The 57,671-nt window shown below is 32.1% G+C and carries 69 protein-coding genes (1 of these 69 running past the window's edge); 68 read left to right on the plus strand and 1 reads right to left on the minus strand.

The features are described 5' to 3' along the window. The 54 genes from BVF91_RS01950 to safA all read left to right on the plus strand — a co-directional run. A partial coding sequence (locus BVF91_RS01950) for an AAA ATPase domain-containing protein (RefSeq protein WP_502688650.1) occupies positions 1-566 on the plus strand: 566 nt, incomplete at its 5' end. Next, a complete protein-coding gene (gene spoIIIAB / locus BVF91_RS01955) occupies positions 560-1,075 on the plus strand; it encodes a stage III sporulation protein SpoIIIAB (protein WP_085111866.1) in 516 nt (171 codons plus the stop codon). The genes BVF91_RS01950 and spoIIIAB, both read left to right, overlap by 7 nt. A gap of 15 nt (positions 1,076-1,090) precedes the next feature. Continuing rightward, on the plus strand, positions 1,091-1,288 hold the full coding sequence (gene spoIIIAC, locus BVF91_RS01960; protein WP_013787952.1) for a stage III sporulation protein AC: 198 nt from the start codon (positions 1,091-1,093) through the stop codon (positions 1,286-1,288). Between the two features lie 29 nt (positions 1,289-1,317). Next, complete coding sequence (spoIIIAD, locus tag BVF91_RS01965; protein ID WP_013787953.1) at positions 1,318-1,704, plus strand: stage III sporulation protein AD; 387 nt, start codon at positions 1,318-1,320, stop codon at positions 1,702-1,704. 10 nt (positions 1,705-1,714) lie between these two features. After that, positions 1,715-2,878, plus strand: coding sequence for a stage III sporulation protein AE (spoIIIAE, locus tag BVF91_RS01970; protein WP_085111867.1), 1,164 nt, complete (start codon positions 1,715-1,717; stop codon positions 2,876-2,878). A 12-nt stretch (positions 2,879-2,890) separates the two neighbouring features. Further along, positions 2,891-3,475, plus strand: coding sequence for a stage III sporulation protein AF (gene spoIIIAF, locus BVF91_RS01975; RefSeq protein ID WP_085111868.1), 585 nt, complete (start codon positions 2,891-2,893; stop codon positions 3,473-3,475). A 20-nt stretch (positions 3,476-3,495) separates the two neighbouring features. Further along, positions 3,496-4,071, plus strand: coding sequence for a stage III sporulation protein AG (gene spoIIIAG / locus BVF91_RS01980; RefSeq protein WP_085111869.1), 576 nt, complete (start codon positions 3,496-3,498; stop codon positions 4,069-4,071). Positions 4,072-4,089: 18 nt separating this feature from the next. Continuing rightward, positions 4,090-4,647 (plus strand): SpoIIIAH-like family protein, encoded by a 558-nt coding sequence (locus BVF91_RS01985; RefSeq protein ID WP_206198998.1) that lies wholly within the window; start codon positions 4,090-4,092, stop codon positions 4,645-4,647. Between the two features lie 58 nt (positions 4,648-4,705). Next, positions 4,706-5,101: an Asp23/Gls24 family envelope stress response protein gene (locus tag BVF91_RS01990; protein WP_013787958.1), complete on the plus strand. Its 396-nt coding sequence runs from the start codon at positions 4,706-4,708 to the stop codon at positions 5,099-5,101. Positions 5,102-5,170: 69 nt separating this feature from the next. Beyond that, positions 5,171-5,590: a transcription antitermination factor NusB gene (nusB, locus tag BVF91_RS01995; RefSeq protein ID WP_085111870.1), complete on the plus strand. Its 420-nt coding sequence runs from the start codon at positions 5,171-5,173 to the stop codon at positions 5,588-5,590. After that, positions 5,580-6,428: a bifunctional 5,10-methylenetetrahydrofolate dehydrogenase/5,10-methenyltetrahydrofolate cyclohydrolase gene (locus BVF91_RS02000; RefSeq protein WP_085112039.1), complete on the plus strand. Its 849-nt coding sequence runs from the start codon at positions 5,580-5,582 to the stop codon at positions 6,426-6,428. The genes nusB and BVF91_RS02000 overlap by 11 nt, the downstream gene beginning before the upstream one ends. Beyond that, on the plus strand, positions 6,394-7,617 hold the full coding sequence (gene xseA / locus BVF91_RS02005; RefSeq protein WP_085111871.1) for an exodeoxyribonuclease VII large subunit: 1,224 nt from the start codon (positions 6,394-6,396) through the stop codon (positions 7,615-7,617). The genes BVF91_RS02000 and xseA overlap by 35 nt, the downstream gene beginning before the upstream one ends. Further along, entirely contained in the window at positions 7,595-7,825 is a 231-nt protein-coding gene (gene xseB / locus BVF91_RS02010; protein WP_085111872.1) for an exodeoxyribonuclease VII small subunit, read from the plus strand. The genes xseA and xseB overlap by 23 nt, the downstream gene beginning before the upstream one ends. Then, on the plus strand, positions 7,818-8,699 hold the full coding sequence (locus tag BVF91_RS02015; RefSeq protein ID WP_085111873.1) for a polyprenyl synthetase family protein: 882 nt from the start codon (positions 7,818-7,820) through the stop codon (positions 8,697-8,699). Before xseB ends, BVF91_RS02015 begins: the two co-directional genes overlap by 8 nt. Positions 8,700-9,426: 727 nt before the next feature. Continuing rightward, positions 9,427-10,005, plus strand: coding sequence for a hypothetical protein (locus BVF91_RS02020; protein WP_085111874.1), 579 nt, complete (start codon positions 9,427-9,429; stop codon positions 10,003-10,005). Between the two features lie 16 nt (positions 10,006-10,021). Next, positions 10,022-11,875 (plus strand): 1-deoxy-D-xylulose-5-phosphate synthase, encoded by a 1,854-nt coding sequence (dxs, locus tag BVF91_RS02025; RefSeq protein ID WP_085111875.1) that lies wholly within the window; start codon positions 10,022-10,024, stop codon positions 11,873-11,875. After that, positions 11,872-12,678 (plus strand): TlyA family RNA methyltransferase, encoded by an 807-nt coding sequence (locus BVF91_RS02030; protein WP_085111876.1) that lies wholly within the window; start codon positions 11,872-11,874, stop codon positions 12,676-12,678. The genes dxs and BVF91_RS02030 overlap by 4 nt, the downstream gene beginning before the upstream one ends. 67 nt (positions 12,679-12,745) lie before the next feature. Then, on the plus strand, positions 12,746-13,609 hold the full coding sequence (locus BVF91_RS02035) for an NAD(+)/NADH kinase (protein ID WP_085111877.1): 864 nt from the start codon (positions 12,746-12,748) through the stop codon (positions 13,607-13,609). Between the two features lie 15 nt (positions 13,610-13,624). Then, positions 13,625-14,077, plus strand: coding sequence for an arginine repressor (locus BVF91_RS02040; protein ID WP_014758779.1), 453 nt, complete (start codon positions 13,625-13,627; stop codon positions 14,075-14,077). Between the two features lie 22 nt (positions 14,078-14,099). Then, entirely contained in the window at positions 14,100-15,806 is a 1,707-nt protein-coding gene (gene recN, locus BVF91_RS02045; RefSeq protein WP_085111878.1) for a DNA repair protein RecN, read from the plus strand. A gap of 149 nt (positions 15,807-15,955) precedes the next feature. Next, the gene (gene spoIVB, locus BVF91_RS02050; RefSeq protein ID WP_085111879.1) at positions 15,956-17,266 is read left to right on the plus strand and encodes a SpoIVB peptidase; all 1,311 of its coding nucleotides are present in this window, start codon (positions 15,956-15,958) and stop codon (positions 17,264-17,266) included. 113 nt (positions 17,267-17,379) lie between these two features. Continuing rightward, complete coding sequence (gene spo0A, locus BVF91_RS02055) at positions 17,380-18,162, plus strand: sporulation transcription factor Spo0A (protein ID WP_085111880.1); 783 nt, start codon at positions 17,380-17,382, stop codon at positions 18,160-18,162. Positions 18,163-18,254: 92 nt separating this feature from the next. After that, on the plus strand, positions 18,255-19,376 hold the full coding sequence (gene steA / locus BVF91_RS02060) for a putative cytokinetic ring protein SteA (protein ID WP_085111881.1): 1,122 nt from the start codon (positions 18,255-18,257) through the stop codon (positions 19,374-19,376). Positions 19,377-19,386: 10 nt separating this feature from the next. Beyond that, entirely contained in the window at positions 19,387-20,313 is a 927-nt protein-coding gene (locus BVF91_RS02065; protein WP_085111882.1) for a copper transporter, read from the plus strand. After that, complete coding sequence (locus BVF91_RS02070) at positions 20,313-20,987, plus strand: glycosyltransferase family 2 protein (RefSeq protein WP_085111883.1); 675 nt, start codon at positions 20,313-20,315, stop codon at positions 20,985-20,987. The genes BVF91_RS02065 and BVF91_RS02070 overlap by 1 nt, the downstream gene beginning before the upstream one ends. 16 nt (positions 20,988-21,003) lie before the next feature. Then, positions 21,004-21,801 carry an MraY family glycosyltransferase gene (locus BVF91_RS02075; protein ID WP_206198999.1) on the plus strand — a complete coding sequence of 266 codons (798 nt, stop codon included), beginning with the start codon at positions 21,004-21,006 and terminating at the stop codon, positions 21,799-21,801. Between the two features lie 2 nt (positions 21,802-21,803). Continuing rightward, positions 21,804-22,880: a DUF3866 family protein gene (locus BVF91_RS02080; protein WP_085111885.1), complete on the plus strand. Its 1,077-nt coding sequence runs from the start codon at positions 21,804-21,806 to the stop codon at positions 22,878-22,880. A 172-nt stretch (positions 22,881-23,052) separates the two neighbouring features. After that, complete coding sequence (locus tag BVF91_RS02085) at positions 23,053-23,577, plus strand: NUDIX hydrolase (RefSeq protein ID WP_085111886.1); 525 nt, start codon at positions 23,053-23,055, stop codon at positions 23,575-23,577. A gap of 13 nt (positions 23,578-23,590) precedes the next feature. Beyond that, positions 23,591-24,757: an endonuclease Q family protein gene (locus tag BVF91_RS02090; RefSeq protein WP_085111887.1), complete on the plus strand. Its 1,167-nt coding sequence runs from the start codon at positions 23,591-23,593 to the stop codon at positions 24,755-24,757. A gap of 68 nt (positions 24,758-24,825) precedes the next feature. Then, on the plus strand, positions 24,826-25,452 hold the full coding sequence (gene spoIIM, locus BVF91_RS02095; RefSeq protein ID WP_085111888.1) for a stage II sporulation protein M: 627 nt from the start codon (positions 24,826-24,828) through the stop codon (positions 25,450-25,452). Between the two features lie 66 nt (positions 25,453-25,518). After that, a complete protein-coding gene (locus BVF91_RS02100) occupies positions 25,519-26,385 on the plus strand; it encodes a site-specific tyrosine recombinase (RefSeq protein WP_085111889.1) in 867 nt (288 codons plus the stop codon). Positions 26,386-26,493: 108 nt separating this feature from the next. Beyond that, entirely contained in the window at positions 26,494-27,597 is a 1,104-nt protein-coding gene (locus BVF91_RS02105; protein WP_240495788.1) for a D-alanyl-D-alanine carboxypeptidase family protein, read from the plus strand. Positions 27,598-27,694: 97 nt separating this feature from the next. Then, positions 27,695-28,039, plus strand: a complete 345-nt coding sequence (spoIIAA, locus tag BVF91_RS02110) for an anti-sigma F factor antagonist (protein WP_085111891.1) — start codon at positions 27,695-27,697, stop codon at positions 28,037-28,039. Then, positions 28,040-28,471 (plus strand): anti-sigma F factor, encoded by a 432-nt coding sequence (spoIIAB, locus tag BVF91_RS02115; RefSeq protein WP_013787983.1) that lies wholly within the window; start codon positions 28,040-28,042, stop codon positions 28,469-28,471. It begins immediately after the preceding gene. 9 nt (positions 28,472-28,480) lie between these two features. After that, positions 28,481-29,224 (plus strand): RNA polymerase sporulation sigma factor SigF, encoded by a 744-nt coding sequence (gene sigF / locus BVF91_RS02120; RefSeq protein ID WP_085111892.1) that lies wholly within the window; start codon positions 28,481-28,483, stop codon positions 29,222-29,224. Between the two features lie 196 nt (positions 29,225-29,420). Next, positions 29,421-29,624, plus strand: a complete 204-nt coding sequence (locus tag BVF91_RS02125) for a dodecin family protein (RefSeq protein ID WP_014758761.1) — start codon at positions 29,421-29,423, stop codon at positions 29,622-29,624. 56 nt (positions 29,625-29,680) lie between these two features. Next, positions 29,681-30,130 carry a stage V sporulation protein AC gene (gene spoVAC / locus BVF91_RS02130; RefSeq protein WP_013787987.1) on the plus strand — a complete coding sequence of 150 codons (450 nt, stop codon included), beginning with the start codon at positions 29,681-29,683 and terminating at the stop codon, positions 30,128-30,130. A gap of 5 nt (positions 30,131-30,135) precedes the next feature. Then, positions 30,136-31,149 (plus strand): stage V sporulation protein AD, encoded by a 1,014-nt coding sequence (gene spoVAD / locus BVF91_RS02135; protein ID WP_085111893.1) that lies wholly within the window; start codon positions 30,136-30,138, stop codon positions 31,147-31,149. Between the two features lie 15 nt (positions 31,150-31,164). Next, on the plus strand, positions 31,165-31,521 hold the full coding sequence (spoVAE, locus tag BVF91_RS02140; RefSeq protein ID WP_045408060.1) for a stage V sporulation protein AE: 357 nt from the start codon (positions 31,165-31,167) through the stop codon (positions 31,519-31,521). 130 nt (positions 31,522-31,651) lie between these two features. Next, complete coding sequence (locus BVF91_RS02145; RefSeq protein ID WP_240495782.1) at positions 31,652-32,803, plus strand: CCA tRNA nucleotidyltransferase; 1,152 nt, start codon at positions 31,652-31,654, stop codon at positions 32,801-32,803. Further along, the gene (locus tag BVF91_RS02150) at positions 32,800-33,414 is read left to right on the plus strand and encodes a site-2 protease family protein (RefSeq protein WP_085111895.1); all 615 of its coding nucleotides are present in this window, start codon (positions 32,800-32,802) and stop codon (positions 33,412-33,414) included. The genes BVF91_RS02145 and BVF91_RS02150 overlap by 4 nt, the downstream gene beginning before the upstream one ends. Continuing rightward, entirely contained in the window at positions 33,414-34,124 is a 711-nt protein-coding gene (locus BVF91_RS02155; protein ID WP_085111896.1) for a segregation and condensation protein A, read from the plus strand. Before BVF91_RS02150 ends, BVF91_RS02155 begins: the two co-directional genes overlap by 1 nt. Positions 34,125-34,128: 4 nt before the next feature. Further along, a complete protein-coding gene (scpB, locus tag BVF91_RS02160) occupies positions 34,129-34,635 on the plus strand; it encodes an SMC-Scp complex subunit ScpB (protein WP_085111897.1) in 507 nt (168 codons plus the stop codon). A gap of 47 nt (positions 34,636-34,682) precedes the next feature. Next, entirely contained in the window at positions 34,683-35,390 is a 708-nt protein-coding gene (locus tag BVF91_RS02165; RefSeq protein WP_085111898.1) for a DUF2953 domain-containing protein, read from the plus strand. A gap of 6 nt (positions 35,391-35,396) precedes the next feature. Further along, positions 35,397-35,843 (plus strand): GerW family sporulation protein, encoded by a 447-nt coding sequence (gene ytfJ, locus BVF91_RS02170; protein ID WP_013787995.1) that lies wholly within the window; start codon positions 35,397-35,399, stop codon positions 35,841-35,843. Between the two features lie 57 nt (positions 35,844-35,900). Continuing rightward, entirely contained in the window at positions 35,901-37,046 is a 1,146-nt protein-coding gene (locus BVF91_RS02175) for a D-alanyl-D-alanine carboxypeptidase family protein (RefSeq protein WP_085111899.1), read from the plus strand. A 91-nt stretch (positions 37,047-37,137) separates the two neighbouring features. Next, entirely contained in the window at positions 37,138-38,103 is a 966-nt protein-coding gene (locus BVF91_RS02180; protein WP_206199002.1) for a sulfide/dihydroorotate dehydrogenase-like FAD/NAD-binding protein, read from the plus strand. Beyond that, positions 38,096-39,379, plus strand: a complete 1,284-nt coding sequence (locus BVF91_RS02185; RefSeq protein ID WP_085111901.1) for an FAD-dependent oxidoreductase — start codon at positions 38,096-38,098, stop codon at positions 39,377-39,379. The genes BVF91_RS02180 and BVF91_RS02185 overlap by 8 nt, the downstream gene beginning before the upstream one ends. A gap of 99 nt (positions 39,380-39,478) precedes the next feature. Next, positions 39,479-40,186, plus strand: a complete 708-nt coding sequence (locus tag BVF91_RS02190; protein ID WP_085111902.1) for a pseudouridine synthase — start codon at positions 39,479-39,481, stop codon at positions 40,184-40,186. 13 nt (positions 40,187-40,199) lie between these two features. Further along, positions 40,200-40,577 carry a GNAT family N-acetyltransferase gene (locus tag BVF91_RS02195; RefSeq protein ID WP_085111903.1) on the plus strand — a complete coding sequence of 126 codons (378 nt, stop codon included), beginning with the start codon at positions 40,200-40,202 and terminating at the stop codon, positions 40,575-40,577. A 17-nt stretch (positions 40,578-40,594) separates the two neighbouring features. Beyond that, positions 40,595-41,428 (plus strand): polyamine aminopropyltransferase, encoded by an 834-nt coding sequence (gene speE, locus BVF91_RS02200; protein WP_014758746.1) that lies wholly within the window; start codon positions 40,595-40,597, stop codon positions 41,426-41,428. A gap of 3 nt (positions 41,429-41,431) precedes the next feature. After that, positions 41,432-42,298, plus strand: a complete 867-nt coding sequence (speB, locus tag BVF91_RS02205; RefSeq protein ID WP_045408092.1) for an agmatinase — start codon at positions 41,432-41,434, stop codon at positions 42,296-42,298. A gap of 103 nt (positions 42,299-42,401) precedes the next feature. Beyond that, entirely contained in the window at positions 42,402-43,796 is a 1,395-nt protein-coding gene (locus tag BVF91_RS02210) for an oxaloacetate decarboxylase subunit alpha (protein WP_085111904.1), read from the plus strand. Positions 43,797-43,909: 113 nt separating this feature from the next. Then, complete coding sequence (safA, locus tag BVF91_RS02215) at positions 43,910-44,272, plus strand: SafA/ExsA family spore coat assembly protein (protein WP_013788004.1); 363 nt, start codon at positions 43,910-43,912, stop codon at positions 44,270-44,272. A gap of 35 nt (positions 44,273-44,307) precedes the next feature. Here the strand turns inward: safA and BVF91_RS02220 are convergent, their stop codons facing one another. Then, entirely contained in the window at positions 44,308-44,946 is a 639-nt protein-coding gene (locus BVF91_RS02220) for a hypothetical protein (protein WP_013788005.1), read from the minus strand. A gap of 90 nt (positions 44,947-45,036) precedes the next feature. Between BVF91_RS02220 and surE the strand changes: the two genes are divergently transcribed. The 14 genes from surE to mutS form a co-directional block, all read left to right on the plus strand. Then, entirely contained in the window at positions 45,037-45,789 is a 753-nt protein-coding gene (gene surE, locus BVF91_RS02225) for a 5'/3'-nucleotidase SurE (RefSeq protein ID WP_085111905.1), read from the plus strand. A 134-nt stretch (positions 45,790-45,923) separates the two neighbouring features. Continuing rightward, positions 45,924-46,787 (plus strand): MurR/RpiR family transcriptional regulator, encoded by an 864-nt coding sequence (locus BVF91_RS02230; RefSeq protein ID WP_013788007.1) that lies wholly within the window; start codon positions 45,924-45,926, stop codon positions 46,785-46,787. Between the two features lie 49 nt (positions 46,788-46,836). Further along, positions 46,837-47,454 carry a histidine phosphatase family protein gene (locus BVF91_RS02235; protein WP_085111906.1) on the plus strand — a complete coding sequence of 206 codons (618 nt, stop codon included), beginning with the start codon at positions 46,837-46,839 and terminating at the stop codon, positions 47,452-47,454. A 3-nt stretch (positions 47,455-47,457) separates the two neighbouring features. Then, on the plus strand, positions 47,458-48,675 hold the full coding sequence (locus BVF91_RS02240; protein WP_085111907.1) for a BaiN/RdsA family NAD(P)/FAD-dependent oxidoreductase: 1,218 nt from the start codon (positions 47,458-47,460) through the stop codon (positions 48,673-48,675). 70 nt (positions 48,676-48,745) lie between these two features. Next, positions 48,746-49,210, plus strand: coding sequence for a hypothetical protein (locus tag BVF91_RS02245; protein ID WP_085111908.1), 465 nt, complete (start codon positions 48,746-48,748; stop codon positions 49,208-49,210). Positions 49,211-49,288: 78 nt separating this feature from the next. After that, positions 49,289-50,272: a (d)CMP kinase gene (gene cmk / locus BVF91_RS02250; RefSeq protein ID WP_276204888.1), complete on the plus strand. Its 984-nt coding sequence runs from the start codon at positions 49,289-49,291 to the stop codon at positions 50,270-50,272. A 12-nt stretch (positions 50,273-50,284) separates the two neighbouring features. Continuing rightward, positions 50,285-50,863: a lysophospholipid acyltransferase family protein gene (locus tag BVF91_RS02255; RefSeq protein WP_085111910.1), complete on the plus strand. Its 579-nt coding sequence runs from the start codon at positions 50,285-50,287 to the stop codon at positions 50,861-50,863. Positions 50,864-50,872: 9 nt separating this feature from the next. Then, complete coding sequence (locus BVF91_RS02260; RefSeq protein WP_085111911.1) at positions 50,873-51,724, plus strand: 4-hydroxy-3-methylbut-2-enyl diphosphate reductase; 852 nt, start codon at positions 50,873-50,875, stop codon at positions 51,722-51,724. 2 nt (positions 51,725-51,726) lie between these two features. Next, the gene (locus BVF91_RS02265) at positions 51,727-52,824 is read left to right on the plus strand and encodes a 30S ribosomal protein S1 (protein WP_085111912.1); all 1,098 of its coding nucleotides are present in this window, start codon (positions 51,727-51,729) and stop codon (positions 52,822-52,824) included. 97 nt (positions 52,825-52,921) lie between these two features. Further along, a complete protein-coding gene (gene speD / locus BVF91_RS02270) occupies positions 52,922-53,296 on the plus strand; it encodes an adenosylmethionine decarboxylase (RefSeq protein WP_013788015.1) in 375 nt (124 codons plus the stop codon). 156 nt (positions 53,297-53,452) lie between these two features. After that, positions 53,453-54,220 (plus strand): CheR family methyltransferase, encoded by a 768-nt coding sequence (locus BVF91_RS02275; protein ID WP_085111913.1) that lies wholly within the window; start codon positions 53,453-53,455, stop codon positions 54,218-54,220. A gap of 122 nt (positions 54,221-54,342) precedes the next feature. After that, a complete protein-coding gene (gene miaB, locus BVF91_RS02280; protein ID WP_085111914.1) occupies positions 54,343-55,758 on the plus strand; it encodes a tRNA (N6-isopentenyl adenosine(37)-C2)-methylthiotransferase MiaB in 1,416 nt (471 codons plus the stop codon). Next, entirely contained in the window at positions 55,751-56,116 is a 366-nt protein-coding gene (locus tag BVF91_RS02285; RefSeq protein ID WP_085111915.1) for a YlbF/YmcA family competence regulator, read from the plus strand. Before miaB ends, BVF91_RS02285 begins: the two co-directional genes overlap by 8 nt. A 35-nt stretch (positions 56,117-56,151) precedes the next feature. Continuing rightward, on the plus strand, positions 56,152-57,671 hold the 5' portion of the coding sequence (gene mutS / locus BVF91_RS02290; protein WP_085111916.1) for a DNA mismatch repair protein MutS. Its footprint extends 1,054 nt past the window's final position; 1,520 of the gene's 2,574 nt are visible here — the first part of the coding sequence; its start codon is at positions 56,152-56,154; its stop codon lies beyond the right edge, outside the window.

Genomic DNA, 57,671 nt, shown 5'->3' on the forward strand with positions numbered 1-57,671 from the left:
TGAGGTACATTGTAAAATATCCAGACGTAGTGAATAATACGTTGATAATTTCGCCTCCACAATGCGGCAAAACAACACTTATAAGAGATATAGCTCGCAATATTAGCAATGGAATGCCTGAATTGAATTTTCGTGGAGAGAAAGTATCAATTGTAGATGAAAGATCAGAAATAGCTGCATGTTTTAAAGGCATTCCGCAAAACGATGTAGGATACCGAACGGATGTATTGGATTTATGTCCAAAGCATATTGGCATTTTAATGATGATAAGATCTATGTCACCAAAAGTCATAATAACTGACGAAATAGGTAAAGTTGAAGATATAGCATCTATTCACGAAGCACTTAATGCAGGAGTAAGTATAATTACGACAGTCCATGGAAATGACGTAGAAGATGTAGCGAGGAAAAAGTACATTGATGAAATGTTAAATAATAGAGAATTTGATAGGTATGTGATTTTAAGCCGTAAATTAGGAGCAGGCACTATAGAAGCCATTCTTGACAGAGATTTTAATACGATTTTTAAAGGCCCTTATAGAAAGGAATGTAAGACAATATGCTGAAGATCGTTGGAATGGTTTTAGTTTTAATTTCCTCTGCTATGATAGGTTATATGAAATCACTTAAATATACATTAAGACGACAAACGTTAAGGTCTTTTTTATCCAGCCTAAACTTACTCATAACTGAAATAACCTACAGCCAAGTAACATTGTCTGAAGCATTTGCTAAATTGTCTGAAACATCAGAATCAGGCGTAGGAAGATTTTTTTTATTAGTATCTCAAATTTTAAATTCTAATGAAGGGTATACGGCTGGTGAAGCGTGGGAAATTGCCCTTAATAAAGTTGAAAATATAAATTTAAGTCAAGATGACATAAAAATACTAAAATCGTTCGGCAATGGCCTCGGGAATTCAGATATATATAATCAAGAAAAGAATTTTAAATTGGCTTCTGAGTTATTAAAAAAACAGCTTATTGACGCTGAGGAGTCAAGCAGAAAAAATGAAAGATTGTATAAGAGCCTTGGCATATTGATAGGAATTGCTGTAGTTATCATATTTCTATAGAGGGAGGTAGTGATTTTGAGCATAGATATAATTTTTAAAATTGCTGCAATCGGAATCTTAGTTACCGTTCTTAATCAAATTCTTATAAGGTCTGGGAGAGAGGAACAAGCCATGATGGTTACATTAGCAGGAGTAGTAGTTGTGTTGATGATGGTAATTACAATGATCAACAATCTATTTACTGCCGTAAAAACAATATTTCAGTTGTATTGAATATATTAACAAACGAAAGGAAATCTTTTATGGAAATCATTCAGATTGTAGCAATTGGTATCATATGTGTAATAATCCTTTCACTGTTTAGAGAGAATTTTGAAGATGTGGCGATCATAATAAGTTTATCAGCCAGCATACTTATATTTTTTATCATAGTCCCAAAAATCAGCAATATAATAACGGTTTTAAATACAATTGCAGACAAAAGCGGCATAAACAGCATTTACGTAAAAACAATTCTTAAAATAATAGGAGTCGCATATATTGCAGAATTAGGAGTACAGATTTCAAATGATGCAGATGAAAAAAATATAGCTACAAAGATCGAATTAGCAGGGAAAATAATAATCATTTTTTTGTCTCTTCCAATTATTATAGCATTGGTGGACACTATTGTCTCCATACTGCCGTGAGGTGATAAACATGAGAAAAGCTTTATGTTTAATTTTCATATTAATGACAATATCAATGTTTCCAATAAAGATTTACGCTGACACAAAAGACGATTTATACAGCCAAATAAGCAATGCAGATACAAGTCAAATTGACTCATTGATCAAGGGAATAAATGAGAAGAATGGCAATGCGTTTCAAATAACAGACGTTAAAACATATTTGTACAATCTTTTAAATGGAAAGGAGACATTTAGCGTTAAAAACATTGTCAATGGTGTACTAAATATTTTTTTCAATGAAGTCAAAGCATCCGTTGAAATTTTAGTACAGCTTATCCTATTATCGATTATCGGTGCTGTACTAACTAATTTAGAAAATTCGTTTGAAAATGGAGGCATAAGCCAAGTAGCCCATATAGCTGTCTACATTGTCTTAGTTATAGTTGCGATTAAAAGCTTTATGAGCGTTTTAAATATTGGAAAAGATGCGATAGATAGTATGGTCAATTTTATGCAAGCAATATTGCCGGTTTTGATTACCATGTTGGCTTCGGTTGGTGCTTTTGTATCTGCTTCCTTTTTTCAGCCAGCATTGGTAATGGTTGTCGAATTTACAGCCAAAGAAATAAGAGATTTTATTCTTCCTGCAATTTTATTTATGACGGCAATTAGGATAATAAGCCGAATTTCTGATAAATTTACTTTAAACAAACTTGCAGATTTATTTAAAACAATTTGTACAGCGTCAATTTCAATATTACTAAGCATTTTTATAGGTGTTTTAACTATTCAAGGCATTACATCATCATTAGCGGATGGGGTAATTTCGCGAACAACTAAATACGCAGTAGGAACATTTCTGCCAGTTGTAGGTAGCATATTATCTGATAGCATAGATACAATTATGAGTGCATCGCTTCTAATAAAGGGTGCAATAAGCACTTTTGGATTGATAGCTATAATTTTAATGGCTATAGTACCAATCATAAAGATATTTTCAGTAATGATTATATACAAACTTTCTGCCGCAGTCGTAGAGCCCATTGCTGACAAAAAAATAGTTGATTTTTTGTCTGATATTTCAACATCTGTTGCATATGTGTTTGCTGCATTAGTATCTGTAACCGTAATGATGTTTTTAGCCATAACAGCCGTAATTAACGCATCAAGTATCAGCGTCATGATGAGATAGGTTACAAAGGGGATGAATTTCTTGGATGAAGTAAAAAGATGGATAATTCAAATAGCGTATATTTCAATATTGGCTATAATATTTGAACTTTTAATACCATCGTCAAGCATGAAAAAATACGTAAAGGTAGTAATAGGTCTGACAATCATGATCGCAATCATAAATCCAGTATTAGGATTTATTAAAAGCGGTATCAACATAAATAGTGCTTTAGAAAAAGAGTATAACTATAACAATGTAGACATAAGTGGAATGACTAAGCAAGCGGAGGTGGAAAGAAATAAGCTTATAGTCGATGAGTATAAAAAAAGGCTAAATGATCAGATAAAAGAGAGAATATTATCTATGGTAAGTGCCTCTGATGTAGAGGTGGAATCATCAATAATTGACGATTTAAATGATAAGAGATTTGGAATAGTAAAAGAAATCAAGATAACAATTTTTAATGACAAAAATGAAACATCAAACGGCAGCGGAAATATTTCAATTGAAGTGAGTAAAGCAAATGAAAAGACGAGTAAGATTGATAACATCAAAAACGATTTAAGTAAATTCTATAATGTACCATTAAAGAATATAACTATAGAGGAAAGATAAAATGAAAGGGGGATAAAATTGTGGATTTTAATAAACTAAAGCAAAAAATTTTAAAAGCTGATAATAAGACTATACAAGATTTGACTGTAATTTTCATTATTGGTTTGATTATTTTGATTGGGGCCAGCATCTTTTTTAAGCCTAAACCAACAAATAAAAGTTCAGATAAACAAATGGTTGAAACGCAAATCACAAATGATGATTATGCAAGTAAATTGGAATCTGAATTAAAGGAAATACTATCCAGAATTCATGGAGCTGGCAATGTAGATGTGCTTGTCACTTTGGACTCTGATGAAGAAATAGTAGCAGCTATGGATACAGTACAATCAGAAACTACCACCAACGAAAAGGACAGCAATGGAGGCACGAGGACAACCATTCAAAGTGAGACGGATAACAAAATTGTTACTTCACAAAATACCAGTGGAGAAAATCAACCTATGATATTAAAAAAAGTAATGCCTGAGGTAAGGGGTGTTGTCGTCGTCGCTGATGGCGCAAAAGATCCAAATGTTCAATATGAACTTATGACGGCTGTTGAGACAGCATTGGGCATTCCCGCATATAAAGTTAAAGTCGTATCTTCAAAATAAAATTTAGGAGGGTCTATTATGATGTATTTAAAGAAAAAATCTATAGCAATAGCATCATTGGTCTTGCTTATAGCGATAGCTTTTGTAATCAATTATAATTATCAAAACGGAATTAATAAAAATACTTCAAGCAAAAATAGCTTAAATTCACAATTGATAGACAATAGCAAGGTTTCTAGTTCTTCATCAGCTAATGAGCAATCCGAAGCGACAACAGCATTGTCCAGTGGTTTATTTGCTTCATATAGACAGGACAGGGATATTAACAGAAGCCGTAGTTTAGAAGCTTTACAAGAGATAGTAAATAACAAGAATACAAGCCAGGAAACGCGGGATGAAGCTCAAAAACAGATTATCAAGTTGACAGAGACGAATCAGAAGGAATTGATATTAGAGAATTTGATCAAAGCAAAGGGATTTCAAGACGCCATAGTTTTGATTGACAACAATACTGCAAATGTGATAGTGCAAGCTGATAAATTATCGGCACAGGAAGTTGCAAAAATACAAGATGTTGTATCTCAACAAACAGGTTTTCCTCTTGACAACATAAAAATAATGAATAGAATGAATTAGTCATAATTGTAAAATATTTGATTGTCTGATATAATATCTATTGAAAGGAAGTGTTATTATGGAGGAAAATATAAGCCAAGAACTTGAATTTGGAACGATTAAAATATCAGATGATGTTGTTGCTGTTATAGCTGGGTTAGCTGCTACAGAAGTTCCTGGTGTTGCAGGAATGAGCGGTGGAGTTGTCAATGGAATAACTGAAATGTTAGGACGGAAGAATTTGTCAAAAGGTGTGAAGGTACAAGTTGGTGAAAAAGAAGCGGCCATTGATTTGTACATCGTAGTTGACTATGGTGTTAGAATACCTGAAATAGCTTGGAATGTTCAAGAAAATGTTAAGAAGGCAATAGAAACAATGACAGGACTTAAAGTTGTAGAAGTAAACATACATATTCAAGGAGTAAACATGGAAAAAGAACAAAAATCCAAAGAGCCTCCAAAAGAAAATAAATGATATTTAAACCCTCTTAATGCAGAGGGTTAATTTTAATGGGTAAAATTACGATTAGAGGAGTTGAAAAATGTGAACAGAACGCAAGCTCGAGAATGGTTAGTAAAACTATTATATCAATACGATATATCGAAGTTGGAGCCACAAAAAATTTTTGATAAATTCCTTGAAGACAATGATCCAGAGGATGAGAAAGACTATATAGAAAATACGTTTTTTGGAGTAATTAAAAATGTTGATAATATTGATGAAAAAATTAAAAAATATCTTAAAAATTGGGATATTAATAGAATAGCAAAAATTGATTTAGCAATAATGCGGTGCAGTTTCTATGAAATACTGTATTCTACTGATATACCAAGCAGTGTTTCTATTAATGAAGCAGTGGAAATCGCTAAGAAGTACAGCACTGAGAAATCGCCGGCTTTTATAAACGGAATTTTGGGAAATTTAGTAAGGGATATTATTAGCGGTGATGCAAATGGTGATTGATGGCAGAAATATTGCGAAATCAATAAGAGAAAAAGTAAAGTCTGAGATATTTGAAAAAAATTACCATCCAAAACTTGCGATTCTCGTTGCTGGAAATGATGAAGCTTCATTGATATACGCGAATACTAAAATTAAAGCTTGTGCAAATGTAGGTATTGATGCTTATACGTATTTCTTTACCAATGATGAAGAAGATAAATTTTTAAAGAAATTAGATGAGTTAAATACAGATGATAGCATTCATGGTATAATGATAGAAATGCCTCTTCCAAAATCGTATGATGCACAAAGAATTTATGATCTCATTAATCCTATAAAAGATGTAGATTGCATATCGACATACAACATGGGACGCTTATTTTCGGGTAATCCTCTTTATTTGCCATGCACACCTTATGCTATCCTGACGATTTTGAAAAGTTTGGATATTGAGTACACCGGAAAACATGCTGTTGTCGTTGGAAGAAGCAATATATTGGGAAAACCGGTTGCTAAATTGATGCTGGATCTTGACATGACGGTTACTCAATGCCATTCAAAAACATTGAATTTAGAGGAGTATACTAAAACAGCAGATGTGTTAGTATTAGCAGTAGGGAAGAGAAATCTTGTAAATGGGGATATGATAAAAAATGGCGTTGTGTTAATTGATGCTGGGATAAATGAATACAATGGGAAAATTTATGGCGACTGTGATTTTCAAAGTGTAGAGGGTTCATGCAGCTATATAACACCGGTTCCTGGTGGAGTTGGCCCTGTAACGACATCTATAGTTTTGTCAAATACATTGGAGGCATACAAAAATGTTATTAAAAACTCTAACGGTAAAACAAGTTAATGATTATTTAAAAAACATAGTTACAGGTGACATAATATTAAAACATGTAATGGTAAAAGGCGAAATATCAAATTTGTATTTTAGAGGACAAGCACTGTATTTTACATTAGTTGATGAATATTCCTCTTTAAAATGCGTTGTTTTTGAAGATTATATTGATGACATAAATGTAGAAATAAAAAATGGAATGTCTGTAATTGTAACAGGTAAAGTCTACGTTTATGAGAAAAGCAGTTCGTTTCAATTGCATGTTTTTAATATTGAAGTTGAGGGATTAGGTTCTCTTTTTTTATCTTTTGAGAGATTAAAGCAAAAGCTTAAAAGTGAAGGTTTATTTGATTTAGATAGGAAAAAGAATCTTCCCCAAAATCCTAAAAAAATTGCAGTGATTACATCCCCTTCAGGTGCGGCTGTTCACGATATTATAAATATTTTAAGAAGAAGGAAACCGTCGATAGATATTATGGTTGTTCCGATATTAGTTCAGGGGAATAAAGCTTCGTCAGAAATCGTAGATGCCATTATAAAGGTCAATAAAAGAAGTGATGTTGATTTGATTATTTTAGGTAGAGGCGGCGGGTCATTTGAAGATCTCTACCCATTTAATGAGGAAATAGTAGCAAGAGCCATTTATAACTCCAAGATACCCATAATATCTGCTGTAGGACATGAGACTGACTTTACGATAGCTGACTTTGTTGCAGATTTAAGAGCGCCAACGCCATCTGCAGCAGCAGAATTGGCAGTAACTGATGTTAATTTTTACAACGAAAAAATTAAAAACTATAAAAGAAGTTTATATCGCTATATGTTGTCAATAATTGATAAAAAGAGGCATCGTCTTGATAATCTGAAAAAGCTTTTAATAGGAAAAAACCCGATTATCAAAAATAGGCAGATGAAAGAACGTTTAAATACTCTAAAGAGAATTATGGAGGATAGTATCTACAAAATACTGAAAGACAAAAAGCATAAGTATATAAATCTTGTAGAGAAATTAAATGCTTTAAGCCCACTAAATGTTTTAAAGCGCGGATATACGATGACGATGGATAAAGACAAAATCAATTTAGTTACAAAGGCTAATGATATTTCATCAGATGATAAAATACACCTTTTGTTTGAAGATGGCGAAGCACTTTGTACTGTTAATGAGGTGATGAGATATGAGCGAAAATATGGACTTTGAAGAAAGTATGGACAAGTTAGATGATATTGTAAAAAAATTAGAGGATGGCAATCTGCCTTTAGAAGAATCTTTTAAACTATTCAAAGAAGGTCTTGAATTATCCCAAAAATTGAATAAAGCGCTAAACGATATTGAAGGTAAAATAACAATGCTCATTAACGAAAATGAAGAAATACCATTTAATTTTGAGGAGGACAAAGATGTTTGATGACATTCTTAGAGAAAAGATAGAATATATTAATAAAGGGTTAAATGAATTTTTATCATTAACTGATAGGCCAGAAGTCTTGTTTGAAGCTATGAGGTACAGTGTCTTTGCTGGTGGCAAAAGGCTTCGACCTGTACTTTGCATATCTGCTTGCGAATTAGTTGGCGGGAATAAAGAAGATGCACTGGCAGTTGCGTGTGCAATAGAATTTATACATACATATTCGCTAATTCACGATGATTTGCCTGCAATGGACAATGATGATTTAAGGCGTGGAAAACCTACAAATCACAAAGTTTATGGTGAAGCGATTGCGATTCTTGCCGGTGATGCTTTACTAAATTATGGATTTGAAGTGCTGATTCAACAAGCATTGAATTCAAGTAAAAGTCAAAACATTTTGAAGGCTGCCGACGAAATCGCTCGTGCGGCAGGATGCCGTGGAATGATAGCAGGGCAAGTTGTAGATTTATTGTCAGAAAATAAAGAAATAGGCGTAGATGAGTTGAAATTCATGCATGACCATAAAACAGGTGCTTTAATAAAAGCCTCGATTTTGGCGGGAGCGATAATGGGTGGTGCAGATGATGATACTTTAAAAAAATTAAGCAGTTACGCAGAATATTTAGGATTTGCATTTCAGGTAAAAGATGATATTTTAGATGTTCAAGGAGATGAAGCTAAACTCGGGAAAGATATTGGCAGTGATATGGTGAATGGAAAATCCACGTTTGTAAGCGTACTGGGATTACAACGTTCTGTAGATCTTGTAAATGAGTTGACTGAAAAAGCAATTAATATATTAGACGGCTTTGGAGAAAAAGGCGAATTTCTAAAAAGTCTTACCAAATACATGGCAGAGAGAGATAGTTAGAGCATAAGACAGCATAGATTAAATTAACATGTGCAGCATGTTATTATGCAATACATTTAGCCCTTAGCAACAAAACTTGAACAATTATTATATTTGATACAAATACATAAAAATGCTATAATCAATATCGACATGAAGTGGTGCAGTATCCTAGTCGGTATTGTTAATTCCGAAGACGGGCCTAAAAATCCGTTAAAGGCATATCGATGAAGTTCCTGGTGCTGGCTTTTGATGCCCAATCGAGGGCTTGTGCTGGGAGTTAAGAAAAGAGGGGCAACCTGCAATGGCATGTGGGCATTGACCCCCTTTTCGTGGAGACCTATTCCCGTGGCATAATGTGCTACGGCATAGGGTGAACCTACCATGCGGTAATAAAGCTGTGGGTAGTGTAGCCTGCCTTGAGTGATTAAGGTGGCTATCAGACTGAACTTTAACTTAATGAGCTCTTAAGTTAAAGCTATTGCTGATGAAACCTTAGTTGCAAAAGAGGATAGGAATTAACAAACCGTCGAGGAAAGCTCCTAGGCTGCTCGAAGGAGGCATATTGAGGATTACAGTGTGGACTAAGTGGTAATCCAGTCATACTTTTGGCGACAAAGTAGATTCAGGCTTAAAGGGAAACCGCCAAATGGCGACAGTTGGTGCCTGAAGGGGAAACCCTGCTGGACCTAAGCCACAAAATTTACTCAATATGCTACCACTTCAAGTACATAGGAGGATTTTATTAATGAAATCTAAAAAGTTTAATATAAATTACAAGTGGACTATAAATGCCTTCATTTTTAGCTTTATTTTTGCTGTGATATTGAATTTTTCATCGGATGTTCTGTTAAAAAAAAGCAATATAATAATTGCTTTTTTTGTATTGTTAGTTATAGTATTGATAGGAGTTTTATCTGACATAATTGGCATAGCTGTTGCAACAGGATCGGAAGAACCTTTTCACTCCATGGCATCAAATAAGGTTTTTGGAGCTAAGCAATCGATTAAATTGATACGAAATGCGAATATCGTTACGAATATTTGCAACGATATAATTGGTGATATAAGTGGAATAGTATCTGGTGCTGCATTAAGTAGTATAATTGCTAAGTTGTCAATTTCCAGCACTAAAAGCACTATTTATGCGACAGTTTTTGGAGGGATACTATCAGCAGTTACAATTGGTGGTAAATCTTTAGGGAAAAATTTAGGAATGTATAAAAGTCAATCGATCATTTTTGCCGTTGGCATACTTTTGGCTTGGCTTGAAAAAAACACAGGTATAGAATTTTTCCCATCCAATTCTAAGAAAACTAGAAAATAGAAAGTGAGTGAGCACTGTGCTCGAAAAAATTTCTACGCCTAATGATATAAAAAAATGCAGTTTAATTGAGTTAGAAGAGCTTTCAAGTGAGATACGTAGTTTTTTAATAAACCATATTTCTAAGACAGGTGGGCATTTAGCGTCAAATCTTGGAGTAGTTGAATTGACTATTGCACTTCACTATGTTTTTGAATCACCTAAGGACAAGATTATTTGGGACGTAGGACATCAAAGCTATGTGCACAAGATATTAACAGGAAGACGAGACCTCTTTGATACATTGAGAAAATTTGGTGGATTGTCGGGATTTCCCAAGAGAAATGAAAGCGTGCACGACATCTTCGAAACGGGGCATAGCAGTACATCCATATCTGCTGCCTTAGGGATTGCAAAAGCGAGAGATCTAAATAATGAGAAATATTCAGTAATTTCTGTGATAGGTGATGGGGCGCTTACTGGAGGAATGGCTTTTGAAGCTTTAAATGATGCAGGCAGATCTAAGACAAATCTCATAGTAATATTAAATCACAACGAGATGTCTATATCAAAAAACGTGGGGAGCCTTTCACTTTATTTAAGTAGGTTAAGAACAGATCCAAGTTATTTTAGGTTAAAAAAAGATTTAGAGAATATCTTAAACATAATACCACCTATTGGGAAAAGCATCCATAAGTCAATCGAAAAAATAAAGGATTCCATCAAACAACTGGTTGTGCCTGGGATGTTTTTTGAGGAAATGGGCTTTACATATTTAGGACCAATTGACGGTCATGATCTGGATTCCTTAATTGATGTATTAAAAAGAGCAAAAAAAATGAATGGACCTATTTTAATTCATGTGATAACGAAAAAGGGAAAGGGATATGTATTTGCAGAAGATAGTCCGGATAAATTTCATTCCGCTGGAATTTTTGATATAGGAACAGGAGAGTTTAAGAAAAACGCCGACACGTATTCGGATGTGTTTGGTAAAACATTGACTCATTTGGCTGAAAATAATAAAAAGATAGTTGCAATAACTGCTGCAATGCCGGATGGGACAGGATTAAATTACTTTGCTGAAAAGTTCCCAAATAGATTTTATGATGTAGGCATTGCCGAGCAACATGCTGCGACTTTTGCTGCTGGTATGGCAGTAAATGGATATAAGCCTTATTTTGCGGTGTATTCGACTTTTTTGCAAAGAGCATTTGACCAAGTAATACACGATATATGTATTCAAAATCTTCCAGTTGTTTTAGCGGTAGATAGAGCTGGCCTTGTGGGAGAAGATGGTGAAACACACCAAGGTGTTTTTGATATTTCGTACTTGAGAATGATACCAAACATGACAGTTATGGCTCCTAAAGATGCAGATGAATTGGTTGAGATGACGAAATTATCCAGCTTGATAAAAGGACCTTGCGCAATAAGATACCCAAAAGGAAAAGCTGAAAATTATGATATCAATAAAGAACCTAATTTTACATTGGGAGAAGCTGAAGTCGTTAATGTTGGCTCTAACGTAGCGATTTTTGCTCTCGGCAGGATGGTTAAAATTGCATTAAGTGCGTCTTTAAGGCTTAAAAATAATTCCATAAACCCTTATATAGTGAATTTAAGATTTGCTAAGCCTTTAGATATAAACACGATTATAACAATTTCGAAAAAAGTTGATTACATATTTACATTGGAAGACAATGTGCTTATAGGTGGTGTTGGAAGCGCAATATTGGAGTTATTAAATGAAAATAATATACGCAAGAATTTCTACAGATTTGGATTTCCTGACAAATTCATAGAACATGGCGATGTAGAAAGTTTATTTAAAAAATATGGATTAGACAGCGATTCTGTGGCAGAAAAAATAATAGAATTGGTGATGTCATGAAAGATAAAGAAAGAGCAGATTTATTATTGGTACAAAAAGGCTTTTTCACATCAAGAGAAAAAGCTAAAGCTTCTATAATGGCAGGAGAGGTTTTTGCAGATGGGAAAAAGATAAATAAAGCTGGGGATATTATAAGCATTTATTCGAGTTTAGAAATAAAAGGGAAAAGCAACCCTTACGTAAGTCGAGGCGGTTTGAAACTGGAAAAGGCAATCAAATACTTTAATATTGATGTGAAAGACAAAATAGCAATGGATGTGGGCGCATCGACTGGCGGATTTACAGATTGCCTTCTAAAAAATGGGGCAAAAAAAGTTTATGCTATAGATGTAGGGTATGGTCAGCTTGATTGGAGCTTAAGAAACGATGAAAGAGTCATAAATATGGAAAGAACAAATATTCGTTATCTTGATAATTTACCGGATATTATCGATATAATTACAATAGATGTGTCATTTATATCGCTTGGGATAGTTATACCATCTGTAAAAAAATTTCTAAAAAATGGTGGAGAATTAGTATCGCTTATAAAACCACAATTTGAGGCTGGAAGAGAGAAAGTTGGGAAAAATGGGGTTGTAAGAGATAAAAGTGTCCATGTAGAAGTCATAAATAAAATAATAGATGTTTTAAAAGATCTATCATTTAGCGTAAAAGGTATTACTTTTTCGCCTATAAAAGGACCAGAAGGTAATATAGAGTATCTGATTTATGCAAAAAATGAAAAAGATGTGGACTCTGATCTTGATGTAGAAGGATTAGTAGAACTGTCTCACAATACTCTTAATGAAAATAAAAAGTAGAATAAAGAAGGAAAATAAAAAGTTTTGTAGAATTATGAATTTATGATACTGATTATGTGGTGATTAAATGAAAAACATTTGTGTTATGCCGAATATTCATAAGGACAAAAATTTAAGGACTACGAGAAGTTTAGTGGAGTGGATTATCCAACATGGATATACACCAATATTAAACGAGATTGTCGCACAGAAAATCGGCTTTTCCGAATATGGCAAAAGTGGAACAGAGATTTTTGAAAAAAGTGATTTTATTGTGGCATTAGGGGGAGATGGGACAATTTTAAACGTTGCCAGACAATGTGCATCTTTTTCTACACCTATCCTTGGAGTAAATTTGGGACACTTAGGTTTTTTAGCGGAAGTTGATGCTGAAAATGTAGTTGAAGCAGTAGAAAAAATTGTCAACAATGAATTTTTCATAGACAAAAGGATGATGTTGGAAGCAAGTATAATCAAAGAGAATATGGAGGCAGTTAATCTTATAGCTTTAAATGACATTGTGGTAACAAGGGGCTCTTTTTCCAGAATGGTTAAATTAAAAGTATTTGTGAATGAACAGTACGTTAATACATACCTTGCTGATGGGATAATTATATCTAGCCCTACAGGTTCAACAGCATATTCTTTGTCAGCAGGTGGACCGATAGTGTATCCCAATTTGGAATTGTTTGTAATAACGCCTATATGTCCTCATACACTACATTCAAGGTCTATTATAGTATCGGAAAAAGATAAAGTGAAGCTTGTTATAGTAGGTGAAAATCAAGATGTAATGGTAACAACAGATGGACAACAAGGCTACAAACTAAACAGTGGTGATACAATTTATGTAAAAAAAAGCAATAGATACACTAATTTGATACGCTTAAAAAGCATGAACTTTTTCGAACTTCTGCGCAGTAAATTATCAGAGAGGAATTTCAACATTTAATGAGGAGTGTTGTTGATGATGAAGTTAGCAAGACATGCAAAGATTCTTGAAATAATAAGTAAAAATGAAATTGAAACACAAGAAGAATTGGCAGACGCCCTTCAAAAAGAAGGCATAAAAGTCACACAAGCTACAGTATCCAGGGATATAAAAGAGTTAAGGCTCATAAAAGTATTGAGTGCAGACGGCAAAAAGTACAAATATGCGCCAATGAAAAATCAAGATACCAAAGTAACTGACAAATTGGTTGCACTTCTGTCTGGAATAGTAGGAATAGATTATGCTGGAAATACTATAGTAATTAAAACACTTTCTGGAACTGCACCTGCTGCTGCAGAAGCTTTGGATACATTAAATTGGAATGAGGTAGTAGGAACTCTTGCAGGAGATAATACTATATTTATGCTTGTGAGATCAGAAGATGCCGTCAAAGAAATTATAGACAGAATTAATGAATTGATTAAATGAATGTTTTTTAAGGGGGATTACGATGATCCTTGCATTGAACATAAAAAATATAGCTTTAATCGATGAAGCTGAAATTGATTTTGACGATGGCTTAAATATTCTTACTGGTGAAACAGGTGCCGGTAAATCTATAGTTATAGATTCAATGATGCTTTTGCTGGGTGGGAGAGCAAACAAAGATATTATCCGGAATGGTGCTCAAAAGGCTACAGTTGAAGGTGTTTTTTTGGTAGATTCAAACACTGATGTTATAAATAAGATTTTAGATGAAGCAGGCATTGAATACGAGGATGATGACACACTGGTTATTAGCAGAGATATAACAGAAAACGGAAGAAACTACTGCAGGGTTAATGGTAGAATAGTTCCTTTATCTTTTTTAAGCAAATTGGGAACGTATTTGGTTGACATATTAGGCCAACACGAGCATCAATTTCTGTTAGATAGCAGTAAGCATTTGTCAATTTTAGATAATTTTCAAGATAAGAATTTTTTTGATTTAAAAGACACGTTGAGAGATTTATTAACTGAATACAACATTCTCAATAAAAGGCTAAAGGAATTTTATTCAGATGACAAAGAGAAGATGTCAAAAATAGATCTTCTTAAGTATCAGATAAATGAAATAGAATCTGCAAAGATAAAAAAGGGAGAAGAAGAAAATTTACTTGAAAGGCGAAACATATTAATCAATTCAGAGAAATTATTTAATTCTATGAATGAATGCTACAATTTGCTTTATAAAGGTGTTAATGATAATACATCGATTTTAGATAACCTCAGCACTGTATTAAAAAATCTGGATGCATCGTATAAAATAGACAAAAGGCTTGAAAAATTGAAAGAGATGATTCAAACTGCTTTATATACATTAGATGATTGTTCTATTCAAATCAGAGATTATGTTGAGAATATTAATTTTGATGCAGACGAATTAAATGAAATTGAAAAAAGGTTGGACATACTGGGGAATTTAAAGAGAAAATACGGAAGGACGATTGAAGAAATAATTAGATATAAAGAAGAAAAAAATAATGAACTTACAAAGCTATTAAATGCGGAAGAAGAAATATATAAGATAAACAAAGAAAAAGAAGAAATTATGCAGAAAATTAAAGCGATTTCTGATGAAATACATAAAAGGAGAAAAAATGTAGCAGATTTTCTTGAAAAGAAAATAAGTGATGTCTTAAGCGAATTAAATATGCCAAATACAATTTTCAAAGTCGATATTAGAAAAAGAGATGTACCAAATGAGAATGGTATGGATGAAGTGGAGTTTTTAATATCAACTAATATCGGTGAACCTTTAAAGCCGCTTGATAAAATAGCGTCTGGCGGTGAGCTATCGAGAATTATGTTGGCTTTAAAGACAATTTTGGCCGACTTTGATGGCATATCTACATTGATATTTGATGAAGTAGATACAGGAATAAGCGGCAAAGCAGCCCAATCTGTGGCACAGAAAATAGCTTTGATTTCAAGAAATCGCCAGGTTATATGTGTGACACATCTCCCTCAAATAACATCTATGGCTGATTCACATTTTAAAATTTCAAAGGAATTTGACAAAGACAAAACTTACATAAAAATTGAAAAATTAGATTATGAAGGAAAAATAAAAGAATTATCGAGAATAATCAGTGGTTCTGTTGTTACAAACACTACTTACAGTCATTCAAAGGAGCTAATTGATTTGGCAGAAAACTACAAAAAAAGTTTAATTTAAAGATGCGGTTTAAAGCCGTATTTTTTTTATTTTGCCATTAGAAAAAAAGTCATTAATTGACTTAGAAATCTAACTTTTTATTGACAGTATATAAATCATTCTAAAAGGTTAATTTAATCATAGCAAATTTATTTGAGGGAGTGATTAAATTGAATCGCAATAAAATTAAATATTTAATTTTTGCTTTTTTATCCGCTTTAATAATATATATAAATTATACACCTGCAATTAAGAGTGTTTACCAGACTCCCAACTATTATAAATTTTTTGAAGGAGAAAAAGTAAAATTTAATTTTAATTTACCACTTAAAGTAGGCTTTTATACAGATAGACAAGGCATTGTTAAAATAGATAATGATGAAGGCGGCAATAATATTTTAAATCTTGATAAACCATTTTCTGTTGAAACGCTAAACCGTGGTAAAGTGAATATAAATTTCAGGTTATTTGGGATATTTCCAATAAAAAGTATTTATGTTGATGTGATACCAACAATAAAGGTAATTCCTGGTGGCGATTCAATTGGAGTTAAGCTTAACACAAAAGGAGCCCTTGTAGTTGGATATTCTGATATAATAGGAACAGATGATAAAATTTACAGTCCATACAGAGAGGGGAAAATACAAATAGGTGATATAATTCTTGAAGTTAATAATATAAAGATTAACTCTGCTGATGATATAACAGACATTATAAATAAGCAAAAAGATACAATGGTAACACTTAAAATAAGTAGAAAAGGCAATATTGTTTATTCAAAATTACATCCGGTTTTGGCTAAAGATGATCAAAAGTATAAGCTGGGATTGTGGGTAAGAGATCATACGGCAGGTATTGGAACGTTGACATTTTACACTGAAGATAAAAAATATTATGCTGCTTTAGGACATGCTATTACCGATATAGACACAGGAGATATTCTGTCGGTTAACAACGGACAAATAATGAAGTCCAAAATAACATCTGTAAGTAAAGGGAAAAGAAGCAGTCCTGGAGAGCTTAGAGGTATTTTTTTAGAGGAAGTTGACACAATAGGTGATATTGAAAAAAATACAGAGTATGGCATATATGGGAATATAATCAATCCAAGTGGTATAAGTTTAAAACCAATACCGATAGGTTATCAATCACAAGTTGTTGAAGGACCAGCAAAAATCCTTACGACAATAGATAATACGGGAGTAAAGGAATTTGACATTCAGATACTAAAAAAAGTAGAACAAAAGAATCCAAATCAAAAAGGGATGATAATAAAAATTGTTGATAAAGAATTGCTAGATAAAACAGGTGGTATTGTCCAAGGAATGAGTGGAAGTCCAATTATACAAAATGGAAAGCTTATAGGCGCTGTGACACATGTTTTTGTTAATGACCCAACTAAAGGATATGCAGTATATGCTGAATGGATGATAAATGAAATGGAAAATTTACACCATGACGAAAATGTGTTTAAGAATTAGGGATTACATTTTTCCCTAATTTTTTTATTGTTAAAAGAAGGAAATTCTAATTTTATGTAGAATATTATAAAGTAGATTTGTTTTTTATAAAATGGCATAAGGAGGGGCGTTTGTTGTTAAAGAAAATTAAATTAGGAATTTGTGATGATAATAAGGAATTTGTCGGTATAATGGTTGACTACCTGTCATCAAAAGAAAATATCGAAATTGTAGGTGTTGCAAATGATGGCAATCAAGCAGTAAAACTTATTCAAGATAATGATTTAGATCTTTTAATCTTGGATATCATAATGCCGTATTTGGATGGCATTGGAGTCTTAGAAAAAGTCAATGAACTAAAGAAAAAGAGACCTAAAATAATCATTTTATCGGCAGTAGGTCAGGAAAAAATTACACAAAGAGCAATAAACCTTGGTGCAGATTATTACATTCTAAAACCATTTGATTTGGAGTTGCTTTCTAAGAGAATAACAGAGATAATGGAGTATCAGCCTGATGTGGTGTCAAAGGCTGTCATGCCTATAATCGGAGACAAAAAATCTGTCGACTTAGAAACTCTTATAACACAGGTTATTCATGATGTAGGAATACCTGCGCATATAAAAGGATATTTGTATTTAAGAGATGCTATAACATTAGTAATAAGCAATATTGAATACTTGAATTCTGTAACGAAGCTTTTGTATCCAAAGATAGCTGAGAAATATGAGACTACTCCCAGTAGAGTGGAAAGGGCTATAAGACATGCGATTGAAGTTGCGTGGAGCAGAGGTAAAGTCGATGTTTTAAACGATCTATTTGGCTATACAATTAACGATGAAAAGGGGAAACCTACCAATTCTGAATTTATCGCGCTTATTGCTGACAAGTTAAGATTGAGTTTAAAGGCGAATTAAAAAATGCGGTGAATAGCTCACCGTATTTTTTGTTTTACCTTGTAGAAAATTGTGCTATAATAAACAAAGAAAAGATGTATGGAGGTTTTACCATGCAAATTACTGGTACAGTTAAAATGGACAAAAGGACGAAAAATCTTGCAAAGCGCATAGGCCCCGGAGAAATCGCTGTGATAGATCATGTTGATATCGATGAGATTGGTGCCGAATCTTTGATTGAAAAGAAGATTTTGGCTGTGATAAATGCTAATAAATCGATAAGCGGTAGGTATCCTAACTTAGGCCCATCTATTATTGATAAAGCTGGTATCCCTATTATAGATGAAGTTGGCGAAGATATATTTGATTTGCTTAAAGAGAATGATAAGATTACTATAATCGATAATGAAATATATAAAGATGGCAAATTGATAAAAAGAGGAAAATTGCTTACACACGATGTCATTAATTACAAAATGGAAGAATGTAAGGAAAATTTGGAAGTAGAGTTGGATAAATTCATTGAGAATACACTTGAATATGCTAAAAAAGAAAAGTCATTTATTTTGGGTGATATTGAAATACCTGATGTGAAGACAAAGTTTAAAGATAGACAAGCATTGGTTGTTGTAAGAGGAAAAGACTATAAGGAAGACTTATATACTATTAGGCAGTATATAACAGATGTAAAGCCTATATTGATAGGAGTAGATGGGGGTGCAGATGCAATACTTGAATTTGGCTTAACACCTGATATTATAATTGGAGACATGGATAGCGTAAGCGATAAGGCTTTGAAAAAAGCAAAGGAGATAGTAGTTCATGCCTATCCAAATGGCAAGTCGCCTGGGTTAGATAGAGTTAAATCATTAGGACTTGATGCACATATATTTAAAGCGCCAGGAACAAGTGAAGACATTGCTATGCTTTTAGCATATGAAAAGGGTGCAGATTTAATAGTGGCTGTTGGCACTCATTCTAGTATGATCGATTTTTTGGAAAAAGGAAGGAAGGGAATGTCTAGCACATTTCTAGTAAGATTAAAGATTGGATCTAAGCTTATTGATGCTAAAGGGGTTAACAAACTATACAGAGAAAATTTTAGGCTTTCATATGTTTTTAGTATTATATTTGCTGCAATGGTTCCACTTAGTGTAATAGCTTATTTTTCACCACCTATGCAACAGCTTTTAAAACTTTTGCAGCTAAGGATAAGGCTTTTAATAGGATTTTAGGAGGAGATCTATGAACGTAAATATTAGATATTATGTATTGACGATAGCAGCAATTTTTATGGCATTGGGCATCGGAATATTTATAGGATTCATGTTGGATGGACAAAAAGTTTTTTCTGAACAGCAAGAAACGATCATAAATCAGCTAGAGCAAAAATTTAAAGATATCCAAACTGAAAATTCTAATTTAAAGGACAATGTACAAAGTTTAAATAAGCAACTTGACTATATGAACCAATACGGGAAAATTGTTTTCCCTGAGCTTGTAAAAGGACGCCTAAATGGTGTAAAAGTTGCAATAATTGAAACAAACAATGATTTTATCTATCCAGGTTTAAGAAATGCTTTGATGAAAGCAGGTGCAACAATATCATCTGTTACAATATTTAAAGATGATTTAAATAATTTAGATCAGTCAGAGAAAGATGATTTAATAACTAATTTGTCTAAATACGGCAATATTGACAGCAACCATCTCATCGAATCTTTATCTGAGAAACTGACTGAAGTTCTTGTTACTGGGCAAGATGGAGAATTGATAACTTATTTAAAAGATAAGGGGTACATTGATTTTACTGGTACACCTGGAAATACAGACTTTATCGTTTTAGCAGGTGGCAGCAATCTTAAAAATAACAATTTAAATATAGTAGATATCCCAATAATAAGGCAATCGAAAATTTTAAATGTGCCGATTGTCGGAGTTGAACAAAGCGATGTGAAGTATTCTTATATGGATGCGTATAGAAAACAACACTTGTCAACCGTTGATAACATAGATACGATTATAGGACAAACTTCATTGGTAATGGTGATGCAAGGCAAAGATGGCAATTATGGAATAAAAGCTGGAGATACAGCGATTATGCCCGATTCCTTTATAGAATACCAACAGAATCAAAATCAAAATAAGACAAATTCAAACGAGGTGAAATGATGGCTGTAAGTGTTTTGATACCGGCATACAATGAAGGCAAGAGAATCGTTGATACAATAAAGGGAATGGAGAATATAGAGGAAATTGATGAGATCATTGTTATAAATGATGGCTCTACAGATGACACAGCAGATAAAGCTAAAAAAGCAGGAGCAAAATTGGTGAACCTAAAAAATAATTCTGGTAAAGGAAGAGCCTTAAAAGAAGGCTTGAAATACGTTAAAAATGATGTTATCGCTTTTATTGACGCAGATGTAGGTTTGACTTCTCGAGAGGTAATCAAATTAATAAAACCTGTTTTAAATAATGATGCCGATGTTACTGTAGCCAGATTTCCTAAAGTCAATGTTAAATCAGGTTTTGGGTTTGTAAAGAAATTAGCAAAATACGGCGTAAAAATGCTTACTGGTCATGATTTTGATTCTACACTCTCTGGTCAAAGGGTTTTTAAAAAAGAAGTGCTTGACAAAATAAAAAAAATTTATGGTGGTTATGGTATAGAAGTTGGTATGACAATCGACATATTTAATTTAGGATATAAGATTAAAGAAGTAGATGTTGATATGACTCACTCTGTTACATTAAGAGATATCAAAGGTTTTATTCATAGAGGTAGACAGTTTTTCGATATACTTAAAGTTTTATTAATAAAAGCGATATTTAAGGACCGGTGATAAAGTGTCATCATTAATGATTTTTATCATATCTTTTTTGTTGATGATAGTAATTCAAAAATTTATAATTCAGATATTAGACAAAGATGTGTGCCTAAAGCCTAATTATAAAAATGTTTTGATTCCAGTATGTGGTGGAATAGCTTTTGTTCCAACTATTTTTATTGCAGCGATTATCTCAAAGTTTCTTGGGATTTCTGATGAAATGACGTCGATTTTTTTGGTTTCCATTGTATTGATGTCTTATGTAGGTTTAATCGACGATTTATTAGGTGATAGAAGTGTCAGAGGATTAAAAGGGCATATTAAATCACTTCTGAACATGAAATTGACAACAGGAGGTTTAAAAGCGGTAATAGGCGTTATAGTATCGTTTTATATAAGCATAAATATTAGCAATAGATTAGTTGATATAATAGTTAACACAATATTGATATCTTTATTTACTAATTTTTTGAATTTGCTTGATTTAAGACCAGGAAGAGCTTGCAAAGCGTTCTTTTTTATAGCCATAATTTTCTTATTAGCAGGTACTGGAAACTTTTTAATCTTACTAATTGTTTTGGGAGCTGTAATTGCCTTTATACCACTGGATCTAAAAGCAAAAATTATGTTAGGTGATACTGGTTCTAATATTCTTGGACTTACGTTAGGAATATCAAGTGTTTTATTGTTTAATTTCAATATACGACTAATTATCTTGGGATTTTTGATTTTAATTCATATTATTACTGAAAAATATTCATTGTCTAAAATAATAGAAAAAAATAAGTTTTTGAATTATTTAGACATGATTGGCAGAGGACGTGATTAGTTGTGATTTCAATTAAAAAAGGAATTGTAAAAAAAATTATATCAGAAAAGGCTGATATATGCTTTGTAGAAATTGACGTAGAAGGAATTGTTTCAAAGGCAGTAAATTATAATAAGATTACAGGTATAATAAACGTGGATGATGTAGTTTATGTAAATCAAACGGCTAGAAACTTGCAATTGGGTACGGGTGGATATGACTTTGTCATATTGAATACAAGATACGATTCATTTGAATATAAAAACATAGGGCATATAATGAAAATGCGCTATTCTCCTATGCAAATTAATGTGCTTTCGGTAGAAGAACAAGATAGTCCGTACCATGATATTTTTAATAATTTTAAAGGGTTGAATGGCATGCCTGCGATAGTAGCTGAACTTCACAGCATGTTGGCTCCTACTGCAATAATATTAAAGAAATTAAAACCATCGGTTAAAATTTCATATATAATGACTGATTCTGCTTGTCTTCCTATATCTTTCAGCAATACTGTCCATTATTTAAAAGAAAATAATTTTATCGATACCACAATTACTATTGGCCATGCCTTTGGAGGGGATTTTGAGGCTGTTAATATTTATTCGGCATTGATATGTGCAAAGGAAGTAGCCAAAAGCGACGTTGCAATTATAGCTATGGGGCCAGGCATAGTCGGGACAGGAACAAAATATGGATTTTCAGGCATCGATCAAGCTTCAATTATAGATGCAATAAACAAAATAAAGGGTAATTCTATATTGATACCTAGAATTAGTTTTAATGACGCAAGAGAAAGACACAACGGTATAAGCCATCATACTGTTACAGTAGCAGAACTTGTGAATAGCACATGCACTATTGCAGTCCCAAAACTGAAACATGAAAAAGAGATTCTTCTCAAAAAGCAATTGGAAAATAACGCATTTGATAAGATGAATAAATACTTTGTTGATGTTGAAAAATATAGAAAGCTATTGCACAATGTAAAAGATATTAAATTCACTACTATGGGAAGAGGACTTGATGAAGAAAGCGAGTTTTTCGATGCTTGTATTGCTGCAGCAGTTTATTGTTCGGATCTATTAATGGTTGATTAACTCATAAAACGTTTTGTACTTAGAAGAAAGTTCATTTAAAAGCTTTAAGAGTTCATAAAATTTACCCTTAAAATAAATTTTGTTTTCGCATATAATCATTACATTCATCTCCTTTGATGTTATCTTATGCAAGCTAAGTAAAAAATATACTAATCAGAAAGGATTGTATAAAATGGAGCTAACCGAAGTAACAAAGAGTTCAAATGTCATATTTTCGGGCAAGATAATAAACTTGAGAGTAGATGATGTTGTTTTGCCAAACGGAAAGATAACAACAAGAGAAATTGTTGAACATAATGGTGGTGTTTCAATATTAGCGATAAACAAAATCGGAAAAATAGTCATGGTTGAACAGTACAGAAAACCCGCAGAGAAGATGCTGTTGGAGATACCTGCAGGAAAATTAAATGTGGGAGAGGAGCCTATAGAGTGTGCAAAAAGAGAGCTAATGGAGGAAACAGGGTATATAGCGAAAGAGCTTAAACACTTGTTTTCATTTTATCCATCTCCTGGTTTTTCCACAGAAATTTTGCATCTATTTTTGGCAGATGATTTAGAAAAAGGCACATCAAATACAGATCCAGATGAATTTTTGAATGTTCATGAGTATACAGTCGATGAGATTAGGAATATGATGCAAAAAGGCTTGATTGAAGATGCAAAAACACTTATTGCGTTATTGTATTATATAAGGTGAAAAGGGGTTTAAGATGTACTATAATGCAGATTTACACGTTCACATAGGAAGGACTAGAAATGGCAGGCCTGTTAAGATCACCGCTTCACCAAATCTAACAGTCGAAAATATATTAAATAAATGTATTGAGAAAGGCATAGATATTGTAGGAATTGTTGATTGTGCTGCTCCAGAAATTTTAGATGAAATAGAGCAACTGCTTAAAACTGAATATGGATTGTATGAAGAACTTGAAGGTGGAGGAATTTTATTTGAGCAAAAGGTATTATTGCTGTTAGTAAGTGAAATAGAGGTAGGTGGTGAATTGCGTGGTTCACCGCATTTATTGTGTTTTTTGAAAGATATAAAATCGATGAGGAAGTTTTCTAAAGCCTTATCTAAACATATTAATAATGTAAATTTAAGTACACAAAGATGCAGTTTAAATAGCATGGAAATATTGAAGATTGCAGAAGACTTAGATGGATTTGTTGTACCTGCTCACATATTTACGCCATATAAAAGTTATTATGGAAATACGACAGATAGATTAAATTATATATTTAATGAATATTTTGAAAATGTCAATGCGGTAGAACTTGGATTAAGCTCTGATACTTTTTTGGCAGATATGATAAGTGAATTAAGAGGTAAAACTTTTTTAAGCAATTCCGATGCTCATTCGCTACAAAAAATTGGCAGGGAATTTAACGTATTTGATTTGCCTAAACCTGATTTTACAAGCTTAAAAGCTGCATTAAAGTCCATGAAAGGAGTCATAAGAAATTATGGACTAAATCCTGCATTAGGCAAATATCATAGAACATTTTGTCTTGATTGCAATAAAGTTGCTAATGTAGATCCGCCAGCGTATAAGTGTGCTTATTGCAATAGCAAGAACATAGTATTTGGGGTTTTAGACAGAATATATGAGATAAAAGATCAAGAGATGCTACACCCGCCCTTTAGAGCTGAATATGTATATCAGATTCCATTGGAATTTTTGCCTGGCATCGGCCCAAAAACAATTAAGAAGCTTACGAGAGAAGTTGGAAGCGAAATATACGTCACACATGAAGCGCCTTTTGAACAATTAAAAAATTCAGTTGGCGAAAAAATAGCGAAAAATATCTTAGATGCAAGATATGGCAATCTAAAAATTGAAACAGGAGGCGGCGGTATCTACGGGAAAATAATTTGAGGTAGTCATAATGTCCTTCTCCATGGCATAAATTAAAATATAATTTGAGGCAGGAGGAGGACGTTGCCTTGAAATATTTAAAAGAAAAGACATCTAAACACATTCGAGACAATTCGATATTATATATCATAATTTTAATGTCATTTATGATTGGTATAGCATCTGGTTCTTTTACAATAAATACGTTAAATGATGTACAAAAAGAAAATATGATGAAATACATTAAAAATTTTTACGTAATAATTAGCCAGATGAAGATAGTTCCAATTGAAATATTTAAACAATCTGTTTTAAATAATTTTGAAACGACGTTTGTATTGTGGCTTCTTGGAGCAACAATTATTGGAATTCCATTTATATTTATTGTTATTGGCATAAGAGGATTTTTATTAGGTTTTTCAGTTGGTTTTCTGATAAACCAATTGAAATACAAAGGAATTCTCTTTACGTTGGTTGCTATATTGCCTCAGAATATTCTTGTTTTAATTTCATTATTTTTTATTTCAGCAACGGCCATCAATTTTTCGATGTATATATTAAAAAACCGAAGATTCAATATTAATGATTTATTTTCTCAATTTGTAACATATACTTTATTGGTTTATTTTGCATTTTCGCTGATGATAGTTAGCGGGGTATTTGAAGCATATATTACACCTAAAATACTTTATTTTTTAAAAAATATTATACAATAAGCAAGAAGGAAAAATAAAAAATATGTTGAATATAAAAATATAACTAAAATAATAGGGGTAATGTAGATGGGAAGCATTGTACAAGCTTTTATTGACTTTTTGAAAAATGACAAAAAGCTAAGCGATAATACGATTGAATCTTATAAAAGAGATATAACGCAGTTTATGGGGTACTTAAAAGAAAACAATATCGAATATTATGATGTTAATAAAATAACAATTATTAGCTATTTAAATTTTTTAAAACATAAAAATATGTCACAATCCACTATTTCTCGTCATTTATCATCCATAAAATCTTTTTACCAGTACTTATTTATGAATAAGTTTATTGATAAAGAACCAGCATATACTTTAGATGCACCGAAAATAGAGAAAAAGATTCCTCTAACATTGTCAGTGGAACAGGTTGACAAGCTTTTATCTCACGAATTTGAGAATAGTGAAAAAGGATTGAGAGATAAAGCGATATTAGAGGTCTTGTATGCAACTGGCCTAAAAGTATCAGAGCTGATATCTCTGCGTGTAAAAGATGTGAATCTTAATTATGGTTATATTTATTGCAAAAGTTCAAAAGAAAGATTTATACCAATTGGAGATTCAGCTTCAAATGCGCTTCAAAGCTACATCTCTGTAAGGAGAAAAATAGATCAGGATGAATTCCTGTTTTTAAATTTGAGAGGTGAACCGTTGACTCGCCAGGGATGCTGGAAAATCATTAAAGAATATACCAACATAGTAAATCCAGGATTTGACATAACACCAAGTATATTGAGAAAATCTTTTGCAAAGCACATGTTGGAAAATGGAGCTGACATAAGAAGCGTACAGGAAATTCTTGGATACAAATCTTTTAACCAAGGTGATTTGATTTCATTAATTTCAAAATCGAAAATAAAAGAAGTGTACAAAAGATCTCATCCAAGAGCTTAAAAATTTAGGAATAATAATCCCTCCATTAGAAAAAATAATTTTAAGAGGAGGGATAAAATGTTGAAAAAAACATTATTATTTACATTGATATTTGTGTTTGTATGTTCAATGTTGTTAGAAAATTTTGCATATGCTGATAATTTCAATCTCAAGTCAAAATCTGCAATTCTTATGGACGCTAATACAGGTAAAGTTCTATATGAAAAAAATAGCCATGAAGAGCTACCTCCTGCCAGTGTTACGAAAGTAATGACTATGCTTTTAGTTATGGAAGCATTGGATTCTGGTAAGATTAAGACTACTGACAAAGTTGTGACAAGTGAACATGCTTATGATATGGGTGGTACACAAATTTATTTAGAGGTTGGCGAAGAAATGACGGTAGATGATCTGTTGAAATCTGTCGCGATGAATTCTGCAAATGATGCCTCAGTCGCATTGGCTGAATATATTTCAGGTAGTGAGGAAAAATTTGTGGAAGAAATGAACAAAAGAGCTAAAGAGTTGGGTGCAAAAAATACAAATTTTAAGAATGCATCTGGCTTACCTGAAGATGGACACTATACTTCTGTTTATGATATGGCGCTAATATCCAGAGAGCTTGTTAAACATAAAAATGTATTTAAATATTTAACTGATAAAATTGATTCTGTTAGAAATGGTAAGTTTAGTTTAGCTAATACTAATAAGCTCCTTTGGAATTATCAAGGCGCAGATGGAATAAAGACAGGCTCTACTTCAGAAGCATTGTATTGTTTATCTGCAACTGCCAAAAGAGGTGATACAAGATTTATAGCAGTGGTATTTGGAGCACCAGATTCCGCTACTCGCTTCAAAGAAGCTTCAAAATTGTTAGATTATGGTTTTGCTAATTTTGAAACAAAAAAAGTTGTTGAAGCAGGCAAGGTATATGGTAATATAAAAGTTTTAAAAGGCCAACAAGATTACGTAAATGCTATTTCCCAAAATGATGAATATATTTTATTGAAAAAAGGTGAATCAAAAAATATAAAGCAAATAGTAAGCTTAAATAAATATGTTGATGCACCTGTGAAAGCAGGTTCAGAAATAGGAACAGTGAAAATATACGACGGTAATAATCTTATAAAGACAGTATCGTTAATAGCTGATAAAAGTGTTAAAAGAACAAATTTAATAAATACTTTTGAAAAAATCTATAAATCGTGGGTAAAAAATACTAAAAGCTTATAAGCTTTTAGTATTTTTTTAAAAATTTTCATAGAAAAAAATTACAAATAAGGAGGAAATTGAGCTATGATGTAGAATAATATATTATGGAGGGATGAATATGGGAATAAAATTTGTAGAAAAAAATGACACCTTAATAGTAAAGATAAAAGGGGAATTGGATCATCATACATCGGATATTTTTAAAGATGCTATAAATACTGAATACCAGAAAGGATTTAAAAATATTATATTGGATTTTGAAAAATTGAATTTTATGGATAGTTCCGGTATTGGAATGATTCTTGGAAGATATAAAATGGCTAAAGATAATGATGGTAAATTGGCAATTGTAGGTGCTAATTCTCAACTTTTAAAAGTCATCGAGTTATCAGGAATTTTAAGGATAATAAATTGCTATGATACAATAGAAGAAGCTATTAAAAACATGCAAAGGGGGATATAAATGAGTTATTCAAATAAAATGGAATTGAAATTTTTAAGCAAGTCTCAAAATGAATCTTTTGCACGGACCGTTATTGCTGCTTTTGCAGCTCAATTAGATCCAACTGTAGAGGAAATAGCAGATATCAAGACAGCAGTATCTGAAGCTGTTACAAATTCTATAATTCACGGTTATGAAGGTAAAATTGATTATATAATGTTAAAAGCAGAGATAGAAGGGAACAAGTTAACAGTCGAAGTTATTGACAATGGTGTTGGAATAGAGGACATTGAAAAAGCGATGGAACCTTTATATACTACAAAACCTGATGAAGATAGATCAGGAATGGGCTTTACTGTTATGCAGACTTTTATGGATGAATTGGTTGTTGAATCTGAAAAAGGAAAAGGTACTAAGGTTAGAATGACCAAATACATCAATTCAGGTAAATGAGGTGCTGCTATGATTGATAAAGATAATGAAAGGAATGAAGATGTAAATGAACTTATAAGAAAATCTAAAAATAATGACAAGTCTTCAATGGAGAAGTTGCTGAAAGAAAATAGCGGCCTTATTTGGAGTATAGTGAAGAAATTTTCTTACAGAGGATATGAGGCAGAAGATCTTTATCAGATTGGATGTATAGGATTTGTAAAAGCCATTAATAAGTTTGATGAATCTTATAATGTGAAATTATCCACGTATGCAGTACCAATCATAATAGGTGAGATAAAAAGGTTTTTGAGAGATGATGGACTTATTAAAGTTAGCCGATCATTAAAAGAATTGTCAAATAAAGCCTATTTTATGAAAGACAAATTGGAAAAGGAATTAAATAGAGAACCAACAATCCAAGAAATTGCTTCAAAGCTTAATGTTTCAGCAGAAGAAGTTGCGATGGCGTTTGAATCTACTGCCACTGCTGAATATTTATATGATAATTCTCAACACAATGAAGATGATAATTTGCTTTTGATAGAAAAAATAGGAATCGATGAACAAGAATATGAAATTGAAGATAAGTTGGCTTTAAGAATGGTTTTAAAAAATTTAAATTCTCGTGAAAGACAGATAATCGTTTTGCGGTATTTTAAAGATATGACGCAGACAGAAGTATCTAAAATCCTAGGCATATCTCAAGTGCAAGTATCAAGAATTGAAAAGAAAGTTTTAAAAAAATTAAAAGAGCAATTACAAGAAGTGTAAAGTTATTTGCACTTCTTTTTGTATGAAAAAAACATATTGTCACATAATATTACTGTACCGAGGTGTTACAAATGAGAAAGCTTATTATATTTTTCTCAATAATTATATTTACTTTATCTGTTATTTACTTTTTAAAATATAGCACTAAAAAAATACCTGATAGTGCTGTACTTGTTTATTTAAAGGAGGAGTTAAAATGGCTGTAGTTAAAATTTTAAATGTCGTAGGAGATTCTACTAAAAGTTGGGACGATGCTATACAAAATGCAGTAGCAGAAGCAGCAAAAACTGTAAACAATATATCGGGAATAGAAGTATTAAATCAAACTGCTAACGTAAAAGACGGTAAAATTGTCGAATACAAAGCAAATATTCAAATAGCATTTAGAGTAGACAGATAAAAAGTGGGCAACCATAATAGGTGCCCACTATATATCGATTTTATGGAGGCATTAAAATGGAAAAGGATATAAAGAAACAGCAAGAATACAAGGATATTGCACAGAAATATGAGCCAAAGCCTACTCTTTTAAAAAATGTTTTATGGGCTTTTGTGGTAGGTGGATTAATATGTGATGTTGGCCAATTTTTTTTAAATTTGTTTATTAATCGAGGAATGACTGCCGAACAAGCCGGAACACCAGTTGCAATCATAATGGTTTTTTTAGGCTCATTTTTAACTGGAATTGGCATTTACGATGACATTGGACGATTTGCAGGAGCTGGTTCTGTTGTGCCGATAACTGGTTTTGCTAATTCTATTGTTTCACCAGCTATGGAATTTAAAAGAGAAGGATTTGTTTTTGGGGTGGCTTCCAGAATGTTTAACATAGCGGGTCCGGTTATAGTTTACGGAGTTGGTACCTCTATTATCGTAGGGCTTATATACTATTTTCTAAAAGGGTGATTACTATGGCAATAAAAAAAATGGGATCGCAAACCGTTAAATTTGCAAATCCACCTTCTATTATATCGTCTGGCACAATAGTTGGACCAAAAGAAGGACAAGGACCTTTAAAAGATTATTTTGATATGATTTTGACTGATGATACTTATGGTGAAAAAAGCTGGGAAAAAGCTGAATGCAAGATGTTTCAAGACTCTGTAAATTTAGCCCTTAAAAAAGCAAGTTTAAATATTTCAGACATTGATTATTTGATAGGTGGAGATCTTTTAAATCAAATAATTACTTCTAGTTTTGCTGCTAGACAATTTAATGTACCTACGTTTGGATTATATGGAGCTTGTTCCACAATGGCTGAAGGATTGTCTATAGCTTCTATGTTAATAGATGGAGGATTTGCAGATTATATTATTGTTACAACATCCAGTCATTTTTCTACTGCTGAAAGACAATACAGATTTCCATTAGAGCAAGGTGTCCAAAGGCCATTCACATCCCAGTGGACGGTTACAGGATCAGGTTCATCATTGTTGTCATCCAATGGCACAGGTCCATATATAACGCACGTTACAACAGGAAAAGTTGTTGATTTAGGAATGAAAGATGCAAACAATATGGGTGCTGCTATGGCCCCTGCTGCAGCAGATACAATTTTGACACATTTTAATGATACAGGTTTTACAATAAACGATTATGATTTAATAATAACTGGAGACATGGCAAGAGTTGGGAAAAGCATCCTGATGGAGTTGCTTAGTAAAGAAGGCATGAATATTGAAAATAAATACAAAGATTGTGGAATAGAAATATATGATGAATCGCAAGATGTACATTCCGGTGGAAGTGGAGCAGGATGTTCTGCAGTAGTTTTAAATGGTTGGCTGCTTCAGCAGATAAAAAGCGGAATTTACAATAGGGTTTTATTTATCGCTACAGGTGCCTTGCTATCGCCGACAAGCACACAACAAGGTGAGTCAATACCAGGTATAGCTCATGCAGTTACAATTTCAAATTACGTGTAGAGGAGGTTGATACAATTGGATTATTTACGTGCTTTTCTTGTAGGCGGAATAATTTGTGTAATTGCTCAAATATTAATGGATAAAACAAAGCTTACACCTGCAAGAATTTTAGTTTTGTATGTTACAGTAGGAGCTATATTAGGTGGTATAGGAATATACAAGAAAATAATAGATTTCGGAGGTGCTGGTGCAACTGTTCCGCTTCTTGGCTTTGGCAATTCTTTAGCGCAAGGTGCAATCAAAGCAGTAAAAAAAGATGGTATCACTGGTGCTTTTACAGGTGGACTGACGGCAACGGCAGGTGGTATCGCTGCAGCAATCTTTTTTGGCTATTTGTTTTCTATAATATTTAATCCTCGTACAAAAAAATGATATTTATAGAAAAGCATAATTCATGGGATTATGCTTATTTTTTTGTACAAATATGATATAATAATTAAAGCATATTAGCGAGAAAGAGGGAGTTTTTATAGACAGAGATATACTTTTAATTTTAAAAGATATGTCGGAGAAAATTGGGGTAAATGCTTATATTGTAGGTGGATACGTAAGAGACAAATTGTTAAATTTAGAAAGCGATGACATTGATATTACGGTAGAAGGCGATGGAATAAAATTTGCTTTTATGCTCAATGAAATTTTAAATGGTGATATAGAGGTACATGACAAATTTGAAACTGCCAAAATAAAAATAAAAGATTTTGAGTTAGATATTGTGTCTGCAAGAAAAGAATATTATGAACGTCCTGGAATGTTGCCAGTCGTCCAACGAGCAAGTCTTGCTGATGATATTAAAAGAAGAGATTTCACGATAAATATGCTGGCATTAGATGTAAAAACAAATCAAATCATTGATATATATAACGGTGCAGATGACATAAAAAATAAATTAATTAGAGTCGTACATGATAAAAGTTTTGTTGACGATCCAACGAGGATTTTTAGGGCAATAAGATACAGTGGAAGATTAGGTTTTAAAATAGAGCAACATACTGAATGGTTGTTAAGGAAGTCTATATCTGACGGTGATATTTTTAATGTATCTGCCGATAGAATTATGAATGAAATTTATTTGATATTGAAAGAGAAGAAACCTGAACCTATAGTAAAGTTAATGAAACATTACCAGCTTGATAAGGAATTATTTTGTGGCATAAAGATTAATACAACAAATTTGAATACAAGCCCTAAAGATGGCAATACATTATTGTATAGATTTTTGTTGTTTTTCTATAATGCTACAAAAGAAGATGCTGATTGTTTAATTAGAAAATACAATTTAAAACGTGAATATTTGAGTGGATTATCTGATATTCTCAATATAAAGATGAATATGTCTAACTTAAATGAAAATGTATCTATTTTCAATACATTAAAAGATAAGAGAATAGAAGCAATATCTGCAGTACATGCTATGGAAGACTTAAATATAAAACAAGCCATCGGAAAGTATTATGACATGGTAAAATTAAAGAGACTGGGAATAAATGGCGACGACATAAAAAAATTAGGACTTCAGCCGTCACCAATTTACAAACAAATTTTAGATAAAATATTGCTGGACAAAATTTCAGGCAAGATAAAAGATCGAGAAGACGAGATTAGGAGTCTATTACATTATGTAGAAAAAGTTAAAAGAGGTGAAAAGATTTGAGTGCATTATTAAGCTATTTAATTAGAATTCCGGCATTGATAATAGCAATGAGTTTTCATGAGTTTAGCCATGGTTATGTAGCAGATAAATTAGGCGATCCTACGCCTAGGCAAAGCGGAAGACTTACATTAAATCCACTGGCCCACATAGATCCTTTAGGGTTAATTATGCTGTTTATTATATACTTTGGGTGGGCTAAGCCAGTACCGATAAATCCGTATTATTTTAAAGACAGAAAAAAAGGCGTTTTATATGTGGCGTTGGCTGGCCCCCTTTCTAACGTTTTTTTGGCCATAATAACGCGAATTCTGATGTTTTATTTTGGAAATATCCCTGTATTAGGACTTTTTTTGACTATACTCTATCAATACAATTTGGTTTTTGCTGTGTTTAATATAATTCCTATTCCACCATTAGATGGTTCAAAGGTTTTGTGGAGCATTCTTCCTCAGAAAGAAGCATATATTTATTCGCAATATGAACAATATGGACAAATTGCTTTGCTGTTGCTTCTATTTACAGGAATAATTAATTTATTTATGACTCCGCTAATGATGGGGTTAGATAAACTGATTTCTAAAATAATTTTGTTTCCGTTTGGAGTGGGATAATGTACAACATTAAAATAGAATCTTTTGAAGGACCTTTTGACCTTTTGTTTCATCTTATAGAAAAAAACGAAATAGATATAAAAGACATACCGATTGCATCTGTTTTCGACCAATACATGGAATATTTAAAAGCTATGCAAGAAATGGACTTAGATATTGCAACAGAGTTTATTTTAATGGCTGCTACATTGCTGGAAATAAAGTCGAGTATGCTTTTACCAAAGCAAAATTTCGAAGGACAGCAAATGGTAATGGCTGATGCAGACCCTAGAGAAGAATTGGTGGAAAAGTTGATTGAGTATAAAAAATATAAAAGTGTCGCAAATAGACTGAAAGAGTTAAATACATTAGGCACTAAATTTTTTAGAGACGAGCCTGAAATAAAATATGTTGATAAATCGCTTTGCCTCAATTATTCAACTATCGACTTAAAAAAAGCTTATATGAAGATTCTTCAAAAGTCCAGCAACAATGTTATGCCGATTAGATATGCAAAAGATCAAATTACAATTGATGACAAAATAAAGGAGATATTAAAGAAACTAATAGTTACTCCTGTGATTAAATTTGGCGATTTCTTAAAGAATTTACGAAAGATAGAAAAAATTGTTTCGTTTGTAGCACTTTTGGAATTGATTAAGTTAAATAAAGTTGCGGCTGAACAAAAAAAGACATTTGGAGACATAATTATAAAAAGTCTAAAGAGGTGAAATAATGGATATAGATTGCATAATAGAGTCTATACTATTTGCCGCTGGCAGACCTGTTAAGATAAAAACTTTAAGTGATGTCTTAAATATTTCCACAAAGGATGTCATTGAATCTTTTAATAGATTAAAAAACAGTTATGATAGAGAAAACAGAGGGGTAAAAGTTTCGATGATAAATGATTCAATAGTGATGTCTTCAAATGAAGCATATTCAGACTATATAAAAAAGGCATTAGGACTTGATATAAAGCAAGGATTATCTCAAGCTGCATTAGAAGTTTTGTCTATAATCGCTTATAATCAGCCTATTACAAGAATTGACATAGAAAAAATAAGAGGTGTAAAGTGCGAGAAAGCAATTAATACCTTATTAGAATTTAATTTAATTAAAGAAGATGGAAGAATAAATGCCCCAGGCCGTGCAATACTTTATTCTACAACTGATGATTTTCTGAAGTATTTTAATTTGCCTTCTTTAAAAGACTTGCCTCCATTAGACGATATTACTTAGTATTTTATTTTTATTATTGAAAACAATATATTTGAGAAGGTGAATTGATGTTTTCTCTTTGTATATTATTAATTTTGCTTGTAGCAATATTTATTTTTATTTACCCTATGACTTTTAAAGTGCACTATGACAATTATGGTGTAAATTTTATTTTAAATATATACATATATATTGTTCGATTTGCTAAGATTGCCAGCCTAAACGTTAATTATAAAAGAATTGAAGAAAATGATAGAGCAGAATTGTCATTAAAAATATTGGGAATTAGATTGATGAATGTAGTCGTTGATATTGTCAATTTTACTCTAAAAGACAATAGGCCGGTAATAAAGTATGAAGTTCATAAAGCATTTTTTTTAAAATTCCCAAAAAAATCAGAAAAGAGAAAAATGCTAAGTTTACATGATGTACATAGAATAATAGATTTATTTAATTCAAATAAGTTTATGATTTATGAAATGAGCAAAAGCATTAAAAGGTCTATAGTAATTAGGAAATTAAGATTAAATGTAGATGAGGGATTTACTGATGCTGCTTTTACATCAATTGTATATGGAATCATTAATTTTGTAATTTATACGCTAATTGTTCCTGTCTATTGCAGTATAAAATTTTTAACTAAGCCTTCTATATCTATAAACCCTCATTTTGGAGAAAATATTTTAAAAAGCGACTTTGATTGCATATTAGATTTTAGATATGGTAATATTATAGTTAATGGTATTAAATTCTTAAAAAATTTTAAACGGAGGTGATTTTGGATGAGCGATCATCCTATTGAAGGATTAATGAAGACGACTATGGAGAGTCTTAAGGAAATGATAGATGTAAATACAATCGTTGGGGATGCGGTAGAAGCTCCAGACGGAACAGTGATCATTCCAATTTCAAGGGTGACGTTTGGTTTTGCTGCTGGTGGTGGAGAGTTTCAGATGACGCAAAATAAAGACAAAGAACAAAATCAAAATAATGGACAATCAAATATGCCATTTGGCGGTGGCAGTGGTGCGGGCGTTTCTTTACAGCCAGTTGCATTTATGGTTGTAGGGCAAGGACAGATAAGACTTTTGCCAGTAAATCAAAATGCGATGGTTGAAAGAATAATTGATTTGGCACCTAAGTTAATGGAGGAGCTTCAAAATGTTTTTAATAAAAACAAGACTTATAAAAAATCAACTCCAATAACTGTAACAAATAACATAGATTGATTTATTAGGTAACAAGCGGGTCATAATGTGAGGTATTAACTTTCAAGGAGGACAGTAATGAAGAAAATACTTTTATTAGTGCTTATTTTTACTTTCCTTATGACCCCTACAAACATAGAAGCTGAGAATTTAAAACCTCCTCAGATTGCTGCAAAAGCTGCAATTGTAATGGATCAGAAATCTGGCAGAATTCTTTTTGAAAAAAATATAAGTGAAAAACTTCCTATGGCAAGTACAACCAAAATCATGACATTGTTGTTGGCTTTAGAATACGGCAATTTAAATGATATTGTAACCGTCAGCAAAAAAGCTGCAAGTGTAGGTGGATCTTCAATATGGCTTTCGCCTGGAGAAAAAATTTCAATGATAAATTTATTGTACGGTTTAATGTTAAACTCAGGGAATGATGCTGCAACCGCAATTGCAGAACATATAAGTGGCAGTGTTGATAAGTTTGTGGAGCTTATGAATAAAAAAGCTAAAGAAATTGGAGCATATAATACAAATTTTGTTACACCTTCAGGTCTTGATATCGGGATTGACAACCATTATACAACTGCTTATGATTTAGCTTTAATTACAAGATACGCTTTTAACAATTACAATAAATTCGCTGAAATAGTATCAACAAAAGAAAAGACAATTCCTTGGGACGGAAAAGAATACGACAGGTATCTGCGAAATAAAAATAAGATGCTTTGGCAATATGAAGGAGCAGATGGAGTAAAAACAGGATTTACTAATAAGGCTGGCAGATGCTTAGTAGCTTCTGCAACAAGAAATGGTCAAAGGCTAATATCTGTAGTATTAAACAGCGGTCCAATGTGGGAAGACACACAAAAAATTTTAGATTACTCTTTTTCAAATTATACTCCAATTAAGATCATTTCGAAAGGTCAGATGGTAAAGACCATAAGTGTTGTTAATGGCAAGGAAAAATATCTGCCGCTTATGTATAATAGTGATTTCATCTTGCCAATTTCAAAAGATGAGGAGATAAACGTTAAAATTGATTATAACATACCTAAATCTGTAAAAGCACCAATAGGAATTGGAGAAAAAATCGGAATTGCTATTGTGAAATTGAATGATAATCAGGTTGCGACTATCGATGTTGTTTCAGGCAAAAACATTGATGAAAGAGATTATAACTTTAATTTTAAAACCATCATAAAGAATTGGATTGACATATTTCAATATTAAACTCCTGGTATGTACCAGGAGTTTTTTGTAACCTTTTTTTTATTTGAGAATAACATAAATATGTAAAATTTCTTTAGGAGATGGTTAAATGATCAATCACAGGCTTGAATGTATTGACATTGGTAGTGATTACTGTCCTTGCTATTTAGCAGAATTAAACGAATGTATTGTTTGTTCTCAATTGCAAGGAAAAGAATTTTGCGATTGCAATTGGAATGGCGTATGTGTATATCAAGATTTTATTTGGTCAAAAAGAAAAGCAAAAGCAAAAAGGGAAACTATTGTGGCAGATATAATTGATAAACAAAATATAAATAAAAATTTAATAATATTGACGCTATCTGTATCTAACAAAATGGCAAGAGACTTAAATGAACCTGGATCGTATGTGTTCTTAAGAGATGAGTCAAGTCCTTCTTTTTTCGACGCACCAATGTCTGTAATGTACGCTGATGAGATAAATGGGATTATAAAAATTGCTGTACAAATTAACGGCCCTAAGACAAATTTAATCAATTCATGCGGTAAACATGTATTTTTGAGAGGCCCATATTGGAATGGATTGTTTGGACACAAATATATAAAAGGTACTAGAAATTCAAAATGCCTTGTAATATTAAGGGGTATAGCACAAGCACCTGGAGCAATAATCATAAACAAGTTATACAATAACAACAATGAAATAACTGTGATAATTGATAAGGGTAAAGTTGAAGAGTTTTTTATTTGGCAGTATATTAATAACTTTAATTTAAAGATAATTACGACAGATCTTTTAAGCAACGATGGGCAAGATATTTTAAAAAATGCAATTGCAGACAAGGATATTAAATTAATTTACAGTGGAGGTTCTGATGAACAACATCTAAATATTTTAAATTATTTAGATTTACTTGATAGCAAAGCTTATTTTGCTGTATCAAACAATAATACAATATGCTGTGGAGAAGGTATTTGCGGCAGTTGTGAAGTCCAAATTGATGGGCAAAAAATAAGGTCGTGTAAAGTTCAATTAGATGTTAGAAAGACAATTGAAAGGAGAGTATTACATGGTTAAGGTTGTTGTTATTGGCGGCGGTTGGGCAGGATGTGCAGCAGCTCTTACGGCAAAAAAAGCAGGTGCTGAAGTCGTATTGCTTGAAAAAACAGATATGTTGTTAGGTTGTGGTTTAGTGGGAGGAATAATGCGAAATAATGGCAGGTTTACTGCTGCAGAAGAAATAAAATATTTAGGTGGATATGAATTGATTGAGATAACTGATATGTGTGCAAGACATAGAAATATTGAATTTCCAGGTCATAAACACGCAAATCTGTACGATATAACTAAGGTTGAGCCTGAAATAAGAAAAATGCTATTAAATAAAGGGATTAAAATTAAATTTATATCTAGAGCGGCAGATGTAATAATGGAAAACAAGACAAAAATCAAAGGTATTGTTTTAGATGATGAATCAGTTGAATATGGCGATGTATTTATAGAGACTACCGGCTCAACAGGGCCTATGGGAAATTGTTTAAGATACGGCAATGGTTGTTCAATGTGTATACTAAGATGTCCATCTTTTGGACCAAGGATTAGCATAAGTTACCGAGCAGGTGTTGAAGATATTTTAGGAATGAGATCTGATGAAGTTTATGGTGCCTTTAGTGGGTCTTGTAAGTTGAATAAGGATTCATTAAGCGATGAAATCAGAGAGAAACTTGATAAAGAAGGTGTTGTCGTGTTGCCAGTTCCTGAAGAAGATGTAAACATGGATAAACTGAATATAAAAGTATGCCAACAATATGCTCTTCCAGAATACGCAAAGAATGTCATTTTACTTGATACTGGCCATGCCAAGCTGATGACCCCATTTTATCCTTTAGAAAAATTAAGAAAAATTCCAGGGCTTGAAAGAGCCAGGTTTGAAGATCCATATTCTGGAGGAAAGGCTAATTCAATTAGATATCTCTCTATTGCTCCCAGGAATAACGGAATGAAAGTAAAAGGTCTTGATAATTTGCTTTGTGCGGGAGAAAAATCAGGGCTTTTTACTGGACATACCGAAGCTATGACTACCGGATGTTTGGCAGGGCACAATAGTGTTAGGCTGTCATTAGGAATGCCGCTTTTAGAATTGCCGAGAAATTTGGCATCTGGGGATCTTATTGCATATGAAAATGAATGTATAGAAACAAAAGAAGGATTGAAGAATCGCTATACGTTTGCAGGTGGAATATATTTTGATAGGATGAAATCATTAGGATTGTATACTACAAATACTGATGCGATTAGAGAAAAGGTAGAAAGAGATAATCTTATGGGAATATATAATGAAAAATTGGTTTAGGCAAGTCTAAAGCTTGCCTAAAGTATTGTCTTTTGTATCAAAAAATGTTATATTATATGCGTTGTGTTGGGTGTATAATAAATGTGGGTGTGAAACGTTATGGAAAGATTGCAAAAATACCTGGCTGAGTGCGGAATTGCGTCCAGGAGAAAGTGTGAGCAGTTGATTTTAGATGGAAAAGTTAAAGTTAATGGTAAAACTATAAGGGAGCTTGGTGTCAAAGTTGACCCAAATAAGGACGTTGTTGAATACAACGGTAAAGTAGTCACAAAAGTCAATAAAAATATATACATCATGCTAAATAAACCTGTAGGATATATTACGACGGTTAAAGATCAATTTGACAGACCTTCAGTTATAGACTTAGTTAATATTGATGATAGGATATATCCAATTGGTCGATTGGACTATGACACTTCAGGACTGCTTTTGCTTACGAATGACGGTGATTTGGCAAATAAACTCATGCACCCGAGGCATAAAATTAATAAGGTATATATTGCGCAAATAAAAGGTGTGCCAGACAAAATGAAGTTGGATATGTTTAGAAATGGACTTTACATTGATAATTATAAAACTGCCAAAGCTGAGATAGATATATTAAAAGTCACAAATGGTAATTCTACCGTAAGAATAGTCATCCATGAGGGACGAAACAGGCAAATCAGAAAGATGTGTGAGCTAATTGGACATCCTGTCTTAAAGTTAAAAAGAGTAAAAATAGGCAATTTGGATATTGGAAATTTAAAAACTGGACAATGGCGTTATCTATCTAAAGATGAAGTAGAATATTTAAAAAAATTATAGGAAGAGATGGTTTATGTTTAAAATTAAGTTTGCATCAGAAGAAGATTTAAAATATATAAAAGAAATTGCTGATTATTTTGAATTGCCTTTTTCAGTAGATCTAAGCAAATGTATTAATATGATAGCAACAGATGAAAAGCCTTTTGGCTTTATAACAATAAAAGTGTATGATGATATGGCTTATATAATAGGACATGCTGTTTTGCCTGAATATCAGATGAAAGGCTATGGAACAATGCTTTTAAAAGTTGCTTTAAACAATGTATATGATTTTGGAATCAAAAAAGCGTGCATAAAACATTCTAAATTTGATGATTTTTATATTAAAAATCATTTTGAAAGATTAGAAGACATTCTATATGTCGATATAGAAGAATTATTTAAAAAATAATTTAGGAGGAATGAAAAATGGAACTATGGTTTACTGAACATCACAACGATTCTATAGGTTATTCATTAAAAGTAAATAGAACATTGAATTCTGAAAATACCCAATATCAAAAGTTAGACGTAATAGAGTCTGAATTTTATGGTAGGGTATTGATTCTTGATGGAATTTTGCAAACGACAGAGAAAGATGAGTTTGTATATCACGAGATGATAGTGCATGTTCCGCTTTTTACTCACAAAAATCCTAAAAGCGTTTTAATAGTAGGAGGTGGCGATGGTGGTGCCGTAAAAGAAATTTTAAAGCACGATTCAGTGGAAAGAGTTGTTCTCGCAGAGATCGATGATCGTGTTGTGGAAAATTCGAAAAAATATCTACCTACAATTAGCTGTGGATTATATGATGAAAAAGTAGAGATTATGATTGGCGATGGAATAAAATATGTGAGTGAGCACAAGAATGAATTTGATGTTGTAATTGTAGATTCGACAGATCCTATAGGCCCTGCGGTAGGGTTATTCACAGAGGATTTTTATAGATCTGTGTATGAGTGCTTAAAGGAAGACGGAATTATAGTAGCACAGACAGAGTCACCTTTTATTTATGGTAGCTTAATAAATAAATTAAGTAAGATGTTTAAAAATATTTACCCAATAGTAAAGCCATATATATGTACTATACCGACATATCCGGGGCATTTGTGGACTTTTACAATGGGTTCTAAGAAGTATGATCCTGAAGCTGTAGATGTGAATAATATTCCTAATATTGACACAAAATATTATACGCCACAGTTACATAAAGCCAGCTTTGTGTTGCCGAAATTTGTAAAAGAAATTTTTGAGGAGGCATAGTTTTTGATAATAAAAGACAATTTATCAAACGGTGGAAAATTTTTGGGGAGCAGCGATGATTATTATAAATCTGAAATTGTGATTGTAGGTGCTCCTATGGATTATACTGTAAGCTTTAAACCCGGAACACGCTTTGGACCACAGGCAATAAGGATGGCATCTTTAGGATTAGAAGAGTACAGTGTATATCTAGATAGAAGTTTAAAAGACAAAAAGTATTATGATTATGGTGATTTGATATTACCTTATGGAAATGTAGAAAAATGTTTAAATATAATTGGTGATGCTGCTAAAGATATTATAGATGCTGGGAAAAAGCCGATATTTTTGGGTGGTGAACATTTAATAAGTGCTCCAATCTTAGAAAAAGTTTTTAAAAAGTACGGAAATGAGTTAGTTGTGCTTCACTTTGACGCACATACAGATCTGAGAACTGAATTTTTTGGAGAAAGAGATTCCCATGCTACAGTTTTAAGAATTGCCTCTGAATTTGTAAACAAAAAAAATATGTATCATTTTGGCATACGCTCAGGTGTTAAAGAGGAATTTGTATTTGCATTCAAAAATACCAATATGTTCTTATATGATGTTGTTGAACCCTTGAAATCAATACTTGATAATATAAAATCAAAGCCTATATACATCACATGGGACATAGACGTTTTAGATCCCGCTTTTGCACCTGGTACAGGTACTCCTGAACCCGGCGGTATAACCTCAAAAGAAGCGCTAAGTGCAATACACATGTTAAAGGATCTAAATGTTGTAGGTATGGATTTGGTTGAAGTATCGCCTGATTACGACCATTCGGGTATAACGTCGATTTTGGCTGCGAAATTGATTAGAGAGTCTATTCTATCATTCTTATGATAAGTTTATTTTAAAATAAGACCAGTTTTTAATAGTTGGTCTTATTTTTTTATAGAAATATTAACTTAACAAGAGTATAATATTAAGTAAAGGAGGAGTTTTAATGTCTAAGATAAAAATAACGGAGACTGTTTTAAGAGATGCACATCAATCATTGCTGGCAACTAGGATGACAACTGATGAAATGCTTCCTATAGCAGAGAAATTAGATGAAGTTGGCTTTTTCTCATTGGAAGCATGGGGCGGTGCTACATTTGATGCATGTATGAGATTTTTGAACGAAGACCCATGGGAAAGATTAAGACTTTTAAAGAAGGCGATTAAGAAGACGCCTCTTCAAATGTTGTTAAGAGGTCAAAATTTACTTGGATATAAACACTATCCTGATGATGTTGTAAATGAATTTATAATAAAATCTGTTGAAAATGGTATAGATATAATAAGAGTTTTTGATGCATTAAATGATGTGAGAAATTTAGAAGTGCCAATAAAATCTGCAAAAAGCGCAGGTGCTCATGTGCAGGCAGCTATTGTATATACAGTTAGTCCTGTACATAATACAGATCATTATTTGAAAGTGGCAAAGTCTCTTCAAGATATGGGTGTGGATTCCATATGTATTAAGGATATGTCTGGAATATTATCACCTTATGCTGCATACGATCTGATTAAATCTCTAAAAAGAGCACTTTACACGCCGATTCAACTGCATAGCCATTATACAGCAGGACTGGCTTCAATGACTTATTTAAAAGCCATAGAAGCTGGTGTAGACGGAGTTGATACAGCCATTTCTTCTCTTGCTTTAGGAACATCACAGCCAGCTACAGAATCAATTGTGGCTGCATTGAAAGATACAGAATATGATACAGGGTTAGATTTAAAATTGCTTGCTGAGATAGCTCAGTATTTTAATGTGGTTAAGCAAAATCACAAAAATGACAGCGATATGTCTTTGCTTATGTTTGTTGATGTTAAAGCATTAGAGAGCCAAATACCAGGGGGAATGTTATCGAATTTGGTTTCACAGCTAAAGCAGCAGAATGCATTAAACAAATATCAGGATGTCTTGAAAGAAGTTCCAAGGGTACGAGAAGATTTAGGATACCCTCCTCTTGTTACTCCAATGAGTCAAATGGTTGGAACTCAGGCTGTTTTAAATGTTATTACAGGAGAAAGATATAAAATAGTTCCTAAAGAAATTAAAGATTATGTCAAAGGTTTATACGGGATGCCACCAGCTCCAATTTCAGATTCTATACGAGAGAAAATAATTGGCGATGAAGAAATAATCTCAAATAGGCCAGCAGATTTACTAAGTCCTCAATTGGATGAATTTAAAAATGAGATAAAGGAATTTATAGAGCAAGATGAAGATGTTTTATCATATGCATTATTTCCTCAAGTAGCAAGAAGGTTTTTTGAGTATAGGCAAGCTAAAAAATACAAAATTGATTCAACATTATTGAATATCGAAGAGAGGGTTCACCCAATATAAACAAAAAAACTATAGGTATAAAACCTATAGTTTTTTTATCTTAAAAATAGTTGTGTAACACAATTTAAAAATAAACATAACATGTAATAGAAAAATGAAAGGGGGTTTTAACAATGTCTGATCCACAATATTACCCTGGACATTGTAGAACGACATATACAGTAAGGCCTGGAGATTCAATGTGGACCATAGCGAATATGTTTGGCATACCATTAGACTGCTTAATAAGAGCTAATCCACAGATACCGAATCCAAATTTAATATATCCGGGACAACAAATTTGTATACCAGCATATTGCCCGCCAGAGAGACATTGCAGAGAAATGTATATAGTAAGGCCTGGAGATTCAATGTGGACTATAGCTAATATGTATGGTATTCCATTAGACTGTTTAATAAGAGCTAATCCACAGATACCAAATCCAAACTTAATATATCCAGGTCAACAAATTTGTATACCACATCACTGCTGGTAAAATATAAAAATGTTGAGGTACCAAAGTATGGTATCTCAACATTTTACATGTACATAAATAACGTTTAAAAAATTGCTTTTAAATTTGATTATCTTTACTGGACCATTATCAATTTTTTCACCACATTTAAGGCAAAAAATATTTTTATTTTTAGTTATTTCTGAGTATGATTCGTCAAACCGTAATGATCCATACTTTATAAAGCTTTTCCAGCCAGTTTTACACAATTTACGCCTATTATCATAGTCAGCATAAACCCACTTTAATAATCTGTGAAAATGAAAAGGATATTTTGTATAACTGAGAAATCTCTTTGAAAGACCAAGAGATAATGCATAGTTTTCAAAAGTATTCTCTATTCGATCCTGAAGTGGATTCAATATTTTTGTGCTTTTGTAATTATAACCATTAGTTTTTAGATATTCTCTCAAATAGTCAAACATATAACCTCTGCAGACATGTATTTCCTCATTTTTGTCTACTTTCATTTGGTCTAAAAAACCGATTGAAATTTCAGCGGCTTTATGCAAATACAATTTTTTGCTAAAGTTATCCTCCGTATAGTATGTAAGAGGTATTATATCATAATGGTATTCATTAGTTTCGACTCTCATAACACCAATACATGTCCCACCGATTAAGCTTCCACTTCCAGCGTCATCAATCTGTATCACATTATCACTCCTTGCTTATATATTAATTTTATATTAAAATCATATTAATTATTCAGTACATGAATGTAATAATATAGTAGGAGGATGCGTATGAATGTTTTGCTGACAAACGATGATGGCGTTTTTTCTGATGGTATAAACCAATTGGCTGTTTTTTTAAAAGATTATTATAATGTTGTTGTCGTTGCACCTGATAGAGAAAGAAGTGCTGTGGGACATGCCATAACAATGCATAAACCTTTGAGGATTAATAAAATTAAAGATGATGATAACCTTAAAATTTTTTATGCAAATGGAACTCCGTCAGACTGTGTGAAACTGGGAATAGATGTGGTTATGGACAAAAAGCCAGATATTATAATTTCTGGTATTAATAATGGTTTCAATTTGGGTACAGATGTTTTGTATTCTGGGACAGTTTCGGCTGCAATGGAAGGCGCAATTAATGGTTATCCTTCGATTGCCATATCGCTGGAAGCCGGGACAAAATTATCAGACAAAGCGATGCTTTATATAAAAAAACTTATAGATAATGTTGTACAAAACGGTTTGCCAAAGAACTGTTTATTAAATGTAAACATACCGAATGTAAGTGGTGAATTTAAGGGTATAAAAATTACAAAATTAGGTCATCGAAATTATACTGAGAATTTTACAAAAAGAATCGATCCACGAGGTATGGATTATTATTGGCTGGCAGGAAAAGTTTTAGAAAATGCCAATGACGAAGATAGTGATATAATCGCTGTTAAAAACGGTTTTATCTCTATAACTCCAATACAACTCGACTTAACTATGTATAGCTTCATTGGTAATTTAAAAAATTGGGATATGTCTATCTGAATTTTTTGAAGCAAGAAATTTATCATTAAATTTATTGGCATTTTTTATTCATCGATTGCAGGATTTTTTGTTTACGTATAGAATACTTTATATGTGGTACTAATTTAAAATCAAACATAGAAAGGGTATAAACTATGGATAAAAATGCTGATATAATTAAAAGGATTCAAGATAATTATGCACAGTTAAGCAAAAGCCAAAAAATTATAGCAGAATATATAATAAACCATTATGATAAAGCTGCCTTTATGACTGCAGCAAAATTGGGCAATAGCATAAATATAAGTGAATCTACTGTAGTTAGATTTGCAAATACTTTAGGTTATGATGGCTATCCTGAGCTTCAAAGTGCTTTACAAGAATTAATAAAAAACAAACTTACTACTGTTCAAAGGCTTGAAATGACAGATGAAACAGATGAAGTTTCTATTTTGAACAATGTGTTAAAATCTGATATAGAAAATATCAAAGCCACAAAAGAAGAAATAGATAAAAATTCATTCAAGGAAGTGGTTGATAATATCTTTAAGGCAAAGAGAATATACATAATCGGTTTTAGAAGTTCTACTGCCATTGCCGAGTATTTAGGTTTTTATCTGAATTTGATACTTGAGAATGTAATATTAGTAAAACCCGGCATATCTGATGTTTTTGAACAAATGCTTAGAGTAAATTCAGAGGACTTAGTAATTGGTATAGGATTTCCAAGGTATTCAAAAAGGACATTGGAAGTTATGAAATATGCTAAATCTCAAAATGCAAAAATAGTTGCCATTACAGACAGTCTTATATCACCGCTTACTGAAATTGCCGATGAAATACTTTTGGCCAAGAGTAATATGGCATCATTTGTTGATTCATTAGTTGCCCCATTGAGTCTTATAAATGCACTGATCGTTTCTGTCGGTATTAGAGAGAAAGATAAGATAACAGATACATTTGAAAAATTAGAAAATATTTGGAATGAATACGGAATATATTTGTCGAAGAATATTTAATTCTATAAGAGTCTAATAAGGCCTTAATTGATTTGCAGGAGGTTTATTGATGTCTACTAGATTGTTTATCGTACGGCATGGTGAAACGTTATGGAATAGGCAAAAAAAAATTCAAGGTGCAAGTGATACTCAACTTTCTGATGAAGGAATGAAGCAAGCTTACTTGTTGTCTCAAAGATTAAAAAATGAAATAATAGATGTGATTTTTTCCAGTGATTTAGACAGAGCATATAAAACAGCAACTTTTATTGCAAAAAACTTTAACTTAGATGTTATAAAATTGCCAGAGCTTAGAGAGATATCGTTCGGTGTTTGGGAAGGGCTTACGGTAGATGAGATAGAAAAATCATATAAGGAATTGTATCATACGTGGAAAACTAATCCGCCAGAAGCTAAAATTGAAGGCGCTGAGACGTTAAAAGCTGTGCAAGATAGGATATTGAATGCCACGAATAAAATCATAGAACAATATAAAAATAAAAATATACTAATCGTGTCACATGGAACAACAATCAAAGCTTTAATTTTAGGTATGCTAAATTTGGATTTAAGTTTTTATCCTAAAATAAGACAAGACAATACAGCATTAAATATAATAGATGTAAAAGATGATGGAAATTGCGTTTTAGTTCTGCTGAACGATACATGTCATTTAAGGGAGCGATAATAATTGAAAAAAGTCTTTGTAATTGGCTGTGGCCCTTCAGGAATGATGGCTGCCATAATGAGTTCTCTAAAAGGCAATGAAGTTGTAATTTTTGAAAAAAATGATAGACCAGGGAAGAAACTCATGATAACAGGAAAAGGCAGATGTAATATAACAAATTCAGCTTCAATAAAAGAAATTATTGAAAATACGCCAACAAATGGCAAATTCCTTTATAGTGCTTTAAATGGCTTTTCTAATGCTGATTTAATTGATTTTTTTAACAAGAATGGTTTAATGACTAAAGTTGAAAGAGGAGGAAGAGTATTTCCCGTTTCAGATAAAGCAATTGATGTACTGGATGTCCTTTTAAGGCTCATTAAAGAAAATCATATTGAAATTAGATTCAATAGCAAAGTTACTGATATACTGATTGATGGTAAATGTGTCAAAGGAATAATTGTTAATGGCAAAAAAGAATTTTGCGACAGTTTAATACTGGCATCTGGCGGAAAATCTTATCCTTCTACAGGCTCAACTGGAGATGGGTATGATATGGCAAAAAAATTGGGCCACAAAATAGTAGAGCCACATCCAGCATTAGTCCCTCTTGTAACCTTCGAAGATGTCAGTGAAATGATGGGATTAACACTTAAAAATATTAATGCTAAATTGTGTATAAATGGCAAATTAGTTAGAGAAGAATTTGGTGAAATGCTGTTTACACATTTTGGATTATCAGGTCCTGTAATATTGACACTAAGCAGCTTTTTTAAAACTGTTGAAGATGGAGATGTTGTAATAAAAATTGATTTAAAGCCTGCTTTAAATCATGAGAAGCTGGATGAAAGGCTTCAAAGAGATTTTAAAAAATATTCTAAAAAAGAGTTGAAGAATTCTTTGAATGATTTGCTTCCACGTTCATTGATACCTTATGTGATAAGGGTAAGCTCTTTAAATCCTGATAAAAGAGTTTCAGAATTATCAAAAGCGGAACGAGGTGCTTTAGTAAATGTTATAAAGGATCTCGCATTTCGCATAAAATCTAAGCGATCTATAAATGAGGCCATAATTACTTCTGGAGGAGTAAGCACTAAAGAAATAAATCCTAAGACGATGGAATCGCGGCTTATTAAAGGACTTTTTTTTGCCGGTGAAATAATTGATGTAGATGCATTGACTGGCGGTTTCAACCTACAAATTTCTTTTTCTACTGGTTATTTAGCAGGAATAAATTCCTGAAAATAAACCTTCTTTGCATTTTCTTATATATTTTGCATAAAATATATAAGAATGCATAAGGAGGATTATTATGGGAAAAAGAGTCAAAAAATCAGCGCGCGTATATTATTTGAGCTTTGACAATATGATAGCCTTTTTTGTCATATTGGGCTTTTTAACTATGGTAGTGACCCAAGTATTAATGTTAAATGATAACATTAGGGTTTTTTTAAATTCTACAGAAAAGATAGAAGGTATAAACATAAACACATATCTATCAAATGATGGAACATTGGAATTGGAATTAATTAATTTGGATAAGGCACCAAAGGCTTTTATATTGATAAATGGAGATCCAAAGTACAGCTTTAAGGAGAAAAAATTAAAAATCAACATAAAACAAGGCGATCTCATTGAAATGGATGGGACAAACTACAATCAAGCATTATATGTTAAAGTAATTGATTCAAGCGACAATGTAATAGAACCACAGAAGACAGCAGTCATAAAAGTCAACGGCGATATAGAAGTCATTGGCAGAGTGAGATTGAGATGATATTGTTATAACACGATTTTTACTATATAATTTATAAAGAAAGAAAAACGGAAAGGAGATTGATGTCTTATAAAAGCCATTAGAGGAGCAATAACAACTGAAAATACTAAAGAAGCAATTTTTCATGACACAATTTCTTTAATTGACGAAATTTTCCGCATCAATAAAATAAAAAGCAGTGATGTTATATCTATATTTTTTACTGCTACAAAGGACATTGATGCAGCTTATCCTGCAGAAGCATTAAGACATAATGGAATTTCGAATATTCCAATGATGTGTTTTCAAGAAATGAACGTAAAGAAAAGTCTTGAGAAATGTATCAGAGTCGTAGTATTTATTAATTGTGAAGATGATAAAGAAGTTAAGCACATATACATGAAAAATGCTAAATTGTTGCGATTGGACTTATTAAATATTAAGGTTGCAATTGACGGCCCGGCTGGTGCAGGAAAAAGTACAGTTGCTAAGGAACTGGCAAAAAAACTAAACTTTACTTACATCGATACAGGGGCTATGTATAGAGCTTTGACGTATAAAGCGGTAATTGAAAATATCAACATAGAAGATAAAAATAAAATAGTAGAATTGGCTTCCAATATTGATATTGAGTTGAAAAACGATAAGGTATTGTTAGATGGTATGGATGTTACAAGCGAAATTAGGACACCATCTATTTCTGAAAAAGTATCATATATTTCAATGATACCAGAGGTAAGAGAAGTAATGGTAAAGCTGCAAAAAAGGCTATCAGATAAGGGTAGCGTCGTAATGGACGGCAGAGATATAGCGACAGTTGTAATGCCGGATGCACAATTTAAATTCTTTTTGACTGCCAGTCCTGAAATTAGGGCAATGCGTAGATACAATGAATTGACAAGCAAGAAAATACCTGTTAAGTATGATGATATATTAAATGATATACAAAAAAGAGATAAGAATGATACTGAAAGAGATGTTGCACCATTAAAAAAGGCTGATGATTCTATTGTTATTGACACTACAAACATGAGTATTGATGAAGTAGTAAACAAAATGTACAATATTATAGCTAATGGGTAAAGGGGGTATCTCATGTTTTATTATATAGCCAAATACATCGTTCTTTTTATTATAAATATAATTTTTAGAATAGAGGTAGATGGCTACGAAAATATTCCTGCTAATGGTCCTGTGATTATATGCCCTAATCATATAAGCTTTTTAGATCCACCAATTGTTGGCGCCATTTTTACCAGAAGAATTTTTTTTATGGCAAAGGCCGAGCTTTTCAAAAATCCTTTATTTAGATTCATATTAAGCAAAGGATTAGGCGCTTTTCCGGTGAAAAGAGGCACATCAGATTTAACCGCTATAAAAATTGCTTTAAATCATTTAAAAAAAGGACATGCTATTGGTATTTTCCCAGAAGGAACCAGAAGCAAAACTGGCCAATTGCAAAAAGCCGAGCCTGGTGTATCGCTTTTATCGGTAAAAGGGAAAGCACCTGTCTTACCGGTCGGGATAAAGTCAAATTATAAACTTTTTTCAAAAGTGACAATAAAGATCGGTAAACCTATTTATTTTGAAGAGTATCAAAATGTACATTTAACATCTCAAGATATGGCAAATATTGGTGAAAAGATTATGCTGGAAATTTCAAAGTTAATTTAGGAGGAAACAATGAAAATATTGATAGCTGACAACGCGGGATTTTGTTTTGGGGTAAAAAGGGCAGTCAAGATGGCCTATGATCAAGTGAATAATAGTGATGATTCTAAGACCTATTCATATGGAGAGCTTATTCATAACCCGCAAGTTGTAAAAGACCTTGAAGACAAAGGAATTAAGACTATAGAACACATCGATGAATTAGATGAAAATAGCAAGATACTTATTAGGACACATGGTATACCTGAAAAAATTTATGATGAATTGAAAAAGAAAAAAGTAGAAATAATCGATATGACTTGTCCTTTTGTAAAAAGAGTCCAAAAAATAGTCAATGGATACTATAAGAAAGGATATTCTATTGTTATAATAGGGGATAGAAATCATCCGGAAGTTATAGGTGTAAATGGATGGTGTAATAATTCAGCTTATGTTATCCAATCAACTGATGATGTAAATTCATTGCCTTTTTTAGATAAAGCCTGTGTTGTTGCGCAGACAACTATAACACAAAAAATGTGGGAAGATATCTTGGCTTTGTTGCATCTTAAAGTCAAAGAATTAATATCATATAATACAATATGCGACGCTACCAATAAAAGGCAATCATCTGCTGAAAAAATATCTAAAGAAGTAGATATGATGATCGTCATAGGTGGAAAGAATAGCTCTAATACGCAAAAATTAAAAAAAATATGTGAAAAGAATTGTGATAAAACTGTACAAGTTGAGAGTGCTGATGAAATTGATTTGATTACTCTAAAAGACGTTAAAACAGTCGGCATTACTGCTGGTGCATCTACTCCAGATTATTTAATACAGGAAGTCATTGATAAGATTACAAGTGGAAGAAAGGAAGAATAAAAATGGATGATTTTATGAATGAATACACTTTTAATGAGATCCATGCCGGTGATATAGTAAAAGGTAAAATCATTAAAATACTTAACGATGGAATTATAGCGGATATCGGATATAAATCTGATGCATTTGTTCCTAAATCGCAATTGTCACTTAATCCAAACATAAGAATAAGCGATGATTTTAATGTAGGAGATGAAATCAATCTATATATAATAAAAAGAGAAGATGAAAATGGTGATGTTTTAGCTTCAAAGGTAAAAGCAGACACCGAATTAGCTGAAGAAAGATTAAATACATCATTTAAAAATGGAGATATATTAAATGGAAAAATAATTGAAGTAGTAAAAGGGGGTGTTGTTGCCGAAGTATTAGGAGTTAAAGCATTTATACCAGCATCACAACTTGATATGCATTATGTGGATGATTTAAACTCATATTTAGGAGAAAAAATTGAAGTAAAAATCATTGATTATATTCCAAGCAAAAAATTAGTTGCATCAAGGAGAATCGTTTTAGAAGAAGAAAAAAGCAAAAAGAAAGAAACTTTGCTAAAGAACATACGAGAAGGGCAAGTTATCAACGGCGTAGTAAGATCAATTGCAAAATTTGGTGTCTTTGTTGATTTAGGTGGTATTGATGGTTTGATTCCATTAAGAGAAATTTCTTGGAGTAAAAATGTGAATATAAATGATGTATTGCATATTGGCGATAGAGTAGATGTTTATGTTGATAAAATAGATCAAGAAAAAATAACGCTAAATTTGAAAAAGCTTTTTCCAGATCCGTGGGTGAATATTAATGAGAAGTTTAAAGTTGGAGATATTATATTGGGTATTATAACAAATGTGACTACATTTGGTGCTTTTGTAGAGATTTCCGAAGGGTTAGAGGGGTTAGCGCACAAAAATGATTTAATAAAAAATGTCAAAGAGTATAAAATAGGGGACGAAATTACAGTCGAAATAATTAGCTTTGACTCAGAAAAGAAAAAGTTAAGCTTGAAGGAAGTTGAAAAAAACAGTGAATCTTATGACTTAGAAAGAGAAGAATTAAATGTAACAATAAAGGATAGAATACAAAACATAAATAATTATTCATAGGTGTTATGTAAAATACCTTGACAAAAGACAAAAATCTGATAAAATTTATCTTATTGAATATCTATACTTTTAAAATGCGAGGAGGCAAGATAAAAGAATGAATGCTTTGGGTCGCCACATACTGGCAGAGATTTATGGTTGCGATGAAAATGTTCTTGATGATTGTGAATTAATAGAAGACATAATGGTAAAAGCAGCTATAGAAGCAGGTGCCGAAGTCCGTGAAGTTGCTTTCCATAAATTTAGCCCCCAGGGCGTTAGTGGAGTCGTTGTTATTTCTGAATCACATATAACAATTCATACTTGGCCGGAATTAGGGTATGCAGCTGTTGATGTGTTTACGTGTGGAGATAATGTAAATCCGTGGAATGCATGTAATTATTTAACCAAGATGTTGAAGGCGAAGAATATGACTGCTACTGAAGTAAAAAGAGGGGTTTTTGAACAACCTGTCAAAGTTGTAAATTTGTAATTTGCAAAAAAAATTATTTTATGTATATTTGACAATTTATGTGTTAATAATATTAATGAACCTCACAAAATACATTGAGACCCCCTTTACATCATTTGAGTGGCTAAGTTTAGCCACTTTTTTTATCATGGTTAGACACTTGGAGGTGTACTTGATTTGAATTATGACGAGTTTTTGCAGAAAATATTTAATTTAACCGGTATAGATTTATCTCTTTATAAAGAAAAACAAATGAAGAGAAGAGTCGATTCGTTTATTGCAAATAACAATTGTAAAAATTACGATGTTTTTTATGAGATACTAACTAAGGATACGAAAATTTACAGAGAGTTTTTGAAATATATTACGATAAATGTGACAGAGTTTTTTAGAAATTTAGAACAATGGATGATTTTAAAAAACGAAATATTACCTAAAATTATCAAAAAGAACATGAAGATTTGGAGTGCTGCTTGTTCTACAGGTGAAGAAGCATATAGCCTTGCTATGTTGCTATCAGATTTTATAGATTTAAGAGAAATCAACATCATTGCTACTGATATTGATGATGTAGTGCTTGAGAAAGCAAAAAAGGGGATTTATAACAATAAAAGTATTGAAAAAATTCCAGAAGAATATATGAAATATTTTACTAAATTAGATGAAAATAATTTTGTTATTTCTGAAGAGTTGAGAAAAAATATTGTGTTTAAAAAGCACAATTTGTTACTTGATAAATATCCAGATAGCGTAGATTTGATTGTATGTAGAAATGTATTAATATATTTTAATGATAAGGCTAAAGAAGAAATTTATAAAAAATTTTATTCTAGCTTGAGTTCAAATGGAATCCTCTTTGTGGGAAGCACAGAACAAATCATTTTTCCTTACAAATATAATTTTGCTCCAATAAAAACTTTTTTTTACAAAAAAATTTCTAAGTGAAATCGAGCTTAATTTTGCATTGTTCTTATAGTATAATATTATTTGAATTAGTGTAAGTCTTTATAGATAAATACAAATATAAGCATTTACAATAGATTTTATTTTGCGGAGGTATGCATCTGATGAGTGAAAGAAAAGAGATTATAGTTACAGAAGAAGACATAAAAAAACAAAAAGATATAATAAATCAAATGGCTATTTTAAATAAAGATAAATATTTGAAATTTCACATAGAAACATATGGATGTCAGATGAACGTCCATGATTCAGAAAAATTAGCCGGCATGTTAACAGAAATGGGATACCAACATACTGATAATTTAGAGGATGCTGATGTCATACTTTTTAATACTTGCTGTGTCAGACAACATGCGGAAATAAGAATTTTTGGAAGAGTATCTCAGCTTAAAGAGCTTAAACAAAGAAAACCAAACATTATTTTAGGCATTTGCGGATGTATGATGCAGGAAAAAGAAGTTGTAGAGGCAATTAGAAAGGATTATCCATATATTGATATGGTTTTTGGGACGCATAATTTGTTTAAGTTCCCAGAACTTTTACAGGAAGCACTAAATTCCGATACAACAGTTATAGATATTTGGGATGATAATAGCAATATTGTAGAAGATATTCCTATAAGGCGCGCAGAAGGTTTAAAGGCATGGGTAAATATCATATATGGATGCAATAATTTCTGCACGTATTGTATTGTGCCGTATGTGCGTGGAAGAGAAAGAAGCAGAGAACCGAAAGATATAATAGATGAAATAAAGTCTTTAGCCGATGATGGATTTAAAGAAATAACATTGCTTGGCCAAAATGTAAATTCTTATGGCAATGATTTATCGCAAAAGGTGGATTTTGCCGATCTTTTGTGTATGATAAACAACATAAATGGCATTGAGAGAATCAGGTTTATGACTTCACATCCAAAAGATATTTCTGACAAATTAATTTTTGCCATAAGGGATTTGGATAAAGTATGCGAGCATTTGCATTTGCCTGTACAGTCTGGAAGCAATAGAATTCTTGAGAAAATGAATAGAAAGTATACGAGAGAAAGGTATTTAGAAATAATAGAAAAACTAAGAAATAATATACCGGATATTGCAATAACAACAGATATTATAGTAGGCTTTCCGGGAGAAACAGATGAAGACTTTCAAGATACATTAGATCTTGTAAAAAAAGTCAAATATGATTCTGCGTATACATTTATTTACTCAAAGCGAAAGGGTACAGTAGCAGAAAAGATGCCTGATCAAGTAGATGAAGATATTAAGCATAAGAGACTTGAAGAACTGATAAAACTGCAAAACTCAATAAGTATAGAAAAAAACAATGAGATGAATGGAAAGATTGTAGAAGTGTTAGTTGAGGGAACCAGCAAACGAGACAGTGATAAGCTTACTGGGAGAACGAGGACAAATAAGATTGTCCATTTCAAAGGAGAACCTAACTTAATAGGTAAATTTGTCGATGTTAAAATAATTGAAACAAAGGCTTGGACTATGCAAGGTGAGTTAATAAGTGAATAAATATAATAAAAATATTATCATTGAAAAAGCAATAGAATTAGGAAAAAGTTTGGCGGATTCTGACGTTATCAGCGAATTAAGGGATGCAGAGATTGCATTTTTAAATGATAAAGAAGCACAATTACTTCTTTCAAAGTTGAAAAAGTATGAAAAAAATGGGAAACAAGGCGTCGAGTTGAACTATCTTAAAGAAGAATTATTTGAATTAGATAGTTATAAGAGACTGATAAATGCACAGAAAGCTTCTAAAGAGTTAATGACTGAGATAAACAGTATATTGAATTTTTATATAAATGGTATAGACCATAAGTGTGATAAAAATTCTTGTGGGAATTGTCATAGGCATTGTGCAAATTGAGTTTTGACTTATCCATAAAATTGGAGGTAGTTTTAATGCCGTATACTCCTATGATGGAACAATATTTAAAAATAAAAGAGAAGTACAAAGATTCGATTTTATTTTTTCGGATCGGTGATTTTTATGAAATGTTTTTTGATGATGCAGTAATTGCATCAAAAGAATTGGAAATAGTTTTGACAGGTAAAGATTGTGGACAAGAAGAAAGAGCACCAATGGCTGGAGTGCCGTTTCATGCCGCAGATTTTTATATAGATAAACTAGTCAAAAAAGGATATAAAGTAGCAATTTGTGAACAGTTGGAGGATCCTGCTTATGCCAAAGGATTGGTAGAAAGAGATGTCATACGAGTTTTTACTCCAGGTACTGTAATAAACACAAATTCATTAGAGGAGAAAAGCAATAATTACCTTTTATCTATATTTAAAGAAGGAGACGGCTATGGATTGTCTTTTGTTGATGTGTTGACAGGAGAATTATTTGTGACACAAATTACAAAGTGTAACGATATAAGAAAAATATACGACGAAATAATGAGATACAGTCCTTCTGAAATAATAGCCAATAATGATTTTTTTGAATTAAAAAGATTAGTGAAAATTTTAAATTCAAGTAAAGTTTTTATAAACAAATATGATAAAGTATTAAATAATGCAGAAGATGTAATAATAACTCAATTTAACAAGTCACTGAAAGATTTAAAATTAGAGAGGAAAAAATATGCAATAAAATCTTTAGCATCTGTTCTTTTGTACTTAAAAGAAATGCAGAAGGTTGAATTAAACCAATTAAACAATTTAACTTATTATGAAGACAATTCTTTCATGTTGCTTGATAATAACACAATAAGAAACTTGGAAATCATATATTCAATAAATAGAGATCATTCTAAAAGTGGAACTTTACTCAGTGTATTAGATCAAACTGTTACACCTATGGGGGGAAGATTACTTAAAAGATGGTTAGAAGAACCCTTAATAGATGTAGAAAAAATCAATTATCGATTGGATTCTGTTTCGGAATTATACAATGATTATAAAGGGCGATTGGATATTAGAGATATTTTAAAGGGGATTTATGATTTAGAAAGGCTTTCCAGCAAATTAGTTTATCAAAATATAAATGCAAAAGATCTTTTATCTATAAAGATCTCAATTGAAAGGCTTCCTAAGTTAAAACAATTGCTTGATAAGTACAATTCTAATTATTTAAAAGAGATATTTAGTAAGTTAGATACATTGCAAGATATACATGATTTAATCGATAAATCAATTAAAGATGATCCATCTTCTAATGTTAAGGAAGGAAATATCATAAAAGATGGTTTTGATAAAAATATTGATGAATTAAGAAGAGCATCGATAGACGGTAAATCATGGATAGCAAACCTTGAAGCATATGAGAAAGAAAAAACCGGCATAAAAACATTAAAAATTGGTTATAATAAAGTATTTGGTTACTATATTGAAGTATCAAAATCATATATTTCATCTGTTCCCGAAAATTATATTAGAAAGCAGACACTTGCTAATGCTGAGAGGTATATTACTCCAGA

Origin of the sequence: Thermoanaerobacterium sp. PSU-2 (assembly GCF_002102475.1) — a bacterium.
Lineage (GTDB): Bacteria > Bacillota > Thermoanaerobacteria > Thermoanaerobacterales > Thermoanaerobacteraceae > Thermoanaerobacterium.

What these genes read in the sequence shown, in the direction of transcription:
- spoIIIAB (WP_085111866.1), top strand. Translation starts at nt 560, where the DNA reads ATGCTGAAGATCGTTGGAATGGTTTTAGTTTTAATTTCCTCTGCTATG.
- spoIIIAD (WP_013787953.1), top strand. Translation starts at nt 1,318, where the DNA reads ATGGAAATCATTCAGATTGTAGCAATTGGTATCATATGTGTAATAATC.
- spoIIIAE (WP_085111867.1), top strand. Translation starts at nt 1,715, where the DNA reads ATGAGAAAAGCTTTATGTTTAATTTTCATATTAATGACAATATCAATG.
- spoIIIAF (WP_085111868.1), top strand. Translation starts at nt 2,891, where the DNA reads ATGAATTTCTTGGATGAAGTAAAAAGATGGATAATTCAAATAGCGTAT.
- BVF91_RS01985 (WP_206198998.1), top strand. Translation starts at nt 4,090, where the DNA reads ATGATGTATTTAAAGAAAAAATCTATAGCAATAGCATCATTGGTCTTG.
- BVF91_RS01990 (WP_013787958.1), top strand. Translation starts at nt 4,706, where the DNA reads ATGGAGGAAAATATAAGCCAAGAACTTGAATTTGGAACGATTAAAATA.
- BVF91_RS02000 (WP_085112039.1), top strand. Translation starts at nt 5,580, where the DNA reads ATGGTGATTGATGGCAGAAATATTGCGAAATCAATAAGAGAAAAAGTA.
- xseA (WP_085111871.1), top strand. Translation starts at nt 6,394, where the DNA reads ATGTTATTAAAAACTCTAACGGTAAAACAAGTTAATGATTATTTAAAA.
- xseB (WP_085111872.1), top strand. Translation starts at nt 7,595, where the DNA reads ATGAGCGAAAATATGGACTTTGAAGAAAGTATGGACAAGTTAGATGAT.
- BVF91_RS02015 (WP_085111873.1), top strand. Translation starts at nt 7,818, where the DNA reads ATGTTTGATGACATTCTTAGAGAAAAGATAGAATATATTAATAAAGGG.
- BVF91_RS02020 (WP_085111874.1), top strand. Translation starts at nt 9,427, where the DNA reads ATGAAATCTAAAAAGTTTAATATAAATTACAAGTGGACTATAAATGCC.
- BVF91_RS02030 (WP_085111876.1), top strand. Translation starts at nt 11,872, where the DNA reads ATGAAAGATAAAGAAAGAGCAGATTTATTATTGGTACAAAAAGGCTTT.
- BVF91_RS02035 (WP_085111877.1), top strand. Translation starts at nt 12,746, where the DNA reads ATGAAAAACATTTGTGTTATGCCGAATATTCATAAGGACAAAAATTTA.
- BVF91_RS02040 (WP_014758779.1), top strand. Translation starts at nt 13,625, where the DNA reads ATGATGAAGTTAGCAAGACATGCAAAGATTCTTGAAATAATAAGTAAA.
- recN (WP_085111878.1), top strand. Translation starts at nt 14,100, where the DNA reads ATGATCCTTGCATTGAACATAAAAAATATAGCTTTAATCGATGAAGCT.
- steA (WP_085111881.1), top strand. Translation starts at nt 18,255, where the DNA reads ATGCAAATTACTGGTACAGTTAAAATGGACAAAAGGACGAAAAATCTT.
- BVF91_RS02065 (WP_085111882.1), top strand. Translation starts at nt 19,387, where the DNA reads ATGAACGTAAATATTAGATATTATGTATTGACGATAGCAGCAATTTTT.
- BVF91_RS02070 (WP_085111883.1), top strand. Translation starts at nt 20,313, where the DNA reads ATGGCTGTAAGTGTTTTGATACCGGCATACAATGAAGGCAAGAGAATC.
- BVF91_RS02075 (WP_206198999.1), top strand. Translation starts at nt 21,004, where the DNA reads ATGATTTTTATCATATCTTTTTTGTTGATGATAGTAATTCAAAAATTT.
- BVF91_RS02085 (WP_085111886.1), top strand. Translation starts at nt 23,053, where the DNA reads ATGGAGCTAACCGAAGTAACAAAGAGTTCAAATGTCATATTTTCGGGC.
- BVF91_RS02090 (WP_085111887.1), top strand. Translation starts at nt 23,591, where the DNA reads ATGTACTATAATGCAGATTTACACGTTCACATAGGAAGGACTAGAAAT.
- BVF91_RS02100 (WP_085111889.1), top strand. Translation starts at nt 25,519, where the DNA reads ATGGGAAGCATTGTACAAGCTTTTATTGACTTTTTGAAAAATGACAAA.
- BVF91_RS02105 (WP_240495788.1), top strand. Translation starts at nt 26,494, where the DNA reads ATGTTGTTAGAAAATTTTGCATATGCTGATAATTTCAATCTCAAGTCA.
- spoIIAA (WP_085111891.1), top strand. Translation starts at nt 27,695, where the DNA reads ATGGGAATAAAATTTGTAGAAAAAAATGACACCTTAATAGTAAAGATA.
- spoIIAB (WP_013787983.1), top strand. Translation starts at nt 28,040, where the DNA reads ATGAGTTATTCAAATAAAATGGAATTGAAATTTTTAAGCAAGTCTCAA.
- sigF (WP_085111892.1), top strand. Translation starts at nt 28,481, where the DNA reads ATGATTGATAAAGATAATGAAAGGAATGAAGATGTAAATGAACTTATA.
- BVF91_RS02125 (WP_014758761.1), top strand. Translation starts at nt 29,421, where the DNA reads ATGGCTGTAGTTAAAATTTTAAATGTCGTAGGAGATTCTACTAAAAGT.
- spoVAC (WP_013787987.1), top strand. Translation starts at nt 29,681, where the DNA reads ATGGAAAAGGATATAAAGAAACAGCAAGAATACAAGGATATTGCACAG.
- spoVAD (WP_085111893.1), top strand. Translation starts at nt 30,136, where the DNA reads ATGGCAATAAAAAAAATGGGATCGCAAACCGTTAAATTTGCAAATCCA.
- BVF91_RS02145 (WP_240495782.1), top strand. Translation starts at nt 31,652, where the DNA reads ATGTCGGAGAAAATTGGGGTAAATGCTTATATTGTAGGTGGATACGTA.
- BVF91_RS02155 (WP_085111896.1), top strand. Translation starts at nt 33,414, where the DNA reads ATGTACAACATTAAAATAGAATCTTTTGAAGGACCTTTTGACCTTTTG.
- scpB (WP_085111897.1), top strand. Translation starts at nt 34,129, where the DNA reads ATGGATATAGATTGCATAATAGAGTCTATACTATTTGCCGCTGGCAGA.
- BVF91_RS02165 (WP_085111898.1), top strand. Translation starts at nt 34,683, where the DNA reads ATGTTTTCTCTTTGTATATTATTAATTTTGCTTGTAGCAATATTTATT.
- ytfJ (WP_013787995.1), top strand. Translation starts at nt 35,397, where the DNA reads ATGAGCGATCATCCTATTGAAGGATTAATGAAGACGACTATGGAGAGT.
- BVF91_RS02175 (WP_085111899.1), top strand. Translation starts at nt 35,901, where the DNA reads ATGAAGAAAATACTTTTATTAGTGCTTATTTTTACTTTCCTTATGACC.
- BVF91_RS02185 (WP_085111901.1), top strand. Translation starts at nt 38,096, where the DNA reads ATGGTTAAGGTTGTTGTTATTGGCGGCGGTTGGGCAGGATGTGCAGCA.
- BVF91_RS02190 (WP_085111902.1), top strand. Translation starts at nt 39,479, where the DNA reads ATGGAAAGATTGCAAAAATACCTGGCTGAGTGCGGAATTGCGTCCAGG.
- BVF91_RS02195 (WP_085111903.1), top strand. Translation starts at nt 40,200, where the DNA reads ATGTTTAAAATTAAGTTTGCATCAGAAGAAGATTTAAAATATATAAAA.
- speE (WP_014758746.1), top strand. Translation starts at nt 40,595, where the DNA reads ATGGAACTATGGTTTACTGAACATCACAACGATTCTATAGGTTATTCA.
- BVF91_RS02210 (WP_085111904.1), top strand. Translation starts at nt 42,402, where the DNA reads ATGTCTAAGATAAAAATAACGGAGACTGTTTTAAGAGATGCACATCAA.
- safA (WP_013788004.1), top strand. Translation starts at nt 43,910, where the DNA reads ATGTCTGATCCACAATATTACCCTGGACATTGTAGAACGACATATACA.
- surE (WP_085111905.1), top strand. Translation starts at nt 45,037, where the DNA reads ATGAATGTTTTGCTGACAAACGATGATGGCGTTTTTTCTGATGGTATA.
- BVF91_RS02230 (WP_013788007.1), top strand. Translation starts at nt 45,924, where the DNA reads ATGGATAAAAATGCTGATATAATTAAAAGGATTCAAGATAATTATGCA.
- BVF91_RS02235 (WP_085111906.1), top strand. Translation starts at nt 46,837, where the DNA reads ATGTCTACTAGATTGTTTATCGTACGGCATGGTGAAACGTTATGGAAT.
- BVF91_RS02245 (WP_085111908.1), top strand. Translation starts at nt 48,746, where the DNA reads ATGGGAAAAAGAGTCAAAAAATCAGCGCGCGTATATTATTTGAGCTTT.
- BVF91_RS02255 (WP_085111910.1), top strand. Translation starts at nt 50,285, where the DNA reads ATGTTTTATTATATAGCCAAATACATCGTTCTTTTTATTATAAATATA.
- BVF91_RS02260 (WP_085111911.1), top strand. Translation starts at nt 50,873, where the DNA reads ATGAAAATATTGATAGCTGACAACGCGGGATTTTGTTTTGGGGTAAAA.
- BVF91_RS02265 (WP_085111912.1), top strand. Translation starts at nt 51,727, where the DNA reads ATGGATGATTTTATGAATGAATACACTTTTAATGAGATCCATGCCGGT.
- speD (WP_013788015.1), top strand. Translation starts at nt 52,922, where the DNA reads ATGAATGCTTTGGGTCGCCACATACTGGCAGAGATTTATGGTTGCGAT.
- miaB (WP_085111914.1), top strand. Translation starts at nt 54,343, where the DNA reads ATGAGTGAAAGAAAAGAGATTATAGTTACAGAAGAAGACATAAAAAAA.